54 protein-coding genes, 1 pseudogene and 2 riboswitches (1 of these 57 only partly in view) are annotated in these 54,591 nt (G+C 72.4%); of the genes and pseudogenes, 27 read left to right on the forward strand and 28 right to left on the reverse strand.

What is annotated here, in order from left to right; all coding sequences use genetic code 11:
• Window positions 1-172: 172 nt before the first annotated feature.
• The 8 genes from MFF40_RS22650 to MFF40_RS22685 all read right to left on the reverse strand — a co-directional run bounded on the left by MFF40_RS22650 (window position 173) and on the right by MFF40_RS22685 (window position 7,638).
• A complete protein-coding gene (locus MFF40_RS22650; RefSeq protein ID WP_147899572.1) occupies window positions 173-487 on the reverse strand; it encodes a hypothetical protein in 315 nt (104 codons plus the stop codon).
• A 247-nt stretch (window positions 488-734) separates the two neighbouring features.
• Window positions 735-2,309 carry a SulP family inorganic anion transporter gene (locus MFF40_RS22655; protein ID WP_238262315.1) on the reverse strand — a complete coding sequence of 525 codons (1,575 nt, stop codon included), beginning with the start codon at window positions 2,307-2,309 and terminating at the stop codon, window positions 735-737.
• Window positions 2,306-2,998, reverse strand: coding sequence for a carbonic anhydrase (locus MFF40_RS22660; RefSeq protein ID WP_147857952.1), 693 nt, complete (start codon window positions 2,996-2,998; stop codon window positions 2,306-2,308). Before MFF40_RS22660 ends, MFF40_RS22655 begins: the two co-directional genes overlap by 4 nt.
• A 146-nt stretch (window positions 2,999-3,144) precedes the next feature.
• Window positions 3,145-3,453, reverse strand: a complete 309-nt coding sequence (locus MFF40_RS22665; protein ID WP_147899515.1) for a hypothetical protein — start codon at window positions 3,451-3,453, stop codon at window positions 3,145-3,147.
• Window positions 3,454-3,745: 292 nt separating this feature from the next.
• A complete protein-coding gene (locus MFF40_RS22670; RefSeq protein ID WP_378995849.1) occupies window positions 3,746-5,683 on the reverse strand; it encodes a sensor histidine kinase in 1,938 nt (645 codons plus the stop codon).
• 201 nt (window positions 5,684-5,884) lie between these two features.
• Window positions 5,885-6,751, reverse strand: coding sequence for an alpha/beta hydrolase (locus MFF40_RS22675; RefSeq protein ID WP_147899513.1), 867 nt, complete (start codon window positions 6,749-6,751; stop codon window positions 5,885-5,887).
• A 67-nt stretch (window positions 6,752-6,818) separates the two neighbouring features.
• Window positions 6,819-7,265 carry a GlcG/HbpS family heme-binding protein gene (locus MFF40_RS22680; protein ID WP_238262320.1) on the reverse strand — a complete coding sequence of 149 codons (447 nt, stop codon included), beginning with the start codon at window positions 7,263-7,265 and terminating at the stop codon, window positions 6,819-6,821.
• A 58-nt stretch (window positions 7,266-7,323) separates the two neighbouring features.
• Window positions 7,324-7,638 (reverse strand): hypothetical protein, encoded by a 315-nt coding sequence (locus MFF40_RS22685; protein ID WP_238262322.1) that lies wholly within the window; start codon window positions 7,636-7,638, stop codon window positions 7,324-7,326.
• 163 nt (window positions 7,639-7,801) lie between these two features.
• Between MFF40_RS22685 and argE the strand changes: the two genes are divergently transcribed.
• Complete coding sequence (gene argE, locus MFF40_RS22690; protein ID WP_147856942.1) at window positions 7,802-8,986, forward strand: acetylornithine deacetylase; 1,185 nt, start codon at window positions 7,802-7,804, stop codon at window positions 8,984-8,986.
• 190 nt (window positions 8,987-9,176) lie between these two features.
• On the forward strand, window positions 9,177-9,644 hold the full coding sequence (locus MFF40_RS22695; RefSeq protein ID WP_147856943.1) for a DoxX family membrane protein: 468 nt from the start codon (window positions 9,177-9,179) through the stop codon (window positions 9,642-9,644).
• 63 nt (window positions 9,645-9,707) lie between these two features.
• Here MFF40_RS22695 and MFF40_RS22700 read toward each other — a convergent pair whose 3' ends face one another.
• Window positions 9,708-10,313: a glutathione S-transferase gene (locus MFF40_RS22700; RefSeq protein WP_238262324.1), complete on the reverse strand. Its 606-nt coding sequence runs from the start codon at window positions 10,311-10,313 to the stop codon at window positions 9,708-9,710.
• A gap of 79 nt (window positions 10,314-10,392) precedes the next feature.
• Window positions 10,393-10,644, reverse strand: coding sequence for a hypothetical protein (locus tag MFF40_RS22705; protein WP_147856945.1), 252 nt, complete (start codon window positions 10,642-10,644; stop codon window positions 10,393-10,395).
• Between the two features lie 105 nt (window positions 10,645-10,749).
• On the opposite strand from MFF40_RS22705, the pseudogene MFF40_RS28980 reads away from it, so the two are divergent.
• A pseudogene (locus MFF40_RS28980) lies at window positions 10,750-11,058 on the forward strand (hypothetical protein); the annotation flags it as partial.
• 68 nt (window positions 11,059-11,126) lie between these two features.
• Window positions 11,127-11,297: a hypothetical protein gene (locus tag MFF40_RS22715; protein WP_238262328.1), complete on the forward strand. Its 171-nt coding sequence runs from the start codon at window positions 11,127-11,129 to the stop codon at window positions 11,295-11,297.
• Here MFF40_RS22715 and MFF40_RS22720 read toward each other — a convergent pair.
• Entirely contained in the window at window positions 11,281-11,718 is a 438-nt protein-coding gene (locus tag MFF40_RS22720; RefSeq protein ID WP_147856656.1) for a GFA family protein, read from the reverse strand. The two genes, MFF40_RS22715 and MFF40_RS22720, sit on opposite strands and share 17 nt — an antisense overlap.
• A 308-nt stretch (window positions 11,719-12,026) precedes the next feature.
• Between MFF40_RS22720 and MFF40_RS22725 the strand changes: the two genes are divergently transcribed.
• On the forward strand, window positions 12,027-12,365 hold the full coding sequence (locus tag MFF40_RS22725; protein WP_147856655.1) for a carboxymuconolactone decarboxylase family protein: 339 nt from the start codon (window positions 12,027-12,029) through the stop codon (window positions 12,363-12,365).
• A gap of 57 nt (window positions 12,366-12,422) precedes the next feature.
• On the opposite strand, the gene MFF40_RS22730 is transcribed toward MFF40_RS22725, so the two are convergent.
• Complete coding sequence (locus MFF40_RS22730; RefSeq protein WP_147856654.1) at window positions 12,423-12,758, reverse strand: hypothetical protein; 336 nt, start codon at window positions 12,756-12,758, stop codon at window positions 12,423-12,425.
• Between the two features lie 159 nt (window positions 12,759-12,917).
• Window positions 12,918-13,021: riboswitch (glycine riboswitch) on the forward strand.
• 3 nt (window positions 13,022-13,024) lie between these two features.
• A riboswitch (glycine riboswitch) is annotated at window positions 13,025-13,138 on the forward strand.
• A gap of 69 nt (window positions 13,139-13,207) precedes the next feature.
• Between MFF40_RS22730 and MFF40_RS22735 the strand changes: the two genes are divergently transcribed.
• A complete protein-coding gene (locus MFF40_RS22735) occupies window positions 13,208-14,482 on the forward strand; it encodes a D-amino acid dehydrogenase (protein ID WP_147898776.1) in 1,275 nt (424 codons plus the stop codon).
• 135 nt (window positions 14,483-14,617) lie between these two features.
• On the opposite strand, the gene MFF40_RS22740 is transcribed toward MFF40_RS22735, so the two are convergent.
• Both MFF40_RS22740 and MFF40_RS22745 read right to left on the reverse strand, forming a co-directional pair.
• On the reverse strand, window positions 14,618-15,031 hold the full coding sequence (locus MFF40_RS22740) for a type II toxin-antitoxin system VapC family toxin (protein WP_147856652.1): 414 nt from the start codon (window positions 15,029-15,031) through the stop codon (window positions 14,618-14,620).
• The gene (locus MFF40_RS22745) at window positions 15,028-15,315 is read right to left on the reverse strand and encodes a type II toxin-antitoxin system Phd/YefM family antitoxin (RefSeq protein WP_147898777.1); all 288 of its coding nucleotides are present in this window, start codon (window positions 15,313-15,315) and stop codon (window positions 15,028-15,030) included. The genes MFF40_RS22740 and MFF40_RS22745 overlap by 4 nt, the downstream gene beginning before the upstream one ends.
• A 339-nt stretch (window positions 15,316-15,654) precedes the next feature.
• On the opposite strand from MFF40_RS22745, the gene MFF40_RS22750 reads away from it, so the two are divergent.
• The 5 genes from MFF40_RS22750 (at window position 15,655) to MFF40_RS22770 (ending at window position 21,863) form a co-directional block, all read left to right on the forward strand.
• A complete protein-coding gene (locus tag MFF40_RS22750) occupies window positions 15,655-16,788 on the forward strand; it encodes a pyridoxal-phosphate dependent enzyme (RefSeq protein WP_147898784.1) in 1,134 nt (377 codons plus the stop codon).
• Window positions 16,789-16,841: 53 nt separating this feature from the next.
• Window positions 16,842-17,963, forward strand: a complete 1,122-nt coding sequence (locus MFF40_RS22755; RefSeq protein ID WP_147898778.1) for a DSD1 family PLP-dependent enzyme — start codon at window positions 16,842-16,844, stop codon at window positions 17,961-17,963.
• A 188-nt stretch (window positions 17,964-18,151) separates the two neighbouring features.
• Window positions 18,152-19,099 carry an ornithine cyclodeaminase family protein gene (locus MFF40_RS22760; RefSeq protein ID WP_238262363.1) on the forward strand — a complete coding sequence of 316 codons (948 nt, stop codon included), beginning with the start codon at window positions 18,152-18,154 and terminating at the stop codon, window positions 19,097-19,099.
• Window positions 19,100-19,183: 84 nt separating this feature from the next.
• Window positions 19,184-19,939 carry a precorrin-6A synthase (deacetylating) gene (gene cobF, locus MFF40_RS22765; RefSeq protein WP_147898779.1) on the forward strand — a complete coding sequence of 252 codons (756 nt, stop codon included), beginning with the start codon at window positions 19,184-19,186 and terminating at the stop codon, window positions 19,937-19,939.
• A gap of 220 nt (window positions 19,940-20,159) precedes the next feature.
• Window positions 20,160-21,863, forward strand: a complete 1,704-nt coding sequence (locus MFF40_RS22770; RefSeq protein WP_238262330.1) for a DEAD/DEAH box helicase — start codon at window positions 20,160-20,162, stop codon at window positions 21,861-21,863.
• A 1,003-nt stretch (window positions 21,864-22,866) separates the two neighbouring features.
• Here MFF40_RS22770 and MFF40_RS22775 read toward each other — a convergent pair.
• The 9 genes from MFF40_RS22775 to MFF40_RS22815 all read right to left on the reverse strand — a co-directional run bounded on the left by MFF40_RS22775 (window position 22,867) and on the right by MFF40_RS22815 (window position 34,844).
• Entirely contained in the window at window positions 22,867-24,270 is a 1,404-nt protein-coding gene (locus MFF40_RS22775) for an FAD-binding oxidoreductase (RefSeq protein WP_238262332.1), read from the reverse strand.
• A 66-nt stretch (window positions 24,271-24,336) separates the two neighbouring features.
• A complete protein-coding gene (locus tag MFF40_RS22780; protein ID WP_147857103.1) occupies window positions 24,337-24,819 on the reverse strand; it encodes a nucleoside deaminase in 483 nt (160 codons plus the stop codon).
• A 133-nt stretch (window positions 24,820-24,952) separates the two neighbouring features.
• Complete coding sequence (locus MFF40_RS22785; RefSeq protein ID WP_187278197.1) at window positions 24,953-25,093, reverse strand: hypothetical protein; 141 nt, start codon at window positions 25,091-25,093, stop codon at window positions 24,953-24,955.
• Between the two features lie 279 nt (window positions 25,094-25,372).
• Window positions 25,373-26,410: an antibiotic biosynthesis monooxygenase gene (locus MFF40_RS22790; RefSeq protein WP_238262334.1), complete on the reverse strand. Its 1,038-nt coding sequence runs from the start codon at window positions 26,408-26,410 to the stop codon at window positions 25,373-25,375.
• Between the two features lie 364 nt (window positions 26,411-26,774).
• The gene (locus MFF40_RS22795; protein ID WP_147898781.1) at window positions 26,775-27,911 is read right to left on the reverse strand and encodes a hypothetical protein; all 1,137 of its coding nucleotides are present in this window, start codon (window positions 27,909-27,911) and stop codon (window positions 26,775-26,777) included.
• A 152-nt stretch (window positions 27,912-28,063) separates the two neighbouring features.
• A complete protein-coding gene (locus MFF40_RS22800; protein ID WP_147898782.1) occupies window positions 28,064-29,104 on the reverse strand; it encodes a patatin-like phospholipase family protein in 1,041 nt (346 codons plus the stop codon).
• Between the two features lie 119 nt (window positions 29,105-29,223).
• A complete protein-coding gene (locus MFF40_RS22805) occupies window positions 29,224-32,385 on the reverse strand; it encodes an efflux RND transporter permease subunit (protein ID WP_238262336.1) in 3,162 nt (1,053 codons plus the stop codon).
• Window positions 32,378-33,472, reverse strand: coding sequence for an efflux RND transporter periplasmic adaptor subunit (locus tag MFF40_RS22810; RefSeq protein ID WP_147898967.1), 1,095 nt, complete (start codon window positions 33,470-33,472; stop codon window positions 32,378-32,380). Before MFF40_RS22810 ends, MFF40_RS22805 begins: the two co-directional genes overlap by 8 nt.
• 112 nt (window positions 33,473-33,584) lie before the next feature.
• Complete coding sequence (locus MFF40_RS22815; protein WP_187277858.1) at window positions 33,585-34,844, reverse strand: sensor histidine kinase; 1,260 nt, start codon at window positions 34,842-34,844, stop codon at window positions 33,585-33,587.
• Between the two features lie 187 nt (window positions 34,845-35,031).
• On the opposite strand from MFF40_RS22815, the gene MFF40_RS22820 reads away from it, so the two are divergent.
• Window positions 35,032-35,295: a hypothetical protein gene (locus MFF40_RS22820; RefSeq protein WP_147856501.1), complete on the forward strand. Its 264-nt coding sequence runs from the start codon at window positions 35,032-35,034 to the stop codon at window positions 35,293-35,295.
• A 4-nt stretch (window positions 35,296-35,299) separates the two neighbouring features.
• Here the strand turns inward: MFF40_RS22820 and MFF40_RS28885 are convergent, their stop codons facing one another.
• The 3 genes from MFF40_RS28885 to MFF40_RS22835 are packed head-to-tail and all read right to left on the reverse strand — an operon-like array spanning window position 35,300 to window position 35,862.
• A complete protein-coding gene (locus tag MFF40_RS28885) occupies window positions 35,300-35,461 on the reverse strand; it encodes a type II toxin-antitoxin system RelE/ParE family toxin (RefSeq protein ID WP_281406518.1) in 162 nt (53 codons plus the stop codon).
• 3 nt (window positions 35,462-35,464) lie between these two features.
• A complete protein-coding gene (locus tag MFF40_RS22830; protein ID WP_238262340.1) occupies window positions 35,465-35,614 on the reverse strand; it encodes a hypothetical protein in 150 nt (49 codons plus the stop codon).
• The gene (locus MFF40_RS22835) at window positions 35,611-35,862 is read right to left on the reverse strand and encodes a type II toxin-antitoxin system ParD family antitoxin (protein ID WP_147856502.1); all 252 of its coding nucleotides are present in this window, start codon (window positions 35,860-35,862) and stop codon (window positions 35,611-35,613) included. Before MFF40_RS22835 ends, MFF40_RS22830 begins: the two co-directional genes overlap by 4 nt.
• A 155-nt stretch (window positions 35,863-36,017) precedes the next feature.
• Here MFF40_RS22835 and MFF40_RS22840 point away from each other — a divergent pair, with 155 nt between their 5' ends.
• From MFF40_RS22840 to MFF40_RS22895, 12 genes are all read left to right on the forward strand, one after another.
• Window positions 36,018-36,239 carry a hypervirulence associated TUDOR domain-containing protein gene (locus tag MFF40_RS22840; protein WP_147856503.1) on the forward strand — a complete coding sequence of 74 codons (222 nt, stop codon included), beginning with the start codon at window positions 36,018-36,020 and terminating at the stop codon, window positions 36,237-36,239.
• Window positions 36,240-36,360: 121 nt separating this feature from the next.
• Window positions 36,361-36,861: a (2Fe-2S)-binding protein gene (locus MFF40_RS22845; RefSeq protein ID WP_147856504.1), complete on the forward strand. Its 501-nt coding sequence runs from the start codon at window positions 36,361-36,363 to the stop codon at window positions 36,859-36,861.
• Window positions 36,858-37,898 carry an FAD binding domain-containing protein gene (locus tag MFF40_RS22850; RefSeq protein WP_147898968.1) on the forward strand — a complete coding sequence of 347 codons (1,041 nt, stop codon included), beginning with the start codon at window positions 36,858-36,860 and terminating at the stop codon, window positions 37,896-37,898. Before MFF40_RS22845 ends, MFF40_RS22850 begins: the two co-directional genes overlap by 4 nt.
• 11 nt (window positions 37,899-37,909) lie before the next feature.
• Window positions 37,910-40,168 (forward strand): xanthine dehydrogenase family protein molybdopterin-binding subunit, encoded by a 2,259-nt coding sequence (locus MFF40_RS22855; RefSeq protein WP_147898969.1) that lies wholly within the window; start codon window positions 37,910-37,912, stop codon window positions 40,166-40,168.
• A gap of 97 nt (window positions 40,169-40,265) precedes the next feature.
• Window positions 40,266-40,571 (forward strand): type II toxin-antitoxin system MqsR family toxin, encoded by a 306-nt coding sequence (locus MFF40_RS22860; RefSeq protein ID WP_147855137.1) that lies wholly within the window; start codon window positions 40,266-40,268, stop codon window positions 40,569-40,571.
• A gap of 2 nt (window positions 40,572-40,573) precedes the next feature.
• Complete coding sequence (locus tag MFF40_RS22865; RefSeq protein WP_147855138.1) at window positions 40,574-41,002, forward strand: type II toxin-antitoxin system MqsA family antitoxin; 429 nt, start codon at window positions 40,574-40,576, stop codon at window positions 41,000-41,002.
• 216 nt (window positions 41,003-41,218) lie between these two features.
• Entirely contained in the window at window positions 41,219-41,359 is a 141-nt protein-coding gene (locus MFF40_RS22870; RefSeq protein WP_187277737.1) for a hypothetical protein, read from the forward strand.
• Window positions 41,360-41,934: 575 nt separating this feature from the next.
• Window positions 41,935-42,873, forward strand: a complete 939-nt coding sequence (gene ytfQ, locus MFF40_RS22875) for a galactofuranose ABC transporter, galactofuranose-binding protein YtfQ (protein WP_283206117.1) — start codon at window positions 41,935-41,937, stop codon at window positions 42,871-42,873.
• 27 nt (window positions 42,874-42,900) lie between these two features.
• Window positions 42,901-44,439 carry a sugar ABC transporter ATP-binding protein gene (locus MFF40_RS22880; protein WP_238262344.1) on the forward strand — a complete coding sequence of 513 codons (1,539 nt, stop codon included), beginning with the start codon at window positions 42,901-42,903 and terminating at the stop codon, window positions 44,437-44,439.
• Complete coding sequence (locus tag MFF40_RS22885; protein ID WP_238262346.1) at window positions 44,439-45,410, forward strand: ABC transporter permease; 972 nt, start codon at window positions 44,439-44,441, stop codon at window positions 45,408-45,410. The genes MFF40_RS22880 and MFF40_RS22885 overlap by 1 nt, the downstream gene beginning before the upstream one ends.
• The gene (gene yjfF, locus MFF40_RS22890) at window positions 45,410-46,423 is read left to right on the forward strand and encodes a galactofuranose ABC transporter, permease protein YjfF (protein ID WP_238262348.1); all 1,014 of its coding nucleotides are present in this window, start codon (window positions 45,410-45,412) and stop codon (window positions 46,421-46,423) included. Before MFF40_RS22885 ends, yjfF begins: the two co-directional genes overlap by 1 nt.
• 120 nt (window positions 46,424-46,543) lie before the next feature.
• Entirely contained in the window at window positions 46,544-47,491 is a 948-nt protein-coding gene (locus MFF40_RS22895) for a dihydrodipicolinate synthase family protein (RefSeq protein ID WP_147899538.1), read from the forward strand.
• Window positions 47,492-47,578: 87 nt separating this feature from the next.
• Here the strand turns inward: MFF40_RS22895 and MFF40_RS22900 are convergent, their stop codons facing one another.
• Together MFF40_RS22900 and MFF40_RS22905 are read right to left on the reverse strand one after the other, a co-directional pair.
• A complete protein-coding gene (locus MFF40_RS22900) occupies window positions 47,579-50,008 on the reverse strand; it encodes a membrane-bound PQQ-dependent dehydrogenase, glucose/quinate/shikimate family (protein WP_147899537.1) in 2,430 nt (809 codons plus the stop codon).
• A gap of 178 nt (window positions 50,009-50,186) precedes the next feature.
• Window positions 50,187-51,476 (reverse strand): efflux RND transporter periplasmic adaptor subunit, encoded by a 1,290-nt coding sequence (locus MFF40_RS22905; RefSeq protein WP_238262351.1) that lies wholly within the window; start codon window positions 51,474-51,476, stop codon window positions 50,187-50,189.
• Window positions 51,477-51,750: 274 nt separating this feature from the next.
• Here MFF40_RS22905 and MFF40_RS22910 point away from each other — a divergent pair, with 274 nt between their 5' ends.
• From MFF40_RS22910 to purD, 3 genes are all read left to right on the forward strand, one after another.
• Window positions 51,751-52,986 (forward strand): oxalate decarboxylase family bicupin, encoded by a 1,236-nt coding sequence (locus MFF40_RS22910; RefSeq protein WP_238262353.1) that lies wholly within the window; start codon window positions 51,751-51,753, stop codon window positions 52,984-52,986.
• Window positions 52,987-53,060: 74 nt separating this feature from the next.
• A complete protein-coding gene (locus tag MFF40_RS22915) occupies window positions 53,061-53,369 on the forward strand; it encodes a hypothetical protein (protein WP_147855323.1) in 309 nt (102 codons plus the stop codon).
• A 149-nt stretch (window positions 53,370-53,518) separates the two neighbouring features.
• Window positions 53,519-54,591, forward strand: partial view of a phosphoribosylamine--glycine ligase gene (gene purD, locus MFF40_RS22920; RefSeq protein WP_147855322.1) — the 5' portion only. Its footprint extends 205 nt past the window's final position; 1,073 of the gene's 1,278 nt are visible here — the first part of the coding sequence; its start codon is at window positions 53,519-53,521; its stop codon lies beyond the right edge, outside the window.

Consider the following 54,591-nt stretch of genomic DNA (forward strand, 5'->3'; position numbering starts at 1 on the left):
TTTTGCGGGTGCAGGGCGGAGCCCTGCGGCGGGGCAAAGCCCCGTTCACTCAGGAACTCCGCCCCCGAACCCGGCCAAAGGGCTGCAAGCCCTTTGGAAACCCAGCCCTTTGGAAACCCATGATCGGGCGTCGCTTCCGAAACAGGGCCGCGTTACACCACAAGACCACGCGCTAGTTGATCAGGCAGAATCCGGCCCCTGTGCCGACGCGCCGCTCCTGCGCGCACCAGGGCCTGGGGGCGGGCCTGGGAGCCGGTCCGAGCGCCTCCCTGGGCAGGTCGGCCGGGCTCTTCAGGGAGGCCGTGGTCTGGGCGGCCTCGGGCTCCGGGTGACGGAGCGCGAGGCTGTCGAGGCGGGCCCCGGGATCCGGGAGCCGAGCCTCCGGAGCGGGGCTCGCCGCCGTCGCCCCGGCGGCGGCCTGCTCCTGCGCGACGGCGGCTCCGGCCAGGGCCAGGCAGGCGACCGGGACCGCGAGGAACCTGAACATCGGCGACGCTCCCTGCCGAGGACGCGCGTCCGGCGGGATCCCGGACAGCGGGTGGGCCGGGCGAGTGTGGCGATGGCGTCTTAAGAGGGCGCGAAGATTCAGTCTTAACCGGATGCGAAGATCCCGGATCGCAGGTCGCGGATCGCCGGTCCCGTGCGGGCCGGGCCGGTCATCGACCCGTCCGGCGATCCCTGTTCGCGATGCCGAGACGGCCCCCCGTCGCGTCGTCCGACGGGGGGCCGTCGTCTCACTGCGCGGGGGCGGCGACCGCGGCGGCGAGGCGGTCGTGCGGGAGGCCCGATCCGCCGACCACCGCGACGCGGGTCCCGGCGGCCATGCGCCGGCTCGCCCAGTCGCCGATCATCTCCAGGCAGGTATGGTCGATGGCCGCGAGGTCCTCGGTGCCGAGGCGGACCTCGCCGCCCACGGGGGTGCGCTCCAGCGCCGCCGTCAGGGTCGGCAGCTGCAGGAAGGTCGCCGCCCCGGACAGCCGCAGCTCCGGCACCCCCGGGACCTCCGGGGCCGCGGCGTGCTCGATCCGCAGCCGTCCCTTGCGCAGGCTCGGCAGGGTCTGGGCGAGGCTCAGGGCCAGCCCGGTGAGCACCCCGCTCAGCAGGTCCACCGCCACCACGGTCGCCAGCGTGGCGAACCAGATCGCCGCGGTGGTCCAGCCGTAGCGGGCCCGCAGGTGCAGGCCGTGGACCGGGCTCGCCAGCCGCCAGCCGGTGACCACCAGGATGCCGGCGAGGCTCGCGGTGGGCACCAGCGCCAGCAGCCAGGGCAGGGCGACCAGGAAGGCCAGGATCCAGAGCCCGTGCATCACCGTGGCGGCCCGGGTGACCGCCCCGGCCTGCACGTTGGCGGAGGAGCGCACGATCACCCCGGTCATCGGCAGGGCGCCCAGGAGCCCGCAGATCAGGTTGCCGACGCCCTGCGCGCCCAGTTCCCGGTCGAACCGGGTCCGGGGGCCGTGATGCATGCGGTCGACGGCGGCGGCCGAGAGCAGGCTCTCGGCGCTGGCGATGACCGCGATGACCAGCGCCATCACGACGATCTCGGCCTCGGCGAGCCGCGCCCAGGCCTCCGGATTCGGCAGGGCGAGGCCGGAGAAGATCGCCTCCGGCACCACGACGCGCTTGACCGCGAGGCCGCCGACCCCGGCCACCAGGCTGCCCGCCAGCACCCCGATCAGCGCACCCGGCAGCAGCCGGAGCCGCGCCGGGCGCAACCGCTCCCAGGCGATCATCGCCGCGATGGTCGCGCCCCCGACCAGCACCGCGCCGGGACGGTCGCCCACCCCGGTGACGAAGTCGAAGAACGCGGCCGGGATCGCCACGAGGTTGTCGAGCCCGCTCGCCTGGGGCATGGCGTCGGTCAGGACGTGGAGCTGGGCGAGCACGATCAGGATGCCGATGCCGGCCAGCATGCCGTGCACCACGGCCGGCGAGATCGCCCGGAACCAGCCGCCGATCCGCAGGGCGCCGGCGGCGAGCTGGACCAGGCCGGCCACCACCAGGACGGGGCCCAGGGCGTCGAGCCCGTGCGCCTGCACGAACCCGTAGACGATCACGGCGAGCCCCGCCGCCGGCCCGCTGACCTGGAGCGGCGAGCCGGCGATCAGCCCGACCACGATGCCGCCGACGAGGCCGGTGATCAGGCCGCGCTCGGGCGGCACCCCGGACGCGATGGCGATGCCCATGCACAGGGGCAGCGCCACCAGGAACACCACGAACGAGGCGGGCAGGTCCCGCGCCAGGCTGGTCCGGACCGCGCTGCCGGGACCGAGCCGGTCGCGCAGGCCGGCGAGCGACGCGCCGCTCACGCCGCCTGCATCCGGTTGCCGGCCAGGGCGGGGGCCAGGGCGGGAGCCTGGGCCACCGGCATGTCCGCCTCCGCGATCGGCCGGAACCGCCCGGTGGTGCCGTCATAGGCCAGCAGCGCGCCGGATTCGATCTCGAAGAACCAGCCGTGCAGGCGCAAGCGGCCCTTGGCCAGGCCGGCGGCGACGCTCGGATGGGTGCGCAGGTTGGCGAGCTGCACCACCACGTTCTCCAGGGCGAGCGCCCGGTGACGCTCCTGCGGGTCCATCCCCTCGGGATAGGCCTCGCAGACGATGCGCTCGGCCGCCTCGGCGTGGCGCAGCCAGGCCGCGACGCTGGGCATCTTCTTCAGGAGGTCCGGCTTCATCAGGCCGCCCATGGCGCCGCAATCGGAATGGCCGCAGATCACGATGTCGCGCACCCCCAGGGCCACCACGGCGTACTCGATCGCCGAAGAGACGCCGCCGATCACGTCGGAGGCCGGGGGCACGATGTTGCCGGCGTTGCGGCAGACGAACAGGTCGCCCGGCCCCGCCTGGGTGATGTGCTCGGGCGAGACCCGGGAATCCGCACAGGCGATGATCAGCGCGCTCGGGTGCTGACCGTCGCGCACGAGCTGCTGGTACATCTGGCGCTGGCCGGGGAAGACGCTGCCCTGGAAGCTGGCGATGCCCTGGATGATGCTGTTCACGTGCGGGGACCCTGCGACTGGGAATCGGGCTGGGGGGATCGGGCTGGGGACGAGGCTCGGGCGGGGATCGGCGCCCAGGGCCGTTCGGATGCGGGACGACCGCGAAGGAGGCCGCCCGACCGGGGTCCGGGCGGCCCCGGGCCTGCTCAGCGCCGGGTGCGGCGCTCCACATGGCCGGAGGCCCAGTGGGGATCGACCACGCTGCCGCGCGAGACCGTGGCGGTGCCCCGGTCGTGCATCATCGGGGCGCCGAGGAGCTGGCCGCTGCCCATGCGCTGCGAATGCAGGGAGCGCGGATCGTGGGACGGATCGCTGACATAGGAGCTCATGTGACCACCGCCGGCGGCCTGCCGGCTGCCGCCGCCGCCCTCGCCGGCCTGGGCCGCCATCGGCAGCGCGAGGGCGCCGGCCAGGAGGCCGAGGGTCAGGAAACGCTGCGTTCCGTTGCGCGTCATGGGAGGCTCCGCCTGTGTTCGTCATGCTGGCCGGGACACCGCGTCCTGTGCCGATGCGTCGAACATAGCCGCAGTCGTGCAAAGTAGATGTGCGGTTGAGCACAGTCGATCAATGTAAAATTTAATCCGTTTCAGCGATATACTTGGTGCGGGATCGCACGGCGTCGATAAAGCGTCGTCGAGGCCATGGATTAAACGGCACCGACCGATCCATCCGACCTTTGGCAACGCGGCAGGCCGGCCGCGGTCGGCGGCCGAAGGCGGGGAGCGGGCGGGCGCCGGCCGAGCCGGGTCAGCCCGCGCCGTGCCCGATATCGACGGACGGGCCGGGCTCCCGCGGGGACCCGGGTTCCGGCCGGAACCCGGCGGGCAGCGGCGCCGCCGCCGTGTAGACGAGGCCGCCCGGCTCGTAGGCCAGGGCGGCGCTGTCGCGTCCGGCCAGGCCGCGCTCCAGCAGGCGGGTGCCGAATCCGCGCCGCGACGGGGCGGCGACCGGCGGCCCCCCGCGCTCGCGCCAGGCGATCCGCAGGGTCCGGCCGCCGCCGGCGCCGGCCTCCAGGGTCCAACCCAAGGACGCCCGCCCGGACGGGACCGAGAGGGCGCCGTACTTGACCGCGTTGGTGCACACCTCGTGCAGGATCATCGTGAGCGCGAGCGCCATCTCGGGCGGCAGCCGCAGGTCCGGTCCGTCCAGGGCGATGCGCCCTGCCTCGGTGCCTTGGAAGGGCCGCAGGGCCTGGACGGCGATCCCCCGCAGGTCGGCGCTCAGCCAGCTCTCGCGGGTCAGGACGTCGTGGGCGCGGGACAGGCTGAGCAGCCGGGCCTCGAAGGCCTCGCGCCCCGCCGCCGCCCCGTCGCCGAGATCCTTCAGGCTCTGCGCCGCCATCGACTGCACGGTGGCCAGGGTGTTCTTCACCCGGTGGTTCAGCTCGTCGATCAGGAGGCGCTGGGCCTCCGCGCGCCGGGCGAGCTCGTCCGCCGCCCCGGTGAGGGCGTCCGCGATCATCGCGCCCTCGCGCACGATCGCCCGGGGCAGCGGCGGCAGGGGCCCGTCGCGGCCCAGCGCCCCCGCGGCCGCAGCCAGATCCCGCAGCGGCCGGGCGATCAGGCCGGCGAGCAGCCACGCGAGCACGGCCGCGGCGAGCGCCACGGCACTGCCCGCGGCCAGGATGTTCCAGCGCAGGGCCGCCACCGAGGCCAGGGCCCGGTCCGCGCTCTGGCGCACCACGACCTGCCAGCCGAGGCCGGGATAATCGCGCTCGCCGTGCGTGCGGGCGCTCGCGCTGAGATAGCCGGCGGCGGCGTCGGGCCAGGGTCCGACCCGGCTCGTGCCCTGCGGGTCGAGGGAGCGCCCGCCGGACAGCACGGTTTCGGGGAGGCGGTTGCCCTGAAGGGACGGCGGCCCGAGCAGCACGGTGCCGTCGCGGGCGAGGATCAGGATCTCGGCGCCGCCGCGATGGCTCCGGAGCGAGCCTTCGAGGGTGCGCGCCATATCGCGCGCCCAGACCCAGTCGAGATGGGCGGCCAGCACCCCGACGAAGCGCCCGCCCGCGTCCCTGACCGGGGCGGCGAGGTCGAGGAGGCGCAGAGGCTCGTGGATCGCGGGCTCGTGGATCGCGGGCTCGTGGATCGCGGGCTCGTGGATGACCGGCTCGCGGACCGCCGGATCGCGGGCCGCGGGCGCCAGCACGGCCTGCAGAAGCTTGGCCGGGTGCACGTCCCCCACGAACGGCCGCTCGCGGGCCTCCTGGAAATAGGCGCGGCCGGAGACGTCCGCCCCCTCCAGCGCGCCGATGCTGGTGATCGCGACGCGCCCGTCCGGGTCGATCAGCCCGATGATCGAGTAGGCCGGGTAGGTCTCCTGGAGGCGCCGCATCACGGCGCGCTTGGCGTCGGCCCCGGCCCCGGGATCGCGCAGGCTGTCGGAGGCGGCCGCGATCTGGATGTCGCGCCAGCGCTCGAACATGCCGAGATCGAGGCTGCGCGCCATCTGTCCGGCGATCTCGGCGAGCTGGCCGCCGACCTCGGCCTCGAGCCGGCGCGTCGCCTCGCGGCTCACCAGGATGGCCAGCGCCAGGGCGGCGAGGAACCCGAGCGTCCCGAAGCCCAGGGCCAGCGCGAGGCGCAGCCGCGGCACCCTGGGTGTCCGGCGGCCGGAGGCGACCAGGTCCACCGGACTGGCTTGCGATCCCGACGCCGCTGCAGGGCCCGACCGGGCGACCGCTTGCATCCACTTCCCCCGGCCCGGTCGGTCCGACCCCCGGGTCGAGGCGGGTCGCGTCCGTGCCCGCCCGTCTCAGCACGCGCAGGGGGGCTCAGCAAGACCGTATCGCGACCTGAGCCGCGGTTCGTGCAACTGCATGTTGCGGCGATGCATCCGTGCACCGCGGCCTTTCGTGCGCGACCGTGCGCGACGCCCCGTCGCCGGGCCTCAGCCCCCGAGCAGCGCGTGCGCGGCCCGCACCAAAATCCCGTCCGGCCGGCGCAGCTCGCCCAGCACCGAGAAATGCTCGGCGCCCGGCACCGGCAGCAGGGGACCCGGCGCGTGGGCCGCGGCGCGCAGGGCGTGCAGGTTGCGGGCGTCGTGGATCAGGGCCGGCAGCTCGCGGCTCCCGTAGGCGAGGCAGAGCGGCTTGCCCACCACCGGACGGCGCAGGGGCGACAACGCCTCGACCTCCGCCTCCGTGAGGTTGAGCTTGTCGTCGAGGGCGGTCTGGCGGATCGGCGCGAGGTCGTAGACCCCCGAGATCGCGAGCCCGGCGGCGATCGCCGGATGACCGAGCTGGAGCGCGGTCAGCAGCCCGCCCGCCGACCAGCCCGCCAGGACCAGGGGGCCGCCGATCCCGTGCGCGGGGCCGTGCGCGCCGATCCAGTCCAGCGCCGCGCCGATCTCGGCCGCGATCCGGGTCAGGCTCGCCTCCGGGGCGAGGGTGTAGCCGACCATCGCCACCGACCAGCCGGCGGCGTTCGGCCCCTCGGCGAAGCATGCGAACAGTTCGCGGGCGCCCCGCTGCCAGTAGCCGCCGTGGAGGAAGACCAGGCCGGGCGCCGAGCCGTCGCGGGCCGGGTAGAGGTCGAGGGCGTTGCGGGGGCCGGTTCCGTACGGGATGTCGAGGCCGGCCGGATGCCTGGCCCGGTAGGCGGCCGAGGCGGCGTCGCGGGCGGCCACCTGGGCGGCGCTGTCGGCGACCGCGTGGGTGTTGTCGTAGCAGGCGCTGCGCGCGTCCCGGTCGAGCTCGGCCCAGCGGCGGCGCGGGTCGGCTTGGGTCGGATCGTCCAGGCGGAACGTCAGAGCCATCGTGGGTTGTCTCCCAACCTCCCGCCACACCATGCCAGCCCGCCCGACCCGGGTCGAGGCGCCGGGTTCAGGGCGTGACGGCGGGCGTGGTGACGGGATCCTGCGCGCCGATCGCCCGCAGGGCGGCGCGGGCCACCGCCACGTCCTGGTCGCTGGCACCGGACCCGACCCCGATGCCGCCCAGGCAGGCGCCGTCGATCACGATCGGCAGGCCGCCGGGCAGGTTGGTCAGCCGCCCGCCGGTGGCGAGGCCGACCGTCACGGCGAGGTCGGCGGCGAGCCCGCCGGTGGGCGCGCCGTTCGAGGCGGCGGTCACCGCCTTGGCCAGGGCGCTCTCCCGGGACAGCAGCTTGGCGCCGTCCATGCGCAGGAAGGCGAGCAGGTTGCCGTCGGCATCGACCACGGCGACGACCTCCGGCACCCCGATCGCCTCCGCGTGGGCGACGGCCGCCTGGAGGGCGATGAGGGCCGCCGCGTGGGTGAGCCGGGCGGCGGGGCGGGTGATGGCGGGCATCGCACTCCTCGGAAGCGGTCTTCTCGGCGGCACCCCGTGGAGGGGAGGGGGCGGCGGTTCAGAAATCGGGCCCGGCCCCCGGGATCGTACCGCCGTAGCCCCAGCCGGTGAACGGAGGGGCCGCGACCCGCTCCCGGGTGGCCGGGGGCAGGGCGCGCATCCAGGGCCGCGGTTGCTGCCAGACCCGCCAGCCCCGGAGCCGGTCGCGCGCGGCCATGCGGGCCAGCGTCATGTCCATGTCGGATCCCCGCAAGTCGGACGCCGCGCGGTGGTGCGGTTCCCTCGGGCGCGGGCGGGCCTTGGCCGGGGCGATCGCCAGAAGCAGCGCCGCCGGCAGCAGGGCCGCGCGGATCGGGGCGGGCGCGGGGCGCATGGTTCGGGCTCGGCTGTGCGGCGCGCGACGGCGCCGTCTCCGCCGCCTACGCCGCTGCGGGCCTCCGGTTCCGGGACGATCCCGGGGCAGGGTGGTTTTCGCGGGTCCGGAATCCGCGAAAACCCCGTAGGATGCCCTCACCCGAGACGATGCGAGCCGCCCGATGCCGATTCCCGCCCAGAACGCCCCCGCGCCGGATCCGGTCGACCTGCTCGGGACCCTCGTGGCCTTCGACACGGTGAGCGCCCGCTCGAACCTGCCGCTGATCGACTGGGCGGAAGGCTATTGCCGCCGCCACGGCGCCGCGGTCGCCCGCGTGCCCGACGCAACCGGGGCCAAGGCGGCCCTGCTCGTGAGCGTCGGCCCGTTCGAGACGCGACCCGGCTACGTGCTCTCCGGCCACAGCGACGTGGTGCCGGTCGAGGGCCAGCCCTGGTCGTCGGACCCGTTCGTCCTGCGGGAGGCGGCGGGCCGGCTTTACGGGCGCGGCACCTCCGACATGAAGGGGTTCCTCGCGGTCTGCCTCGCGCTCCTGCCCGAGATGGCGGCGGCGGAACTCGCGACCCCGCTCCATCTCGCGATCTCGTACGACGAGGAGGTCGGCTGCCTCGGGGTGCGCCCGCTGATCGCCCGGATGCTGGAGCGGGGCCCGCGCCCGCTGGGCTGCTTCGTGGGCGAGCCCACCGGCATGGACGTGGTGGTCGGGCACAAGGGCAAGTCCGCGTCCCGCCTCACCTTCCGGGGCAAGGCCAGCCACTCGGCCCTGGCGCCGGCGGGCGTCAACGCGGTGGAATACGCCGCCCGCTTCATCGAGCATGTCCGGCTGTCCGCGGAGGCGATCGCCCGGGACGGCGCCCGCGACCCGCTCTACGACGTGCCCCACACCACCGGCCTGTCGAGCGTGGTCCGGGGCGGCTCGGCGCTCAACATCGTGCCCGACAGCTGCAGCGTGGAATTCGAATACCGGGCGATCGGGGCCGACGATGCCGGGGCGCTGGCGGCGGCCGCGATCGCCTACGCCACCGACACCCTGGCGCCGCTGATGCGGGAGACGGACCCGGCCTGCGGCGTCGAGGTCGAGCCGCTGATCGACTATCCCGGCCTCGACACCGACCCCGAGGCGGCGATCGTGACGCTCGCCAAGCGGCTGGCCGGGCGCAACGGGCACGGCAAGGTCTCCTACGGCACGGAGGGCGGGCTGTTCGAGCGGCTGGGCGGCGTACCGGCGGTGGTGATCGGTCCGGGCTCGATCGCCCGGGCCCACAAGGCCGACGAGTACGTGACCCGGGACGAACTGGCGGCCTGCGCGGACTTCGTCCGGCGGCTGATCCGGGACTGCCGGGCCTGAGAGACTTCGCAGTCTGGCGCGGCCTTCGACGCGCATAGTCTACGAAGGGTCCGCGAAGTCTGCGGCGGTCCGGCCGCCCCTCGTGGCGTCCTGCGAAGAAACGCCCGCCTCGAACGAGAAACCTTTGCGCCGCTCGCGGTTTGGATGGGCGGCGGGCCGCGAGGCCGGATCGGGAATCGGCGAGAAGCGCATGGCCAGCCTCAGCGTCGCGATCGCGTTCGGCGTCCGCCTGCTCCTGGTGCTGCTGTTCCTGCCGTTCAGCGCCCTCGACAAGATCCTCAACTTCAAGGGTGCGGTCGGCCAGGCCCGGCAGGCGGTGCACGCCACCGGGCCGGCGACCCTGCTGATCCTGATCGGGCTCGGCGTCGAGATCGGGATGTCGCTGTGCGTCCTGACCGGCACCGCCGACCGGGCGGCGGCCTTCGTGCTCGCCGGCTATTGCGGCGCCACCGCGCTGCTGTGGAAACAGTTCTGGGCGCCCGGCGACTTCTGGGCGGGCGGCAAGGGCCGCGAGCTGTTTTGGGATTTTTTGAAGAATTTCGCGCTGGCCGGAGGTTTTTTGCTCATCACCTTCGGGACGGGCGCCGGGACGGTCCAGGATTTCTTCGCCGACCCGCTCGCCTCGTCCCACCCCTACGCGGTCCAGGCCCGGCCATAGAATCCGGGATTCCCAAGGGCCCGCGGCCGTTGGGCGGGGTTCGGGGCGCGCAGCCCCGAGACGTCACCCTTGCGGTACGGTGGCGACCATCGAGGGCCGGCCCTCGAACACCGCGGACCAGGCGGCGGTGGCGGGGCGTCCCTCGCGCCAGGCGAGATCGGGGAAGCGCAGGTCGAGGTAGCCCAGCGCGCAGGCCATCGCGACCGTGCCGATATCGAGGACCGGCATGTCCGCCACCAGGGTCTCGAACCGGTCCAGCGCCGCCGTGATCTTGGCCACCTGGCCGGCTTCCCAGGCCGCCCAGCGCTGCGCCTCCGGGCGCAGGACCCGCTCGTAGCGGGTGAGCAGGGCGGCATCGAGCAGGCCGTCGGCGAGCGCCTGCCGGGTCAGCGCGTCCCAGCGCGCCGGACCCTCGGGGAACAGGCGCGGGCCGGCCGACAGGCCGTCGAGATACTCGCAGATCACCCGGCTGTCGTAGAGGGCGGTGCCGTCCTCCAGCACCAGGGCCGGGATCTTGCCCAGCGGATTGTGGGCGGCGACCTCGGGGGCGGGGCCGGTCGGGGAGGCCCCGGCGACGGTGACGGCGATTCTGTCGATCAGACCGGTCTCGTGGGCCAGCACCAGCACCTTGCGGGCATACGGGGAGGCGGGGGAGTAGAGGAGCTTCATCGGACCGTCCCGGTTCGTGGCGACGCATCTGGTCATGCCACGCAGACCTCGCATCGCTGCCCGCCGGAATCCAGCCCCGTCAGACCTTCCGGGACATCCCGGAGCCGGCATGCACCACCCGCCCCCGCACCCGGTCCCGGCGCTTGGACTGCCGGTGCGCCTGCCAGACGAGGATCCCGGTGGCGAGCCGGTCCAGGAGGAGCAGGGACAGGCTGCCGATGATCGCCAGCACGCAGACGGCGCCGATCAGGACGCCCCAGATCCCGGGGGCCGGGATAATCATCAGGCACAGCAGGCCGAACACCGCCGCCCCGGGGATCCATCGCGCCATCGTGCCGCCCGTCTTCGATAAGGGTCCCTCCTCATGGATAAACCCCGGGAAGAAGACGCTGATGTATGTTTTAATCTCTATTTGCCGGTCGTTGTGCCTGAAAGCATGGTTTACATTCAATTTCGTCGGTCGATTGCAAGTCTAGTTCTCGTCTCGAGCCGTTCCGGCTCAGCGGTGGCCGCGAGCCGGCCTTCCGGGGCGTGCGCGGGATGCCCCGGAGCGTGCCGGCGGGGGCGGGGGCCTCCGGAGGACCTCGACGCCCTGGCGGCGCATGACGGCATCGGGATCCTGCGCGACCGCCACGTCGAGCCCTGGCGCTTCCAGGCCGAGGGCCGGCGCGTGCAGGTTCCGGATCGCGCCCGGCTCCGGGTCGGCCATGTCGAGGCGGCGCTGCTGGCGGCCCGGGCCGGGCTCGGCCTCGCGCAGCTGCCGCTGTGGCTGGCGCGGCCGCTCCTGGAGGAGGGGCATTGGAGGAGGGGCATTTGGAGGAGGGGCGTCTGCGGCCGGTCCTGGCGGAGCACGCGCCGGCCGGCCTGCCGATCCACCTGGTCTGGCCGACCGACAGCCTGATGACCGCCCGCCTCCGGCTGGCGATCGACGCCCTCGCGGCCGGGCTGCCGGCCGCGCCGGAGCCTCTTACGCCGCCGGGATGAACCGCAGCGTGCCGGCCCGGCGGGTCGGCTGGCCGGTGTCGCTGGTGTGGTTGACCCCGTCCATGACCGGCACCGCGGGGAAGTCGAACGGGCTGACCCCGTCGAGGCAGGCCACGTTCACGGCGTAGAGGTCTTGGTTCGAGCGCCGCTGGTGGTGGGTGTAGATCCCGCAGCGGGAACAGAAGAAGTGCTCCGCCGTCCCGGTGTGGAAGCGGTAGCGGGTCAGCGTCTCCGCGCCCGCCAGGATCTCGACCCCGCCGGCCTCCGCCATCGCGACGACGGCACCGCGCATCCGGCAGTAGGAGCAGGTGCAGCGGCGGATCGAATCGAAGCCGTCGCCGAGGGTCGCCCGGAAGCGCACCGTGCCGCAATGGCACTGGCCGGACCGGATGGTGGCCCGGTCGATGGCTTGGTCGGTCATGGCGCCTGTCCTGTTCCGATCGCCGCCGGGTCCGGTCCGGCCGGGCGCGTGCCTCCGGCGACCGCGCTCACCGTCGCGCCGGGGGTAGCCCCGGGATCCGGGCCGGACAATCCCTGAAAAGCGCGCGCGTCGCGTGAGGAAAAGGCACGCTGGGGTTCCCGATCGGGGCCGCGCCGCCCGGTTTGCCGAGGGCGGGGACGCGGATTGCCATCCCGAAGCTTCATCTGTACCTACTAGTTGGTAGGCGGTGCAGCAGGCGCCGCCGCGGCAACGGCTCCCGAGAGAGCCGCGTTCGGAGGAACACCGGGATGGAGAATTGGAACGGCTACCGGGGCGAGCTGATGGCCACGCTGGGTCAGATCGGCCAGATCAGCCCGGACCTGCTGCACGCCCACGATAAGCTGGCCTCGGCCCAGCCGAAGGTGCCGCAGCTCGACGCCAAGACCCGGGAGCTCATCGCCCTCGCGGTGGCGGTGACGACCCGGTGCGACGGCTGCATCGCCTTCCACACCGACGCCGCCCGGAAGGCCGGCGCGACGAAGGAGGAGATGGTCGAGGCGCTGGGCGTCGCCGTCGCGCTGAATGCCGGCGCGGCGCTGGTCTACAGCGCCCGGGCCTTCGACGCCTTCACGCGCGATCCGGGCTGAGCGGCCCGCGACCGGGGCGCTGCCGCGGGGGCGCCCCGGACCCGGCCGTCGCGCGCCCTATCCCGCCACGTCCAGGCTGCGGGCCTCGCTCACGAGGTGGTAGAACCGCCCGTCGAACATCTGCATCACCGCCTCGGTGGCGGCGTGGGATTCCGGCCGGATCGACGAGGCCAGGCAGGCGTCGAGCGCCGCCTGATCCAAAAAATCCATCTCCAGGATCATGGCGATCGGCCGGGCGTCGGCATCCTTGGAGACCAGGCGCTGCACCCGCACCGCGGTCACCCCCGGGAAGCGCCGCCAGAACGGCTCCAGCTCGTCCCGGACCCGGCGGAAGAACGCGTCGTCCTGGCCGTCGCGCACCGTGCCCTCGTAGATCGCGGTCCTGGTCAGCATCGGGCGTCTCCACAGGTTCGAGCGGTCAACCGGCGAGCGCCGGGTTCGCTCCGCCGGGTTCGCTCCCGCCGGGTGACAGGGCGGCCGCGCTGTCGGCCGGCGCGGTGTTCCCGGCCTTCACCCGGGCGGGCGAATCGGGGTATCGCATCCTCAGCCCATCGCGACGATGCGGGAGAGACCGGGATCCGCCCACCAGAGGGGGACCCGGCGCCGACGGAGCAACCGCCCCGGAAACTCTCAGGCACCGGAACCGTGTCGTCAGGGCGATCTGGAGAGCGGTGCAGCGGATCCTTTCGGGTCCGTGGGTACCCGCCGAAGGGGACGTCCGCGCCAGCCTCGCCAGGGCCGGCCGGATCAAGCTCTCAGGCACCGGGACAGATGGGGCGCGAAAACCGGCCGACCCGCAGGGGGAGGGCCTCACCGCGTCCGCACGTCCCGGAGTCCCCATCATGACCCACATCGCCGTCATCGGCGCCGGCATCACCGGCGTGACCACCGCCTACGCGCTCGCCCGGCGCGGCTACAGCGTCACCGTCCTCGACCGGCAGCGCTACGCCGCCATGGAGACCTCCTTCGCCAACGGCGGCCAGCTCTCGGCCTGCAACGCCGAGGTCTGGAACAAGCTCTCCACCGTGCTCCACGGCGTCCAGTGGATGCTGCGCCGCGACGCGCCGCTGCTGATGAACCCGGCCCCGTCCTGGCACAAGCTGTCCTGGATGGCGGAGTTCATGCGCGAGATCGCCCATTACCGGCAGAACACCGTTGAGACCGTGCGGCTGGCCCTCAAGGCCCGCACCGCCCTGTTCGCCATGGCCGAGGCCGAGGGCATCAACTTCGACCTGAAGACCCGCGGCATCCTGCACTTCTACCGGGACCGGGCGAGCTTCGAGAAGGCGCACGCCGTCAACGCCCTGCTGCGGGAGGGCGGGCTCGAGCGCTACGCCGTGACCCCGGAGGAGATCCGGGCGATCGAGCCGACGCTGGCCGGCGCCTACGCGGGCGGCTTCTTCACGCCCTCGGACGCCACCGGCGACATCCACACCTTCACCCGGGGCCTCGCCGCCGCCTGCGCCCGCAGGGGCGTCCGCTTCGTCCACGACGCCAGCGTCGAGACGATCGCGGCCGGGGCGGGGGGCTACGCCATCGGCTGGCGCAGAACCGATCATCTGGCCGACCGCCCGGCCGCCGCCCCGCAGGCCCTGACCGCCGACGCGGTGGTGATCTGCGCGGGCTGCGCCAGCCGGCGCTTCGCCGCGATGCTCGGGGACCGGGTCAACGTCTACCCGGTGAAGGGCTACTCGATCACCGTGAATTTGCTGACCCCGGAGGCGCAGGCTGCGGCCCCGGAGGTCAGCATCCTCGACGAGGCGGCCAAGATCGTCACCAGCCGGCTCGGCGACGCGCGCCTGCGGGTCGCCGGCACCGCCGAGTTCAACGGGTTCAACCGCGACATCCGGCACGACCGGGTGCAGCCGCTGATCGACTGGACCCGGGAGCAGTTCCCGCTTGTCGACACCGACCGGGTGGTGGCCTGGAGCGGCCTGCGGCCGATGCTGCCGAACATGCTGCCCAAGGTCGGGCGCGGCCGCCGGCCCGGCGTGTTCTACAACACCGGCCACGGCCATCTCGGCTGGACCCTCTCGGGCGCCACCGCCGAACTCGTCGCCGAGGCGGTGGCCGCCGAGCATGCCCCGGAGGCCGCGGGCCTGGATCTGGCGGCCTAGGGCATCGCCCCGAAAAGTGGTTGCCGGATTTCGGAAAAGGTGATGCACATTCAAAGACCTGGCGCATCATGCCGGTTCCGATATCCGGCACGATGCGCCAGGGCATCGTCCCGAGCGATGTGGGCCGGGACGCCTTCAGATCGACAGCGGGACGCCGCAGGAAGACGCGGCGGCCCGCAGAGCCGCGTCCCGTGTCGCCAGGGGCAGCCCATGACGGATCGCCAGTTCGAGATAGCTCGCGTCGTAGGCCGTCAGCCGGTGCGCCTGGGCGAGCACGAGGGTCTCCGTCCAAGCCCGCTCCGGCGAGGGCGGGTCGATCCGGACCGGCAGGTCGCCCAGGATGGTCAGGGCCTGCCGGCGTTCGGCCGCCGTGATGCGCTGGCGCCGCTCGGCCATGAGCATGACGTTGGCGACCTCGAACGGCCACAGGGCCGGAACCGTGGCGCCGGCTTGCGCCACCCGGTCGAGCAGGGCGTCCGTGGCTGCGTCGCCCTCGTCCGGCAGGATCCAGCACAGGGCGGCGGAGCAGTCGAGAACGCAGGCGCTCACCGCCGGCCTTCGTCGCGCAGCGCCCTCATCTCCGCCGCGTCGAACCGCACGCCCCGCGCGGCGATGCCGGCTCGCAGGGCGCGGAGCGCCGCGACGGCCGCCCGCGGAGGATCCGGCGACTCGGCAGCTGGCGGCTCTGCCGGCAACTCGGCTGGCAACTCGGCTGGAATGAGGCGGGCCACGGCCTTGCCGCGGCGCGTGATGACCACCTCGTGCCCGCGCTCGACTTGGTCGAGGAGGGCACCGAGCCGATTCCTGGCATCGAGGACGCTGACGGGATCCATGCGATCATCTAGAGCCGTTCCCGATCGCGTTGCAATCGGGAACGGCTCTAAGTCTTTGATTCCACGCGCTCGCTTGCGCCGAACCGGTATCCACTTCGGCGGCGAGCGCTCTAGCCAGAGGCCTCGCGGTAGGACAAGCGATCCCGGTCGCCGTCCAGGACGGGGCATGGCGGCTGGACTCTCGCGGGCGCCAGCGCCGAGCTTTTGGCCGAGGTGGACCTGGGCGAAACGCGCCCGCCGTTTCGGCGGAACGGACGGCGCGCTTCCTAAGATAATTATGTATACACTACTCGAGCCGCCCCGGATCCCCGAGCCGTGATGCGCATGCCTGCTCCCGATATGCCCCCTGCCTATGTCGACCCCGCCACCGGCGCCTCCCACCCGATCGAGATCCCGCGCTGGCGGGGCGATTCGGGCGGGCCGCTGATGATCTCGCCGCTGCCCGGGATCGACCGGGGGCAGATCGACACCGGGCAGCGCTCGCTCTGGCGCTACGCGGCGGCGCTGCCGGTGGCGGTCACGGATCCGGTCTCGCTGGGGGAGGGCTGCACGCCGCTGGTGCGCCGGCCCTGGCGGGGGCGCCACGCCCATTTCAAGCTCGAATGGTTCGCCCCCTCGGGCAGCTTCAAGGATCGCGGCGCCTCCGTGATGCTGTCGATCCTGCGCCAGCAGGGCATCGACGCGGTGCTGGAGGATTCGTCCGGCAACGGCGGCGCCGCGGTGGCGACCTACGCGGCCGCGGCCGGGATGCGGGCCAAGATCCTGGTCCCGGCTTCGACCTCGCCGGCCAAGACCGTGCAGATGCGCGCCGCCGGCGCCGAGGTCGAGCTGATCCCCGGCACCCGCCAGGACACCGCGGACGCGGCCATCCGGCAGGCCGACACGATCTTCTACGCCAGCCACAACTGGCAGGCGCATTTCCTCCAGGGCACCAAGACGCTCGCCTACGAGCTGTGGGAGGACCTCGGATTCACCGCCCCCGACGCCGTGATCATCCCGTGCGGGGCGGGCAGCAACGTGCTCGGCTGCGACATCGGCTTCTCGGAGCTGCTGCGCCGGGGCGCGATCGCCCGGCTGCCCCGCCTCTACGCGGTGCAGCCGGCCCGGTGCGCGCCCCTGCATGCCGGCTTCCAGGCGCAGGCCGAGGACTTTCTGCCGGTCACCCCGGGCCCGACGCTGGCCGAGGGCGCCTCCATCGCCCAGCCGGTGCGCGGCCGGGCGGTGCTGGCGGCGCTCCGCCGGTCCGGGGGCGGCACCGTGGCGGTCTCGGAGCCGGCGATCGAGGCGGCGCTGATGGAGCTCGCCCGCTCCGGCCTCTACGTCGAGCCGACCTGCGCGATGGCCGCGGCGGCGCTGACCGACCTGACCGCCAGCGGCGCGATCGGGCCCGACGAGACCGTCGTGGCGGTGCTCACCGGCACCGGCATCAAGGCGACGCCGCGCATCGCCGAGCTTTTGGGTCTCGCCCCGTGACCCGCTGACACGACCGCGAAACGAAAAAACGCCCGACCAGGAGGAGACACCCCATGCGCAACAACATTCCCGCCCGCGTCGGCATGCCGGTGGAGGAGGTCGACACCCCCTGCCTGATGGTCGATCTCGACGCGTTCGAGCGCAACGTCGACACGCTCGGCCGCTTCATGAAGGAGAACGGCCTGCGCCACCGCGCCCATGCCAAGACGCACAAGTCCTCCGACATCGCGACCGTGCAGATCGAGCGGGGCGGCGCCTGCGGGGTCTGCTGCCAGAAGGTCAGCGAGGCCGAGGCCCTGGTGAGCGCCGGCATCCGCGACGTGCTGGTGTCGAACCAGGTGGTCGCGCCCCAGAAGATCGAGCGCCTGGCGGCCCTGGCCAAGCGGGCGCGGGTGCTGGTCTGCGTCGACGACCCCGGCAACGTCGATGACCTGTCGGCGGCCGCCGTGAAATACGGCGTCACCCTCGAGGCCCTGGTGGAGATCGATGTCGGCGCCGGCCGCTGCGGCGTCGCCCCCGGCGAGCCCGCGGTGGCGATCGCGAAAAAGATCGCGGCGGCGCCGGGGCTGAAATTCGCCGGGCTGCAGGCCTATCAGGGCCGGGCGCAGCACGTGCGCGACTACGCCGAGCGCAAGGCCCTGATCCAGACGGCGATCGACGACACGAAGCGCACCGTCGACCTGCTGAAGGCCGAGGGGCTCGCCTGCGACATCGTCGCGGGCGCCGGCACCGGCAGCTTCGCCCTGGAGGGCGGCAGCGGCGTCTACAACGAGCTGCAATGCGGCTCCTACGTGTTCATGGACGCCGACTACCAGCGGGTGAAGGACGCGAGCGGCCAGCCGATCGGCGACTTCGAGAACAGCCTGTTCATCGTCACGTCGATCATGAGCAAGGCCAAGGCCGATGTCGCGATCTGCGACGCCGGCCTGAAGGCCCAGAGCATCGACAGCGGCCTGCCCCTGGTGTTCGGCCGGAGCGACGTGGAATACGTCAAGTGTTCGGACGAGCACGGGGTGATCAGCGATCCCGGCAACGTGCTCAAGCTCAACGACCGCCTGAAGCTGATCCCGGGCCATTGCGACCCGACCGTCAACGTCTACGACTGGTATGTCGGGGTGCGGGACGGCCGGGTCGAGGCGGTCTGGCCGGTCACCGCCCGCGGCATGACGTTGTAGGGTAGGGGGCGGCTCCCACCCATCCCCCTCATCCTGAGGTGGCCGCGCCAGCGGCCCTCGAAGGAGGGCTCCAGAGGTCGCGCGGCCGCTGGAGGGCTCCTTCGAGGCCGGGCGATCGTCGATCGCCCGGCACCTCAGGATGAGGGCGCGGATGGGAGAGGCCGAATCACAGGAAAGGCTTGCCGCTCATGCGCTTCATCTCGGAAGAGGAATCCGCCGCCCTGGTCGATCACGCCCTGGCGTTCGCGGCGGCCCGGGAGGCGCTGATCGCCGCGGTCGCGCCGGGCACCACCCTGTTCCCGGCGGTGCTGGGGCACGGCTCGGAGCCGGCCAACCGCTTCTCGATCAAGTCGGGGTCGACCGTCGACTATGCCGGCCTGAAGGTCGGCTCGTTCTGGCCGGGCAATCCGGACCGGGGCCTGCCGCGGCACAATTCGGTGATCCTGCTGTTCGACCAGGAAGTCGGCCGGGTCGACACGGTGATCGAGGCGGGCCGCGTCAACGCCTACCGCACCGCCGCCGCCGACGCGGTGGCGGCCAGCGTCCTGGCCCGGCCGGATTCGGCCGTGCTCGCCGTGTTCGGGGCCGGCAACCAGGCGGAATTCGAATGCGCGGCGCTCGCCCGGATCCTGCCGATCCGGACCGTGCTGGTGGTGGCGCGGGATCACGATAAGGTCGCGGGGTTTGCCGAGCGCCTGCGGGGGCAGGGGGCCGCGGTCGAGGTGCGGGCGGCCGACCCGCAGGAGGCCTGCCGGGCCGCCGACGTGATCGTGACGGCCACGCCCGCCCGGGCGCCGCTGTTCGAGGCCGATTGGGTCCGCCCCGGCACCCATGTCGCCGCCATGGGGGCGGATGCCAAGGGCAAGCAGGAGCTGCCCCCGGCCCTGCTCGAGCGGGCGGCCCTCTACTGCGACCTGCCCGAGCAGTCGCGCACCATCGGCGAGTTCCAGCACGCCCCCGCGGCGGCGGAGCTGCGGGCGATCGGCGCCGTGCTGGGGAGCGGGCAGGGGGCCCGGACCGACCCCGAGGCGATCACGGTGTTCGATTCCTCCGGCATCGCCCTCCAGGACCTGACCATCGCCCGGGCGATCCTGGCAAAATGGGTTTCCAAAGGGCATGAGCCCTTTGGCGGGTAATCAGGGCGGAGCCCCGATGACGACGAGCAGGGCGCCGCCCTGCACCCGCAAAAGGTCGGGGACCTTTTGAAACCGGGATTTCGCATGCAGGACCGTCAGATCCGGGTCATCGGCATCGGCACGGGCGATCCCGAGCACCTGACCCTCCAGGCGGTGCGGGCGCTGGCCGATGTCGACGCGGTGTTCGTGCTCGACAAGCGCGCCGAGACCGCCGACCTCGTGGACATCCGCAAGCGGATCTGCGCCGCCCATATCCAAAAGCCCCACCGGGTCGTCACCGTCGAGGATCCGCCCCGGGAGCGCCGCCCGGCCGATTACGGCGCCACCGTCGAGGCCTGGCACGCGGCCCGGGCCGAGCGGCTGGAGGCGGCCTTCGCGGCGGAGCTCGAATCCGGGCAGGTCGGGGCGATCCTGGTCTGGGGCGACCCGGCCCTCTACGACAGCACCCTGCGGATCCTCGACCGCATCGCGTCGCGCGGGCGCCTCGCCCTGCGCTACGCCGTGATCCCCGGCCTCTCGAGCGTTCAGGTCCTGGCCGCCCGCCACGGCGTGCCGCTCAACGCCATCGGCGGCCCGGTGCTGATCACCACCGGGCGGCGCCTCGCCGCGGGCTGGCCCGAGGATGCTGAGAGCGTCGTGGTGATGCTCGACGGCGATCCGAGCTTCGCCGGCCTCGACCCGGCGCTGACGATCTACTGGGGGGCCTACCTCGGCAGCCCGGACGAGATCCTGGTCTCCGGCCGCCTCGGCACCGTCGGCGCCGAGATCCGGCGGGTCCGCGCGGAGGCCCGGGCGCGGCACGGCTGGATCATGGATATCTATTTGTTGCGGCGGCTCTGAGCGGGAGAGGCTGCGCCCCCCGACCCCGGAGTGCTGCGCTGCGCGCGCGAATATCCCGATCTCGTCCCTCATCCTTCGAGGTCTCCGCTTCGCTTCGCCGCCTCAGGATGAGGGGAGGATGGGAGGACTCGGGCCAGCAGCGCGCGCCGCGAGAACGCCGGCCCCCGCCGTGACCCCGCCGCCACGGACAGGACGGCCCGACCGGGCTAGACCCGCCGCCATGCTGCGCTTGCGGGACTACCAGCGCGCCAGCCTCGACGCGCTCGCGGCCGCCTGGGGGCGGGGAGGGGGCGACGCGGCGGCGCCCGGCCATCTGGTCGTGCTGCCCACCGGGGCCGGCAAGGCCCTGGTCATCGCCGCCCTCGCCCGGGAGGCGGTGACACAAAACCCCCTCGCCCGGGTGGCGATCGTCACCCACAGCCGCGAACTCGTCGCCCAGAACTTTTCGGAGTTGACCCGCTACTGGCCGGAGGCGCCGGCCGGCATCTTCTCCGCCGGGCTCGGGCGCCGGGAGGCCGGCGCGCAGGTCCTGGTCTGCGGCATCCAGTCCGTGGCCGACCGGCTCGACGCGGTGGGCCCGCGCGACCTCGTGATCGTGGACGAGGCGCACCTGATCCCGCGGGCCGCCCACACCCGCTACGGCCGGTTCCTGGCCGGCCTGCGGGCGCTCGCCCCCGGGATGCGGGTGGCGGGCTTCACCGCGACCCCCTACCGGCTCGATTCCGGCCGCCTCGACGCAGGGGAGGGCCGCCTGTTTTCCGGGATCGCCTACGAGGCCGATACCGGCGACCTGATCCGCCGGGGCTTCCTGGCGCCCCTCGTCTCCAAGGCGACCCTCACCCAGCTCGACGTCTCCGGGGTCGGCCGGCGCGGGGGCGACTATATCCCGGGGGAGCTGGAGGCGGCGGTCAACCGCGACTGGATCACCCGGGCCGCCGTGGCGGAGCTGGCGGAATACGGCGGCCGGCGCCGGGCCTGGCTCGCCTTCTGCGCCGGCCTCGCCCATGCCGACGCCGTGCGCGACGCGGTGCGGGCCGAGGGGTATTCCTGCGAGACCGTCTCGGGCGAAACGCCCCGCCGGGAGCGCGACCGGATCGTGTCGGCGTTCCGGGCTGGAAAAATTCGCTGCCTGACCTCGGTGGGCGTGCTCGGCACCGGCTTCAACGCCCCGGAGGTCGATCTCGTGGCGCTGCTGCGCCCGACCCGCAGCACCGGCCTCTACGTGCAGCAGGTCGGCCGGGCGCTGCGCCGCGCCCCCGGCAAGGCCGACGCGCTGATCCTCGACTATGCCGGCCTGGTGCGGATGCACGGGCCGGTGGACGCCGTCACGGCGCAGAGTGCCGCTCAGGTGCTCGGCGGGGCAGGGGGGCTGCGTGCAAAACCCTGCCCCGGCTGCGGCGCCCTGATCGCCCTGAACGCCTCCACGTGCGAGGCCTGCTGGACCGAGCCGGAGGACGAGGCCGACCCGGCCGCCCTGCACGACGCCGCGGCCGAGGACGCATTGCCGATCCTGTCGGCCGAGATCGTGCCGGCCGCCGAGCCCGCCGGCCCTGCCCCGGAGGCGGAGGCGAAGGCGGAGGCGCCCTGGCATCCGGTGACGGACCTGAGCCTGGAGGCCGCCCCGGACGGCCTGGACCTCGTGCTCGGCTGGCGGGACGGCGGCGCCGCGGCCGACTGGCGGGTGCGCCTGCGGCCCGGGCGCAGCGGCTACGAGCGGGAGAAGGCGGTGCTGTGGTGGCGCGGGCTCGGCGGCGGCCGCGACGCGCCGATGGATGCCGCCGGCTTCCTGGAGCGGGCCGATTCCCTGGCCCGGCCGGCGGCGATCCGGATCCGGCCGGGCCGGCTGTCGGACCAGATCGAGTGCCGCGCCCAGGACGGCCGGATCTTCGCCGACCAGAGCCGCCTCGCCGGGCGCGCCGCGTGACGCCGCGGGGAGGGCGCCTCATGCAGGGTCCCCGGACCGCCCTCGCCCGGTGGTCGCGGCGCGGAGCCGCGCTCCCGGTCCGCTGCGCCACCCGCCGGCTCCGCGGAAGGACGGGGCCGGCGATCCGGCCTTGGACCAGCCGGCCGCTGGCCCGGCCATCTGGCATGCCAGACCCCCTCACCCGACCGTGCCGAAGCCGTTGGTTCCATAATATATCTTATGCGAACTCTGGATGGGGGTAGCAGGAGGCGTTCCGGGTGGGTCCGATCCAGTCCGAGGCTGGGCCTCACCATCACGGCGGCGGCCCCTGGATCGTGCCGGCTGCCGGCCTTGCGGCTTGGCCTTGCGGCTTTGCCTTGCGGCTTGGCCTCGGCCATCCCGGGACGCGCGTCCTCGAGCTGACGTGCTTGGGCTCCATTCGGCCCCGCCGGGCCTCTGAGCCCGCAGGCCCTGCGCCGCTTCGGTGGCATCGCCGCCGCGGCGAAGCCGCCGCCTGGATGAAGCGGCCCGGCGCGTGCGTCGTCGTGCGGAAGGTCCCGCGGCCGCATCCGTGCGGAACGCCCTGTCCGGGCGAGGGCGGTCCGCATTCCGGTCGGAGGCCCCTCCCCGCGGGCGCGTCATCGCTCCGACCGGGGCCGGGACCCGCTCGGGTTCGAGCATCGTCCCGAAGGATGGAGGCCGGCTTTCGGGTCGGAGGTGACGGTCGCGGGGCCTATCCCGGCCTCGTCGCGAGGTGCGCCGGAAGGCTGGTTCGAGGCGCACTGGCGCGGGCGTCTCAGGATGAGGCGCCTCGGATCGAGGGGCGACCGATCGGGACCGGGCGGGCGCCCGTCGCGGATCGTCGGTTCCGGTGCCCGGCACGATCTGGCCGGGGCGGGCGAGGCGGGACGGCCTCACGGGGCGCGGCGGGCGCTGCTCGCCGGTCTCTCACGTCCCTGCCCTGCTTCGCCGTGCTTGGCCCCCTGCCCCGCCCCCGCGCATGGCGGTCCGGGCGCGCGGCCCGTCAACCGGCGGGCGCCGCGTCGAACCCGTCGTAATAGTCGAAGAAGACCCGCTCCGGGTCGTGCCGGCTGCGCAGGGCACAGAGCCGCTGCCATTTCTCGGGCGTGAAGGCGCGCGCGACGCTATCCGGATTCTCGATCGTGTTGCTCTCGCCCAGGTAGCAGCCCACCGTGAACGGCCTCAGCGCCCCGACCATGGCCCGGTGCCAGTCCGTGTTGGTCCGGTCGTCGGCCGCCTCGTGCCACATCGTCCACGGGCCGCCATACACCGCCGAGGACATGGAGCAGGCCATGTCCTTCTGCGCGGCCGGGACATCGGGGCCGCAGAAGATCGTGAGCAGGAACACGCTCGTGCTCGACGGCGCCGCCGGCAGCAGCGGCAGGACGGCCTCGATCAGGTCCCCGGGGCTGTGATTCGAATACGTCGCCTCGACCCGGGACCGGAGCCCGTCCGGCCACAGCGCGCCGGACATGTCGAACAGCTGCTCGAAGGTGAGCGGCACGGCGCGCTCCGCCGCGAGCGGCGCCACCGGCGCGCGGTCCAGGGGCTCCAGGGCGCGCCCGGCCGCCTCCGGCGTGTCCTCGAACGCCGTCCCGGTCACCATGCACAGCCAGCCGTCGTCGGCGGCGGCGGCCGCGCGCAGCGCCGGCGGCGCCTGGACGAGGAACTGGCTGAGCTCGACGCTGGGCGACACCTCCCGGGCGATCGCGCCGAGCCACCGGCCGACCGCGGGGGCCTCCGCCAGACGGTAGTAATGGGTGCTGCCGTGGATCGCGCGCGGCAGCGCGTGAAGCTTGAGGTGGTACCGCGTGACGACGCCGAAGAAGCCCGGGCCGGCGCCGCGGGCGGCCCAGAAGAAATCCGGGTTCTCGGTCTGGCTGGCGCGGATTAGCGCGCCCTGCGCGGTGACCAGCTCGATGGCCTCCAGGCTCTCGGCGCCCAGCCCCCAGACCGTGGGGTTCCAGGCCATGCCGCCGCCCAGGAAGTAGCCGCTCGCCTTGACCTGCGGGCAATGGCCGGTGGGGAAGGCGAGCCCCAGCGGGTTGAGCGCCCGCTGGATGTCGCGGTTGCTGACGATCGGCCGGATCACCGCCCTGCGCTGCGCGGCGTCGATCGAGACGAAGCCCGTGAGATCCTGGAGGTCGATCAGCAGGCCGCCGGACCGCAGGGTCGGCTGGCACCAATTGTGGCCGCCGCCGCGGACGACCACCTTCAGCCCGTTCGCCCGGGCGAAGGTCACGGCCGCGACGACGTCGTCCTCGTCGGCCGCCCGCACCACGACATCCGGGGCGCGGTCCGGGATCAGCCGGTTCCAGAGGTTCGCGTGGGCCGCCTCCCGGAACTGCGGATCCCCCGCCGCGATCACGGAACCGCGGCAGGATCGTCTCAGGTTGTCGAGGGTCATGACCGCACCCGGCGCGAGGAATGGTTTCGGTCGGGCACGATCACGCCCCCCAGCCCTGTCGCAGGCTCAGTACGGAACCCGGTCTTCCTTCTCGGCGTACTTCTTCCAGACCTCGACGGCCTCGGCCCGCATGATCTGCTTGGCCGGGATCGCGCGGTCGCCGACGTCCTTCTTGAACTCGGCGTAGATCATGCTGTCGTCGAAGCCGCCATACGTGAGCGCGTCCTCGACCTGGGCGGCGTAGTAGATGTTCTTGACGCCGGCCCAGTAGGCGGCCGCCAGGCACATCGGGCAGGGCTCGGCGCTGGTGTAGAGCGTGGCGTTGCGGAGCTTGAAGCTCTTCTGCGTCGTGCAGGCCTTGCGGATCGCCTCGACCTCGGCGTGCCAGGTCGGATCGTTCTCCGCGACGACGCGGTTGGCGCCTTCCGCGATGATCTCGCCGTCCTGCACGATCACGCAGCCGAACACGCCGCCGGCGCTGTCGACCAGCGAGGTCTTCTCCGAGAGCGCGATCGCGCGGGCCATGAACTCTTCGTGCTTGTCAGCCATCGTCTCACTCCTCAAGGTTTTCGGTCGTATCGATCCGTGTCGGGTGTAATAATCATACCTTACCGGTCAATGAATAAACCAAACACGCAATCATATAATCTAAACAACCGCTGAATGGTCCGTGCCGTCGCTATCATGCCAGGGCGACATTCCGAATACAGCGGCGGATGACGGCGCGGCACGCATCGGTTGATCCGATGTCGTCGACCGTCATGACGCGGCGTCCATCAATTCCGGCGGCGAAGGACATGTCTCGATCGTCGCGAATCTCCATCGGGCCGAATGATCCGACGATAATCGTCAGATGAAAACAGGAAGCATGGATGCCAGATCCGCGTCAACACGGATCGGCCGCCGCGCCGGGCATGTGTGTCGCGCGGAAACCGGTCGCGCATTCACGCGGCGTCGCGGTCCTATTCGGTGCGATACTGTGTCCGATCCGGGGAAGACTTGACTCCGTAGGCCGGGGCCGGGCGGCGGAGATCGGGTCCGCCCGGACGCGTGAGACGCAGGGTCAAGAAAAACCGCAGTGCTCGCCGCGCCGGAGGGGCCGTCACACCAGCTTCCAGAACACCAGGATCATGACCGCGTAGGCGGCGACCAGCAATCCGGCGCCGAGACGGTTCGCGCGCCGGCGTTTCTCCGGGGCCGGTGCCAGCCACCAGCGGAGGTGCTGGGCGGTCCACGGCACCAGGCGCGACGTCAGGAGCACGCTGAAGACGTTCCCGATGAACAGCGCCACCGGGAAGTCGAGGCCGAGGGTCCGGGTGAGCAGCGGCGTGCCGACCAGCAGGCCCCACAGGAAGACCGTGGGATAGAGCGTCAGCACGACGATCATGTTCATCTTCCACGCCGCGGGCGCGGGGGCGCCCTCCGGCGCGACGTCGCGGAACCATTGCTCGAAGCCGCTATGGACCATGCGGGTGTGGAATTCCGCGGTCAGCGGCGCGGCTTCCTCGATCAGCGCCTGGCGCTCGGGGGACCCGAGCCAGGCCTGCAGGTTGGCGTCGCTGTCGAAGCGCAGGATCGCGACGTAATCCTCCTGCACCCCCGGCACCGCGGGCTCGAAGCGGTAGCCCTGCAGGCCGGTCGCCCTGGACTGGGCGGCCGCGACCTTCTGCTCCCATCGGAGGTACTGCGCCTCCATCCCGGGCTTCACGCGCGTGCTGATCACGGCCGAGACCGGGGCGGTCCGGGCGGCGCTGGCGTCGTCGGTGACGATGTGGACGTCGTCGCGCCCCACCAGCATCGCGGCGGCGCCGGAGATGCGGGATTGCCGCTCGGGCGAGACCAGCCAGGCCCGGGCGTGATCCAGGCTGGCGAACCGCTGCAGGATCACCCAGTCGACCTGAAGCGGCGGGCGCGGCGGCATCAGCCGCTGCTCGATGAAGCCGGGAAACCGGGCGATCACCGCGCTGGTGTCGCCCTGCCATTGCGCGAAGGCGTCGGCGCTCTCCGGCTTGACCGTCGTCTGCGTCACGATGCTGACGCTGCTACCGACGTTCGCGCTGCCGCTGCTGGTCCTGGGCTCGCTCACGAGGCGCCACGGGTCCGCGGCGGGGCCGGGCGGGCCGGCGCGTCCGCGCCGCACGACCGTGGAACCCGCAGGCGCCCGCCCGCCGGATTCCGGGCGGGCCCGGAACGTCCGGAGTTTTCCGTCGAACGCGCGCGCGCAACTCTCTGCATAGGCCCTCCCACGGCACGGCCGGCGGCTCGACGTGATGGAATCAGGATAGGCGGGCGCGGGCGGGGGAAGTCAATCTGCGCGGAAGAGTATCGGCCGTCTCCAATGTAAATACTGTTGTCTTGTATTAACGAATGTGGATTTTAATCATCAATCGGCGAAGACAGGTCTTCGCCGGATCCAATGTCCGGACGTCCGGCACGGTCGAGCGGTGATCCGGCCGGGAAGCGGATCGACTGAGACGGATCGTCAAAAGATAAACCGCGCGGCGTCACGGCAGCCGGGACCGCAGCCAGCCGAAGAGCGTCCGACCCGGGAACCGGGCCGGCGGCATCCGGAACGTGGGTGCGGCCGCCTCCTCCGGGATCGGCCCCTCGTGGAAGCGCGCGCCGAACGACCAGAACCGGTCCTGCCGCGTGCCGATCATGCCGAGCCCCACGGGCTCGCGCGCGACGCCCGGGCGCATCCGCCCGCCCGCCCAGACCCGCTGCCAGCAGTCCCGCCGCGACAGGTCGGCGTCGCGCCAGCCCAGGCGCCCATGGCCGGCGACCGCGAAGACCCGTTCGCCGGCGAACGCCTCCGGGATCCACACCCAGGTCGAGAACACGTAGGCCCGGTCGGTGCCGAGGCCGGAGGGGTCGACCGCCCGGGTGTAGGCGCTGAGCGCCGTCGCGGCGTGCCGCCCGGCATGCCGGCGCAGGCCGCCCGGCAAGGTCATGGCCGCCCCGAAGGCGCCCGCCCCGAACGCGGTCGGCGGCGCGCCGTGCTCCAGGGCGTAGGCGCTGTCGATCAGGTGGAGCCAGGGTTCGAGATCGATCTCCCAGGCCTGCGCGGTGGGGGCGAAGCGGCGCACCCCCCCTTCGATCACCCGGTCGGCGACCCGCCGGGCCGGCTCCGGGCGCCAGTCCGGCCCGGCCTCGACGACGCGCAGCAGCGTCGAGGGGCCGTGGGCCCAGACCGCCTCGGCCAAGCGCGCGAAGTCGGAATCCGGGGCGTCGCGGTCGACCTTGCGGACCAGGATCCTCGATCCGTCGGCGAGCTCGTCCAGCATCTTGCGCTTCAGGTGGGCGAGCCGGCCGTATTCGCGCTCCACCAGCACGTCCGGGTCGATCGAGCCGGCGGGATGGCCGGTGTTCGACCAGATGTTGTAGGCCACACTGCGGCAGTAGTAGGTGCCGCCGTCGCTGATCGCGATGCGCAGGTCCCCCGGCGCGCCGAAATCCGCAAATCCGCAGCGCAGGCCGCGGATCAGGTCCTCCATCGGCGTGTAGGCGAAGCGCAGCAGGCCCGACGGCTCGACCCCGCCGTAGCGCTGCACGAAGCCGAACTCGCAATTGCCGCCCAGGCTGCGAAACCCGTGGAGCCGCTCCGAAAGCCTCGCGGCCGCCGCGTTCCTGATCCCGGTCACTGTCGTCCGCTCTGATCCCGCCGCACCCCGCCGGGACAGATCGCGGCGTCCGCCCGGTTTTGTCCAGCCCCGCCCGCGCATGGGGGCGGGGCGCGGCCGGCCCGGGAGGAGGGGCCCCCACCCGCCAGGGCCGTGGAGTCCCCTCCCCGGCCTCAGGGCGCGATCGCGGCCTCCAGGGTCTGCAGGCTCGAATCGGCGCCGATCGCGTGGCCGCTCTCGGCCAGCCAGCGCTCGGCGGTGGCACGGCCGAGGTCGCGCAGGGCGCCGATCGTCGACCAGCGGGTGTCGAGCTTGCTGATCTCGCCCCCGGCCAGCTCGCAGGGCGCCTGGAGCAGGTGGATGTTGATGTCGGCCACCGCCCGCATCCGGGCGTCCCGGGTGTCCGTCTCCCGGGCGTAGCGCTGCAATTCGGTCAGCGCCTTCAGGTCGCGCATCAGGCAGGCGTTGAAGCTGATGTCGCTGACCCGCCCGGCGATCTCGGAGGGCAGCAGGCCGATCGCGTCGGTCACGAACGGCGTCAGCTGCAGGACGATCAGGTCGGTGGCGCCGTGGCCGTTGAAGACCAGCGGCTCCAGGGCGGGGTTGGCGGCGTAGCCCCCGTCCCAGTAGCGCCGGCCGTCGATCTCCACCGGGGCGAACAGTTCCGGCAGGCACGAGGACGCCATCAGGGCCTTCAGGGTGACCTCGGGGCCGGTGAACAGCTGCGCCGCGCCGGTCAGGATGTCGGTGGCCGAGACGTAGAGCGGCACCCGCTCCTGCCGGGCCACGGTGTCGAGGTCGATGCTGGCCCGCACCACCGCCTGGAACAGGTGCATGTCGCGCAACGTCGGCAGGAATGGCGAGACGTAGGCCGAGGCCTCGCGGAACAGCGCCAGGGACCGGGCGACGAACGGGTCCAGGAAGGGGGCCACGTACGGCTCGAACGTGGTGCCGAACCCTTCGAAGCCGCGCAGGGGCGAGCGCTCGGCGGTCGCCCGCCACAGCCGCTCCAGGGCCTCCCGGCCGCCCTCGTCGCCGCCGGTGGCCAGGCCCGCCACCAGGGCCGCGCCGTTCAGCGCGCCGGCGCTGGCGCCGCTGACCGCGACGATCTCGATATGCTCCTCCAGCAGCCGGTCGATCACGCCCCAGCCGTAGGCCCCGTAGGAGCCGCCACCCTGGAGCCCGAGGGCCACGCGCGGTTTCATCTGTGTCATCGTCCCTGCCGATCCTGGGCCTGCCGATCCTGCGCCTGCCGCGCCTGAGCGGGAACGCGTCGGCGCCCGGATTGCTGCACCGCCGCGGACCGGTCCGACGCCGCAGGCTCGGGCCCGCCTCAGGCGGCCCGGGACTCCGCGTCCAGCCCCCTCCCCGGCCCCGGAGCCCGGAACCGGGCGAAGCGCAGGGCGAGCTCGGGCAGGATCGCCAGGGTGAGCAGCGTCGCGGTGACCAGGCCGCCCAGGATCACCAGCGCCATCGGGCCCTCGATCTCCCGGCCGGGCTCGCCCGCCCCCAGCGCCAGCGGCAGCAGGCCGAGGCCGGTGACCAGGGAGGTCATCAGGATCGGCACCATCCGGTCGGCGGCGCCCTCCACGGCGGTGGCCCGGTCCCAGGGGCGGCCCGCCTGCACCATCTGCTCGTAATGGGCGATCATCATCACGCTGTTGCGCAGGCTGATCCCCGACAGGGTGACGAAGCCGACGATCGAGCCCAGGGACAGCACGCCCCCGGTGAGCACGATCGCGACCACCCCGCCCAGCCCCGCGAAGGGCAGGGTCACCAGCACCAGCAGCAGGTTGGCCCCCGACCCGGTCACCACGGCGAGCAGCAGCACGATGCCGAACCCGGCGAGCGCGGCATGGGCGAGGAGGTCGGTGCGGGCCTGCGCCTGCGCCTCCGCGGCCCCCGCGAAGGCGACGTAGACGCCCTCCGGCAGGCGCACCGACCGGGCGATCTTGGCGCGCGCCGCCGCCACGAAGCCGGCCACGTCCCGGCCCTCGACACCCGCCGTCACGGTCTGGACCCGCTGGGCGCCCTGGTGCTGGACCTGGTAGCGGCCGGTGCTCTCGTAGATGTCGGCGACCTGGGACAGCCGGACGTAGCGCCCGCCCGGATTGCGCAGGGGCAGGTCGCCCAGCGCGCTGATCCGGCCGCGGGACCGGGCGTCGAGGATCACCAGCACGTTGAACACCGCGTTGCCGACATAGGTCTGGCCGACCGTGTCGCCCTGGTAGGCGGTGCGCACCGCCTCCAGCACCTCGATCGCGTCGAGGCCCCAGTGGCGCAGGTCCGCGGGGCGTAAGGAGGCGGTCACCTGCGGCAGCCCGGCCGGGGCGGCGAGCTGCACGTCCCGGGCCCCCCGCACCTCGGCGAGTTCGCGCGCCACCGCGCGGGCGGCGGCCTCGATCCGGGGCAGGTCGTCGCCGACGAGGTTGACCACCACGGGGGCGGTGTGGCCCGAGACCGTCTCCTCGATCCGCTCGGTCAGGAAGGTCTTGAGCGAGAAGGCCGCCCCCGGGAAGCCGGCCGTGAGGGCGCGGATCCCGGCTTCCGTGGCCCGCTGGGCCGCGCCGTCGAGGCCGGGTTCGAGGTCGATATGGATCTCGCTGTAATGGGTGCCGGCGGTGTCCTGCCCGGCCTCGGCCCGGCCGATCTGCGCCGCCACGGTCCGGACCCCGGGGATGGCCTTGAGGCCCGCGGTGATCAGGCCGCCCAGGCGCTCGGATTCCTGCAGGGCGGTGCCGGGGGAAGCCGCCATGTGCAGGATCAGGTGGCCCTCCTTCAGGTCGGGCAGGAAGCTGGCGCCCAGCCGCGGCACCAGGGCCAAACCGGCCAGCACCGCGAGCGCGCTCAGGGCGATCGCGGTGCGCGGCACCCGCCCGATCCAGCTGAGCAGCCCCCGGTAGGCCCCCCGGCAGAGGCGCACCACCGGCGGGTCGGCGGCCGCGGTCGCCCCGGGCCCGGCGAGCAGAAGCAGGGCGAGGGCGGGGGTCACCGTCAGCGCCACCAGCAGCGAGGCCAGCACGGCGGCGATGTAGGCGAGCGCCAGGGGGCCGAACAGGCGGCCGGCGACGCCGGTGAGCGCCAGCACCGGCAGGAACATCAGCAGCACCGCCAGGGTCGCGTACGCGACCGCGCCGCGCACCTCCAGGATGGCGTCGAACACCACCCGGGCCGCGCCGGCTTCCCAGCCCTCTGCCCGGCCCTTCGCCCGGCTCTCGCGCAGGCGCCGGGCGACGTTCTCGACGCCGATCACCGCGTCGTCCACCACCTCGCCGATGGCGAGCGCCAGCCCGCCGAGCGTCATGGTGTTGAGGCTCTCGCCCCAGGCCTGGAGGGCGAGCGCCGCGGCGATCAGCGAGAGCGGGATCGCGGCCGCGCTGATCAGGGCCGTGCGCCAGTCGGCCAGGAAGACCAGCAGGACGACCACCACCAGGGCGCCGCCCAGCAGCAGCGCCTGCAGGACGTTGCCGTTGGCGACGTCGACGAAGTTGGCCGGCCGGAACAGGTCGGCGTGCAGGCCGATTCCGGCCCGGGCCAGAGCCGGCCGCAGCTCCGCCAGGGCCGCCTCCAGCCGGCCGGTGACCGTCCTGGTGTCGACGCCGACCTGGGCGCCGACCATCAGCAGCACGCCGGGCTTGCCGTCGACCAGGGCGGCGCCGATCGCCGGCTCGGGGGCCGCCAGGATTGTGGCGACGTCGGCCAGCACCACGCTCGCCCCGCCCTCGTTGACCAGCACGGTGCGCCCCAGCGCCTCCGGGGTGAGCGACTGCCCCTCGGTGCGCAGGACCACCCGCTGGCTCGGCGTGTCCACGAAGCCGGCGCCCCGCACCCCCGTGGCCTTGCGGGCGGCCGCCAGCACGTCGTTGAGCCCGACCCGGTAGCGGATCAGGTCGTCGGGGCGGACCTGCACCTGGAGCGAACGCACGCCGCCGCCGTAGACCGAGACTTGCGCGATGCCCGGCACCGCCTGGAGGCGCAGCCGGACCGTCCAGTCGGCCAGCGTGCGCAGGTCCATGGCGCTGCGGCTGTCCGAGGTCAGCCCGATCAGCAGCACCGTCGAGGTCGAGGAGGTCAGCGCCGTCATGGCGGGCGCCATCACGCCCTGGGGCAGCCGTCCGGCCAGGGCCGCCAGCCGCTCGTTGACCCGCTGGCGCACCCGGTCGACGTCGCTGCCGGCCCGGAACGCGGCGCTGATCACCGACAGGCCCTGGATCGAGGAGGAGCGCAGGGTCTCCAGCCCGGGCAGGCCGCCCACCGCCCCCTCGATCGCCTGGGTGACCAGGACCTCGACCTGCTCCGGATCGAGGCCGGGCGCCTCGGTCTGGATCGTCACGGTGGGCGGCGCGAATTCCGGGAACACGTCGTAGCGGGCGCTGCGCAGGGCGTAGAGCCCGAACGCCAGGAGCGCGCAGGCCAGGGCCAGCACCACGCGCGGCCGGCGCACCGCGAACCCGACCAGCCCGGCCTGGGGGCCGCCCGTGAGCCGCTCAATCATCGTCGTCGCCGGAGACCCGGATCTGGCCCTTCATCTCCTCGGAGAGCAGCGCCTGGCCGCCCCTGAGCACGATCTCGCTGCCGTCGGGCAGGTCCTCGACCACGAAGGCATCGGCCGAGAGCGGCGCGTCGGCCCGGACCGGGTGGCGGACGAATCCGCCCTGCGGCACGCCCCGGTAGACCCAGGTCCCCCCCTCCCCGTGCACCACCGCGTCCTCCGGGACCAGCACCCCGGTGGCCGAGCGGGCGGCGGGCAGGAACGCCATCGTGCTCATGCCGGGCAGGAGGCCGCCCGCCCCGGAGACGAGATAGAAAAAACTCTGCCCCTGGATCCGGGGATCGGTGCGGGTCGCCGGGGAGACCAGGCGCAGGGGCACCCGGACGCTCTGCGGCGGCACCTCCGCGAAGGCCGCGTCCGGGGCCGGGTTCAGGACCTCGCCCGGCGGCAGGGTCACCTGCATCAGGAAGTCGGCGCGCTCGATCAGGCGGGTGACCAGCGGCCCGCGCTCGACGATGCCCCGGCCGAGCACCGGGCCCCATTCCTGCTGGGCGGTGGCGGCCAGGGTGCGCAGCTGCGATTCGGCGGCCGTGACGGCGGCCCGGTCGGTCAGCACGGTGGCCTCGACGGTCTCGATCTGGGCGGCCGCCATGGTGCCGGGGCCGAGGCTGCGGGCCCGTCGCGCGGCGCTGGCCGAGACCTCGGCCCGGGCCCGGGCGGTCTGGAGCCCGGCCACCGCGCCGGCATAGGCGTTGGTCAGCTCGGTGACCCGGGCGAGGTCGAGGACGCTGCCATAGGCGGTCAGCTCCTGGCGGTGGGGTTTGGCCGGCAGGATGGCGGTCTCGAGGCCGACCCGGGCGCGCTCCTCCGGGGTGAGCCGCACGATCGCGCGGCCATCCTCGACGGCGACCCGCGCATTCGCCTTCGGCTCCGGGGCGGCGGGCGCGGCGGGCAGGAAAGGGGTGACGAGGCCGTCCCAGGCGGCGAGCAGGGGCGCGCCCCGCTGGCGCAGGTCCGGCCCGGAGAGGGCGACGAGGCCGAGGACGCTCGCCAGGGCCAGCCCTGCCAGCAGCACGCGCCGCCGTCGCATCCCGTTCCCTCCGCAAGCGCCAACCCCGGGCGACCCCGGCAGCGATTGCCACTTTTGCCCGGTTTCTTCGTCCGAATCTACCTGAACTTGAGCGCGGGCGCCGGATGGCGGCTCAGGTCTCCAGGGGCACGTCGAGCCGGAAGCAGGCGCCCTGCCCCGCCTGCGGCACCGTCAGGGTGCCGCCGAGCTGCCGGGTCAGGCTGCCGACCACCCGCATGCCGAGGCTCTTCGAGGCGCGGCCGATCTCGAAATCCGCCGGCAGCCCGACGCCGTCGTCGGCGACCTCGACCACCAGGGTGTCGAGCTCGCGCTCGGCCCGGACCCGGATCGCGCCGCCGTCCGGATGGGTCTCGGGCGGGTAGGCGTATTTGAGCGCGTTGGTGACGAGCTCGTTGACCAGGAGCCCGATCGGGATCGCCCGGTCCGCCGAGATCCGCTGTGGTACCGCCGTGCAGGTGAGGCGCAGGCCCGGCGCGCCGCTGTCGAGATTGGCCACCAGCTTCTCCAGGAACGGCGCGAGGTCGAGCTCCCCGGGCACGCCCTCCCCGTCCCCGGCCTTCTCGCCGGCCCGGTCGTCCTGGCGCCAGAGCTGGTCGTGGACGCCGGCGATCGCCTCGACGCGGCTTCGCGCATCCGACAGGGCCGCCTGCACGGCGGGCTCCGCCTCGGCAGCGCGGGCCTGGAGGGCGAGCAGGCTCGCCACGATGGCGAGGCTGTTCTTGACCCGGTGGCTCATCTCGCGGGCGAGCAGGTCCTGCCGGGCGAGAGCTGCGCGCAGCAGGCTCTCGGTGCGCTGGCGCTCGATGGCGCCGCCGAGCAGGTTAGCGAAGCCCTGCATGAAGGCGATGTCGGCCTCCTCGAACATGCCCTCGCGGGTGTCGTCCACCTCCAGCACCCCGAAGGCGCCGTCCCGGTTCTCGATCAGCACGTTGATCGCCCGGCGGATGCCGTGATCGGCCATGAGCTGGGGCGTGCGGAACCGGGTCTCCTCGGCCAGGTGGTTCGAGATCACCGGCCGGCCGGTCTTGAGGGCGAAGCCCGCCGGGGAGGCGAGGTCGGCCCCGACCCGGGCCTGCCCGATCACGTCCGGCCCCCAGCCGACGCCGGCGCGCACCAGCAGCGTGTCCTCGCCGCGGCGGTATTCCAGCGCCTTGCAGAACTCCGCGCCCATCCCCTGGGCGCACAGCTCCGCGGCCCGCTGCAGCAGGTGGTCGACATCGGTGCCGCGCAGGGCCTCGACCCCGAACGCGGACAGGATCACCTGCTGGCGCAGGCGGTAGCCGAGATCGGGGGGCGCGAGGCCGGGCGCGGCGGGATCCGCCGGCGCGTCGGGGCTGAGTTCCACTTCGGTCTGGTCGCCTGTCGCAGTCATGAGGGCGGCAGAGTAGCAGGAAGCGCGGCCCGGGGCGAAGCCGGCTTGTCGGTCCGGCCACGCTTCGCCGGCGCCCCCGTCGTCGCACCGGATCGTCGCACCGGATCGTCGCACCCCTTGCCGCCCCCGGACCCCGCCGGCGCCGGGCGGCGTTCCGTCAGTCCCGCCCGTCTCGAAGGATGGCACCATGGCCGACGATGTGAACGGACTCTCCGACAAGGCGCTCTCGATCTTCGCCTTCGCGGCCTATCACCGCCTGGTCAGCGGCGAGCGGGTCACCTCGGTCATCCGCAAGGACGGCGCCGGCCACGAGGCCGACCCGGTGGGCGTGAAGGAGCTGGAGGAGCGCGGCCTCGTCACCGCCGGCGAGACCGACATCGACCTCGGCGACACCGCCCAGGCGACCGTGGAGGCGATGGTCGCGGCTTTGCGCGGGGAAGTCGGGCGCTGAAGGGCTACGGCTCCTCCGGCGATGCGAAGCGGTCCGCGAGATCGCGGCGGCTGTGCAGGATGTTGATCACTTCGAGCACGTCGTCGCGGACCCGGAAATAGATCACGTAATTTCGGTGCGGAAAGCTGCGGATATCGGGTCTCAGATCCGGTCTGGGACGCCCCAGCGTTCAGGGCAACGCCGCGAACTTATGACAATGCGCACGCAGGCTGGCCACCACCTTGCGGCCGGTCGCGCGACTGCCGCTGGCTTCCGTGACGCGAACGAGGATGTCGACGAGATCCGCCTGCGCAGCGGCCAAGAAGACGACGCGTCTCATTCCCCGAAGCCGCGCGCCTCCAACGCGCGATCCGCGGCGTCCAGAGCCGCATCGATCTCGGCCTCGCTGACCTGACCGCCGGCCGCAATGGAGGCGTCGAGGGTCTCGCGCAGGGCTTGTAGCCGGGCTTCACGCTCCGCGACCAAGCGCAGCCCCTCCCGCACCACATCGTTCGCCGAGCCGTAGCGGCCCTCGCGAATGACGCGCTCGATGAAGCCCTGCCAGCGATCCTCGACGCAGACGTCCATGGCGCCACCCTCCTCAGGATACCCGGCAGGATACCAGAGATCGCGCCGTCCGGGGTACCCCGTCGCGCCCGGGCCTGCGGCATCCCGGCCGTGGAAGCCCGGGAACGCCCCCGCCCCCGGCGGCCTTCTCCCGCACCAGACGATGGAGCGCGCGGATGAGCAAGGCGGACGTGAAGGCCGGGGACGACGTGACCTACACGTGGGGCAAGGGCTCCGTCGAAGGCGAAGTGACCAAGGTCCACACCAAGGACGTCGAGAAGACGATCAAGGGCAACACGGTCAAGCGCGCGGCCTCGAAGGACGAGCCCGCCGTGGAGATCGAGACCGCCAAGGGCAAGACGGTCCTGAAGTCCGTCTCCGAGGTCACGGTCAAGTAAGCCGATCCGCGCAGGCGCCCCGCGGTGTGAGGTGGCGCACATGATCCCCGCCCCGGGCCTCGCCGGGGGCGGGCTCCCGGCTATCTGTAACGGTTCCAGCCTTTGCCAGCCGGGACCCAGCATGAATATTCCCCTCCGGCTTACCCTGAACGGGCAAGCCCGCGAGATCGCCCTCGACGATCCGCGCGTCACCCTCCTCGACCTCCTGCGCGAGCGGCTCGGCCTGACGGGCGCCAAGAAGGGCTGCGACCGCGGCCAGTGCGGCGCCTGCACGGTGCTGGTGGACGGGCGGCGGATCAATGCCTGCCTCACCCTCGCCGTGAGCCTCGACGGGGCCGAGATCCTGACCATCGAGGGTCTGGCCGAGGGCGATCGGCTGCATCCGGTCCAGGCGGCCTTCATCGCCCATGACGGCTTCCAGTGCGGCTTCTGCACCCCGGGCCAGATCATGAGCGCTGTCGGACTGATCCGCGAGGGCCAGGCCGGCACCGATCCCGAGCGCATCCGCGAGGGCATGAGCGGCAACCTCTGCCGCTGCGGCGCCTATGCCGGCATCCTCGACGCGGTGCAGGAGGCGTCGCGCCCCACCGGACAGGTCGAGCATCGGGAGGACGCGGCGTGAGGAACTTCGACTACATCCGCCCCGCGAGCCTGCCGGAGGCCGTCGCGGCCGGGCAGCTTCCCGACACCGCCTATCTCGCCGCCGGCACCAACCTGGTCGACCTGATGAAGGGCGGCGTCACCGCCCCCGCCCGGATCGTCGACATCACCCGGCTGCCGGGTCTCTCCAGCATCGAGCCCCTGCCGGACGGCGGCACCCGGATCGGCGCCCTCGTGCGCAACAGCGACCTCGCCTACGACCCGAGGATCGAAAAAACCTACCCGATGGTGGCCGAGGCCCTGCTGGCCGGCGCCTCGGCGCAGCTGCGCAACGCCGCCACCGTGGGCGGCAACCTGATGCAGCGCACCCGCTGCCCGTTCTTCACCGACGCGGTCTCGCCTTGCAACAAGCGCGAGCCCGGCTCCGGCTGCGCGGCTTTGGGGCACGCCACCCGGATCCACGCCGTCCAGGGCTGGAGCGAGCACTGCATCGCCACCAACCCGTCCGATTTCTGCGTGCCGCTCGCCGCCCTCGACGCGGTGGTCGAGATCGCCGGGCCGGACGGCGCCCGGGAGGTGCCGCTGACCGCGTTCCACACTCTCCCCGGCGACCATCCGGAGCACGAGACGGCGCTGCGCCCGGCCGAGCTGATCACCGCGGTGCGGCTGCCCCCCGAGGCGGCGTCGTTCCAGGGCAACGCCCGCTACCTCAAGGTCCGCGACCGCACCTCCTACGCGTTCGCGGTGGTCTCGGCCGCCGCCGCCCTCACGCTCGACGGCCAAAAGATCGGCCGAGCCCGGCTCGCCTTCGGCGGGCTGGCGCTCAAGCCCTGGCGGGTCGAGGCGGCCGAGGCGGCGCTCGCCGGCCAGGCGCCCTCCCCCGAGGCCTACGCCCGGGCCGCCGCCCTGGCCCTCGACGGCGCCAAGCCCACCGGCGAGGCCAACGCCTTCAAGATCGAACTCGCCCGCCGCGTCGCGGTCCGGGCGCTGACGCTGGCGGCCGCCGGGACGCCCGCGCGGATCCCGGCGCTTCCCGCCTCCCCGTTCGGCATCGTCTGAGGACAGACCGCATGACCGCGACCGCCACACCCCAGACCTCCGCCGCCGGCACCCGCCACGGCTCCAGCATCGGCCAGCCGCTGACCCGGCGGGACGGCCCGCTCAAGGTGACCGGCCAGGCAAGGTTCTCCGCCGACAACCTGCCCCCCGGCACGCTGCACGCGGCGCTCTGCGTCGCCCGGATCGCCAAGGGCCGGGTCACCGGCCTGAACCGGTCCGCTGCCGAGGCCCATCCCGGCGTCGTCGCGGTGATGACCCCGGAGAACGCCCCGAAACTCGCCCAGGACCCGGACGCCAAGGCCGGGCCGTTCATCTTCCGCCTGGACCTGCTGCAGAACGACCGGGTCCGCTACGCCAACCAGCCGATCGCCGTGGTGATCGCCGAGACCCTGGAGGCCGCCACCGAGGGCGCGCGCCTGCTGGCGCCGACCTACGCGAGCGAGACGCCGCGCATCGGCCTCGATTCCGGCGAGGTATTCACCCCGGATTCGGTGGGCGTCGGCGCGGCCCCGTCCGAGAGCGACGGCGACGTCGAGGCGGGCCTGGCATCCGCGTCGCGCACCATCGCGGCCACCTACGAGACCCCGGCCCAGTACCACAACGCCATGGAGCCCCACGCGGCCCTGGCCCAGTGGGACGGCGACCGGCTGACCCTGCACATGCCGACCCAGGGGCTGGCGATCTCGCAAGGCCGGCTCGCCGGGCTGTTCGGGATCAAGCCCGACGACATCCACATCGAGAGCCCCTATCTCGGCGGCGGCTTCGGCTCGAAGGGCGTGCCCTCGGGGCCGCAGGTGCTCGCCTGCATGGCGGCCCGGATGGTCGGGCGGCCGGTCAAGCTGGTGCCGACCCGCTCCCAGATGTACGGCCCGATGGGCCATCGCGGCCCGACCCGGCAGACGCTCCGCCTCGGCACCGACGCGGCCGGCAAGCTCACGGCGCTCGACCACCACATCCTCACCGCCTCCTCGAGCTTCGACGACTTCTTCGAGCCGGCCGGCCGGGCGACCAGCACCCTCTACGCCAGCCCGGCCATCGCGATCCGGCACGAGGCGGTGCGGCTCGACACCGGCACGCCCCTGTTCATGCGTGCCCCGGGCGAGGCCACCGGCAGCGTCGCCCTCGAGAGCGCGCTGGACGAGATGGCGCACGAACTCGGCATGGACCCGCTGGAGTTCCGGCTCGCCAACTACGCCGAGGTCGAGCCGATCACCGGCAAGCCGTTCTCGTCCAAGGCCCTGCGCGCGTGCTACCAGCGCGGCGCCGAGGCGTTCGGCTGGGCCGGACGCCCGCTCCAGCCCCGTCAGACCCGGGACAAGGACGGCTTTTTGGTCGGCATCGGCATGGGCACCGCCACCTTCCCGGCCCTGATCTTCGAAGGCATGGCGCGGGCCGAGATCCGCGCCGACGGCACCGGCACGGTGGAGCTCGGGGCGATCGACATGGGCCAGGGCGCCTGGACCGCGCTCGCCCAGATCGCCGCCGACGGGCTCGGGATCGGCATGGAGGCCCTCACCTTCCGGATGGGGTCGTCCGATCTTCCGAATGCCGGCATCGCGGGCGGCTCCGGCCACACCGCCACGGCCGGCAACGCGATCCACGCCGCCGCCCAGGACGTGATCGCCCAGCTGGCCAAGCTCGCCACCGACGACCCCGCCTCCCCGCTTTACGGCGCCGGCAATGCCGGCGTCGCCGCGGCGGGCGGGCGCCTGACCCGGCAGGACGATTCGAGCCGGAGCGAGTCCTTCGCCGACATCCTCAAGCGGGCCGGGCGGGCCAGCATCGAGGGCCAGGGCAAGGCCGGAGCCGACCCGGCGGCCCAAAAGTCCTACGCGATGCACGCCCACGGGGCGGTCTTCGCCGAGGTGCGGGTCGATCCTGACTTGGGCCAGATCCGGGTCAGCCGGCTGGTCGGCGCCTTCGCAGCCGGCCGGGTGATCAACCCGCGGCTGGTCCAGAGCCAGTATTACGGCGGCATGATCTGGGGCCTGTCCTTCGCCCTGCACGAGCGGGCCGAGATGGACCCGCGCACCGGCCGCTTCCTCAACGACAACCTGGCCGAGTACCACCTGCCGGTGAACGCCGACATCCCGGCCATGGAGGCGATCCTGGTCCACGAGGAGGATTCCGTGGTGAACGCGTTGGGGGTGAAGGGCGTCGGCGAGATCGGCATCACCGGCACGGTGGGCGCCATCGCCAACGCGGTCTGGCACGCCACCGGCGTGCGAGTGCGCGAGATGCCGATCACCCTGGACAAGCTTTTGGGGTGATTCCGGCGGGCGGCACCCCGTAAGGGTCCCGCCCGCGGGGCTATGACGTTCGCCCATCTCTCTTGCTCTGCCACCATTAAGGTGGCATTCGGCGGTTATGGAGAAGCGGCGTCCAACCTACGACCTCCAAGCCATCAAGGTCGCGCTGGGAGCGACAGATACCCTTGCGATGACGACGACGGCGCTCCGCAACGCATTCTCATTGGGGTTCGATCGAGCAGGTGTCGTCGAAACGATCGCTGGGATCGAACGCGACATGTTCTTCAAGTCGATGACGACCCATGCTGATCATCGTGTCTGGCAGGATGTCTATCATGTCCCCGCTCGAGGCCTGACGCTCTACGTGAAATTCCAGGCCGATGTCGTGACCGAGTTCACCGTCATGTCATTCAAGGAGAAATGAGCATGGCTATCGAGACGGCTCTACCGGGAACGATGGTCTCGCCCGAGACTGGAGAGATCCTTCGCCGGGGCGTGCGCCTCTTCACTGTCGCCTACAGGGGACGGACTCGGACCGTCGATCTGCCGGGCTATTATCCAGACGGAGATGGTGCGGGTGTCCATGTCGGACAGGACATGGCGGTGACGGATGCGGCTTTGCGAGCGCTTAAGGAGGAGGTGGAAGGTCTGCCCTCCCCCGCGACGATCCGGCGGGTGCGCAAGAAGTTGCGCCTCTCCCAGCGCGAGGCGGGCAGCCTGCTGAAGGTCGGGGAATCGGCCTTCGACAAATATGAGCGCGGCTTGGTCGAGCCGAGCGGCCCAACCAGCCAGTTGTTGCGCCTCCTCGATCGGCATCCCGAGCTTGCCGAAGAACTTCGTCAGGACGTCGTCTGAGACAGCATATCCCGATCGCGCCACGGTTTGCGGCTTGCTGGCCGTGGAGTCATCATCGGGTGCTCCCACCCGGCAAGGTCACAGAAGTATCGTAGCCGGCAAACCTGGATAGGGTGCCGATCATGATGACACAGATCGTAACGGAATGCCTGACAGGCCTGTTCCGCACGATCTTGTTGCCGGTCGCTGGGGCGCTGACCGTCGTTGCCATGATCCTTGCCCCCTGATTCAGACGCCGCGCGCGACGCGATCCTGAACGCCCTCACAATCACCGCAGCGGGGATCGCGGCTGAGGGTGCCGTGCTCGGCTCGGCCGTTGCGCTCCGCTGGCTCGACGCCCGGCGCACCGCGATCTGAGGACGGCAGGCGCAGCCGCTCGGCTGTGCCTCTTCCCTCCCCCGCTCAGGCCGCGATCGGCTCCGACCCGGCCAAGCGTGCCGAAGTCGGGGAAGACCGTCTGCGCGGCGCCGGTCACCTCGAACGGCTGACCGGCCGGAGATAGGCATTCCCCGCCGTCCACCACTGGATGCGGCGGGCGTTGGCGGCGAGAGCATCGTTCCGGTTCCGATTCTTGAAACGATGCTCGTGTTGCCGGGGCGCATGCGCGTGTCGGGTCGCCGAGCGGGGACAGGATTGCGCAGCGGGGGACATGCCGTCGGACAGCGCGAACGAACCCGACATGGCGGCCCATACCGGGACGGATGATCCACAGGAGCCGGCCAGGCTGGCCTCACATAAAAATCAGACAAATGATCCGGTCTGACACGGCCCGTCGGCGATCGTCGGCGCTGACGCAGGTGACAGCACGGGCGCGTTCGGCTATCCAACCTTCCGCGCATATGTCATACATATGCCGACCGATCGTCCTGAAGAGGCGGCGGCTGCATTCGAACGGGGGGACGTCGATGAGAGGCACCATTTCCATCAAGGCCATGATCGCGGGCGCGATGCTGGCATGGGTCGGCGGGGCCGAGGCCGCCTCGCTGACCGTCGGGTTCTCGCAGATCGGTTCCGAATCCGGCTGGCGCGCCGCCGAGACGACGGTGACCAAGGACGAGGCCAAGAAGCGCGGCATCACGGTCAAGATCGCCGACGCGCAGCAGAAGCAGGAGAACCAGATCAAGGCGATCCGGTCCTTCGTGGCGCAGGGGGTCGACGCGATCCTGCTCGCCCCCGTGGTCGCCACCGGCTGGGATTCCGTGCTTAAGGAAGCCCGCGACGCGAAGATCCCGGTGATCCTGCTCGACCGCGACATCGATCCCGCCGGCAAGGACCTCTACCTGACCGCCGTCACCTCCGACAGCGTCGAGGAGGGCCGGGTCGCCGGCGCGTGGCTGGCCAAGACGGTCGGCGAGAAGCCCTGCAACGTGGTCGAACTCCAGGGCACGGTCGGCGCCAGCGTCGCCACCAACCGCAAGAAGGGCTTTGACGCCGCCCTCGCGCCCCACGCCAACCTGAAGCTCGTGCGCAGCCAGACCGGCGACTTCACCCGGGCCAAGGGCAAGGAGGTGATGGAGAGCTTCATCAAGGCCGAGGGCGGCCGCTCGATCTGCGCGGTCTACGCCCACAACGACGACATGATGGTCGGCGCCATCCAGGCGATGAAGGAGGCCGGCCTGAAGCCCGGCAAGGAGATCCTGACGGTCTCGATCGACGCGGTCCCCGACATCTTCAAGGCGATCGCCGCGGGCGAGGCCAACGCCACCGTGGAGCTCACCCCCGACATGGCCGGCCCCGCCTTCGACGTGCTGAAAGCCTACAAGGAGAAGGGCACCGTCCCGCCCAAGTGGATCCAGACCGAGTCGAAGCTCTACACGGCCGCGGACGACCCGATGAAGGTCTACAACAGCAAGAAGAACCTCGGCTACTGACGCGACCCCGACCGCTGCGATCGCATCGTGCCCGATTCCGTCCTGCTCAGCGTCCGCGGGCTCTCGAAGAGCTTCGCCGGGCACCAGGCCCTCGCAGGGGTCGACTTCACCTTGCGCCGGGGAGAGATCCACGCCCTCCTCGGCGAGAACGGCGCCGGCAAGTCCACCTTCATCAAGACGCTCACCGGCGTCGTCCGGCGCGATGCCGGCGAGGTTTGGCTCGACGGCGCGCCGATTGCCCCGCGCTCGGCGGAAGCCGCGTCCCGGGCCGGCATCGCCACGGTCTACCAGGAGGTCGGCCTGCTGCCGAACCTCACCGTGGCGCAGAACCTGTTCCTGGGCCGCGAGCCGACCCGGTTCGGCCTCGTGCGCACTCGCGAGATGCGCCACCGCGCCACCGCGCTGCTCGCGGATTTCGGCCTGTCGATCGATGTCGGCGCGCCGCTCGGCCGCTATCCGGTGGCGGTGCAGCACCTCGTGGCGATCGCCCGGGCGGTGGATCTCTCGGCCCGGGCCCTGATCCTCGACGAGCCGACCGCGAGCCTCGACACCCACGAGGTCACGGTGCTGTTCGGCGTGATGCGCCGCCTCGCCGGGCGGGGGATCGGCATCGTCTTCGTGACCCACTTCCTGGAGCAGGTCTACGCGATCACCGACCGCATCACGGTCCTGCGCAACGGCCGGCTGGTGACGGAGCGCGAGACCGCGCGCTTCCCGCGCCTCGAGCTCGTGCACACGATGCTGGGCCACGACCTCGCCGAGACCGAGGCGCGGGCGGAGCCGGCGGACCGGTCGTCACAGAAAAAATCCGGCACGCCGGTCCTGAAGGCCGAGGGTCTCGGCAAGGCCGGCTACCTCCAGCCCATCGACCTCACGGTGGGCAGCGGCGAGGTGGTCGGCCTCGCGGGCCTCCTCGGCTCCGGGCGGACCGAGACCGCCCGCCTGCTGTTCGGCGCCGAGCGGGCCGATCGCGGACGCATCCTGCTCGACGGCGAGCCGGTCCGGATCGCCGGACCCCGGGACGCCCTGCGCCACCGGTTCGGCTACTGCCCGGAGGAGCGCAAGACCGAGGGCATCGTCGCCGACCTGACGGTGCGGGAGAACATCGTGCTGGCCCTCCAGGCCCGGCGCGGCCCGTTCCGGCCCCTGGGCCGTGCGGCCCAGGACAAGATCGCCCGCGCCTTCATCGCGATGCTCGACATCCGCCCGCCCGATCCGGAGCGGCCGATCGGGCTCCTGTCCGGGGGCAACCAGCAGAAGGCGCTGCTGGCGCGCTGGCTCGCCACCGAGCCGCGCCTGCTGATCCTCGACGAGCCGACCCGGGGCATCGATGTCGGGGCCCATGCGGAGATCATCCGGCTGATCCGCCGGCTCTGCGACGAGGGGCTCGCCCTCCTGGTGATCTCCTCGGAGCTGGAGGAAATCGTGACCTATTCCGACCGGGTGATCGTGATGCGCGACCGGGCCCAGGTGGCCGAACTCGCCGGCCGCGCGGTCGACCTCACCGCCATCCTCCGGGCGATCGCCGCCGAGGCGGCATCCGCACCGGTTTTGGAACCCGCCTGATGCGCGCCCTTCGCTCCGGAGCGCCCCAGCTCCTCGCCTTCGCGGCCGTGCTCCTGGCCGACCGCCTCGCCTCGCCGCAATTCCTCGCGGTGCATCTCCAGGACGGGCGCCTGTTCGGCAGCCTGATCGACGTGTTCAACCGCGGCGCGCCGGTGGCGCTGCTGTCGCTCGGCATGGTGCTGGTGGTCGCCACCGGCGGCATCGACCTGTCGGTGGGCGCCGTGATGGCGATCGCCGGGGCGGTCGCGGCGAGCCTGGCCGACAGCTACCCCCTGCCGGTGGTGCTCGCCGCCGCCCTCGGCACCGGGCTCGCCTGCGGCCTGTGGAACGGGTTCCTGGTGGCGAGCCTGCGGATCCAGCCGATCGTCGCCACCCTGATCCTGATGGTCGCCGGCCGGGGCATCGCCCAGCTGATCACCGAGGGGCGCATCGTCACCTTCGCGTCCTCCGAGCTGGCCTTCCTGGGCGGGGGCGCCCTGCTCGGCGTGCCGATGCCGGTGGTGCTGGTCCTCGCCATGCTGCTCCTGACGCTCGCCCTGGTGCGCGGCTCGGCGCTCGGCCTGATGATCGAGGCCACCGGCGGCAACGCCCGCGCCAGCGCGCTCGCCGGCATCGACACCCGGTCGGTGACGGTGGCGGTCTACGCCTGGAGCGGCCTCTGCGCGGCGCTGGCCGGCGTGGTCGCGGCGGCCGACATCCTGGGGGCGGATGCCAACAATGCCGGGCTGTGGCTGGAGCTCGACGCGATCCTGGCCGTGGTGGTGGCCGGCTCGTCCCTGCTCGGTGGGCGGTTCAGCCTGTGGCTGGCGGTCCTCGGGGCCTTCATCATCCAGGCGATGAACACCGGAATCCTGCTCTCCGGCCTGCCGCCGGAATTGAACCTCGTGGTCAAGGCCGCGGTGGTGCTGGCGGTGCTCCTCGTCCAGTCGCCCCGCCTGTCGGGCCTCACCCTGCTGCTGCGGAAGCCGTGATGAGCCGCAACCTCCCGGTCCTGGTCGCCGCGCTCCTGTTCGCGGCCGGCTACGTCCTCTGCGCCACGCAGTTCCCCGCCTTCCTGACCACCCGGGTCGTCGGCAACCTACTCACCGACAGCGCCTTCCTGGGCATCGTCGCGGTCGGCACGACCTTCGTGATCATCGCCGGCGGCATCGACCTCTCGGTCGGCTCGGTGGTCGGCTTCACCACGGTGTTCCTGGCGCTGGCCATCGACCGCTGGGGGATCCCGCCGCTGGCCGCCTTCGGGCTCGTGCTCTTGGCCGCCGTCCTGTTCGGCGCCGCGATGGGGGCGCTGATCCACGTCTTCGAGATGCCGCCCTTCATCGTGACGCTGGCTGGCATGTTCCTGGCCCGGGGCGCCGGGTTCCTGCTCTCCACCGAGTCGGTCCCGATCAACGCGTCGCTCTACAGCGCGGTCGCCGACCTGTCCCTGAGCCTGCCCGGCGGCGGGCGCCTGACCCTGACGGCGGGGGTGATGCTGGCGGTGTTCCTGCTGGGCGGGGTGCTGCTCCACGCCACGCGCTTCGGCGCCACCGTCTACGCGCTGGGCGGCAGCCGCCACACCACGGGGCTGATGGGCGTGCGGGTCGGCCGCAACACGATCGCGATCTACGCCCTGTCGAGCCTGCTCGCGGCGCTCGCCGGCATCGTGTTCTCGCTGGATACCGCCTCGGGCACCCCGCTCTCGGCGGTGGGCGTCGAGCTCGACGCCATCGCCGCCGTGGTGATCGGCGGCACGCTGCTCACCGGCGGCCAGGGCGGCATCCTGGGCACGTTCCTGGGCGTGCTGATCGGCGGCCTGATCCAGACCGCCATCACCTTCGACGGCACCCTGTCGAGCTGGTGGACCAAGATCGCCACCGGCCTGCTGCTCTTCGCCTTCATCGCCCTGCAGCAGGGCTCGGTAGCCCTCGCCGGGCGCCCCGGCCGGGCCGCCCGCCCCCGCCCGGAACAGCCGGTCGGCCGGCCGGTCGAAGCCCGCCCCTGACAGGGGCGGATCTTTTTGGCAAAGTCGGCGACCACCTTTCGGATGGATGCCCTATGATCCCCGCCCGCGCGGCCGCCCCCTCGGCTGCCCCCTTGCCGCGCGACGGAGGACAGGACCGGCATGCCCCTCACCAGCGATCTCCGCGGCGTCGTGCCGATCGCCCCGACGCCGTTCCACCCGGACGGCCGGATCGACGCGGTCTCCCTCGACCGGATGACGGATTTTTTCGGGGCTTCGGGGGTCGATGGCTTGACGATCCTCGGCCAGCTCGGCGAGGCCGGCAAGCTCGACCATGAAGAAGGGCTCGCCGTCGCGAAGCAGGTCCTCGGGCGCACCCGGCTGCCGGTGATCGTCGGCGTCACGGCGCCGGGCTTCGCGGCCATGCGGGCGCTCGCCCGCGAGGTGATGGCGATGGGCGCGGCCGGCGTGATGATCGCGCCGCCCAACACCCTGCGCACCGACGACCAGGTGGTCGGCTATTACCGCAACGCCGCCGAGGCGATCGGGCCGGACGTGCCCTTCGTGCTCCAGGACTATCCCCTCACCTTCTCGGTCCAGATGACGCCGGCAGTGATCCGCCGGATCGTGTCCGAGAATCCCTCCTGCGTGATGCTCAAGCACGAGGACTGGCCGGGGCTGGAGAAGATCTCGACGCTGCGGGGCTTCGAGGCGGACGGCTCGATGCGCCACATCGCGATCCTGGTCGGCAATGGCGGCCTGTTCCTGGACTTCGAGACCGAGCGCGGCGCCGACGGGGCCAACACCGGCTACGCCTTCCCGGAGATGCTGGTCGACGTGGTCCGCCTCGGCCGGGCGGGGGAGCGCGACGCCGCCCACGACCTGTTCGACGCCCACCTGCCCTACCTGCGCTACGAGCAGCAGCAGGGCCCGCTGGGGCTCGCGGTGCGCAAATACGTGTTCCAGCGCCGGGGGATTTTCTCGTCCGACGCCCAGCGCAAGCCGTCCCAGGCGCTCACCCCGCGGGCCAAGGCCGAAATCGAGTACCTGCTGGCCCGCCTCGCCCGCACGGATGCGCGAGCGAAACTCCTGGATTCACAAGGTCTGTGACCTTGTGCGGGTGCAGGGCAGCGCCCTGCTTCATCGGGGCTCCGCCCCGATACCCCGCCAAAGGGCTGAGCCCTTTGGAATCTCCGCTCAGTCGAGCCGGTAGGCGATGACCGAGTCGCCCGGCGTGGTGCCGAGCGAGCCGTGGCCGCCGGCGGCGATCACCACGTATTGCTTGCCGTCCTTGCCCCGGTAGGTCATCGGCGTCGCCTGGCCGCCCGCGGGCAGCGTCATGGACCAGAGGGTCTCGCCGGTCTGCATGTCGTAGCCGCGGATCAGGTCGTCCAGGGCGGCCCCCGCGAAGGCGACCCCGCCGGCCGTGGTCAGGGTGCCGCCATGGGCCAGCATGCCCATCTCGAACGGGATCGGGAAGGTCACGCCGGCGACCTTCTGGCCGGCCACGGTGCCGTTGCGGTGTTTCCACACGGTGGTGCCGTCCGCGAGGTTCACCCCGACCCGCATGCCCCAGGGCGGCGCGTTGCAGGGCACGCCGAGCGCCGAGCGCATGTGGGCGATCGACACCGCGTAGGGGCCGCCGAGATTCTCGTTGCCGGGCTTCGAATCCGGATCGGTGGAGAACAGGCGCTTGTTCGGCTCGGCCTCCGGACGCCGATGCAGCTGGTAGATGTAGGGCAGGTATTGCGGCGTCGCGATCATCCAGTGGTTGACCGGATCGACGGCCACGGAGCCCCAGTTGAACACCCCGATATTGCCCGGCCACACGATCGAGCCGCCCGAGGCCTGGGGCGGCGTGAACGGGTTGCCGTCGTAGCGGTTCGACCGGAACGCGATGCGGCACTGGATCTGGTCGAACGGCGTCGTGCCCCACATGGCGGCCTCGGTCAGCGGCGCCGGGGTGAAGCGCAGCGCCGACATCGGCTGGGTCGCCGCAAGCGTCTCGCCCGGGATGTCGGTCTCGGTGGAGACCTTGACCTGCTCCACCGGGGCGAACGGCGCGCCGGTGCGGCGGTCCAGCACCCAGACGTTGCCGATCTTGGTCGGGATCAGGATCGCCGGCACCGCGGCCCCCTTGTGCGGCAGGGTCAGCAGCACCGGCTGGGACGGGTTGTCCCGGTCCCACAGGTCGTGCGCCGCGGTCTGGAATTTCCAGATCAGCCGGCCGGTCTTCAGGTCGAGGGCCGCCAGGGCGTCGATGAAGGCCTCGTCGTCCTTGGAGCGGGACACGCCGACCTGGTCGGGGGACCGGTTGCCGAACGGCACGTAGACCTGGCCCAGGCCCTCGTCCGCCGCGAGCTGGGTCCAGGCCACCGCAGAGTTCGGCTCGTAGAGTTCGCCGGCCTTGAGCGGCGCGGTGTCGTCGGGCTTGCCGGCGTCGAACTTCCACACGATCGCGCCGGTGCGCACGTCGTAGGCGCGGATCGCCCCCGACGGGTTGGTCTCGTAGTAGTTGTCGGCGATGGCGCTGCCGAGGATCACCAGGTCCCGGGTCACCAGCGGCGCCGAGGTCTCCTGGTAGGTGGCCCGCTGCAGGCCCGGCATCTGCGCCTTCAGGTCCACCGCGCCGTCGGTGCCGAAACTCTTGCAGGGCGCGCCGGTGTCGGCGTTCAGGGCGTAGAGCTTGGCGTCCACCGAGGTCGCGATGATCCGGCGCGGGCATTCGGCGATGGCGGCCTGGGCGGCCTGGACGGCTGCGGGGTCGGCCTCGGCCGGCGCCACGAAGCCGGTCGAGTCGTTGTAGGACACGCCGCGGCAGGTCTGGTGCTGGTACTGGGCGTCCCGCAGCATCCTGGGATCGAAGGACCAGACCACGCGGCCGGTCTCCGGCTCCAGGGCCCGGACGATGCTGTGCGGGGTGCAGAAATACAGCAGCCCGTTCACTTTGATCGGCGTCGCCTCGAAAGTGTATTCCTTCGAATCCTTGGCGTCGCCCTCGCGCAGGTCGCCGGTATGGTGCTCCCAGGCGACCTTGAGGCCGCGGACGTTGCCGGTGTCGATGTCCTTCAGCGCCGAGTAGCGCTGGCCGAGATTGGTGCCGCCGTAGGCGACCCAGTCGTCGGCCGGATAGGCGACGCCGCTCGGATCGACCGCGGCGTTCCCGGCCTGGGCGACCTTCGGCAGGCTGCCCTTCGTGTCCACCGGATCGACGAACCACGCCGCGCCGCTCGCGGCGACGAGGAGCGCCACGACGGCGCGCAACGCCAGCGGCCCGTTGCCCAGGCCCGGCGCCCAGGGGCTTGTCGGCGCGTTCCGCAGGCCGCCGGGCACGAACGGCAGGGACAGCAGCAGGCCGAGGAACAGGATCAGCGCGCCGCGCGGGATCCATTGCCACTTGTCGAACCCGACCTCTTGGATCGTCCAGGCGAAGGCCCCCGCCAGGGTGAGCGCGTAGAGCCAGAAGCCGCCCTGGCGGCGCCGGGCGAGCTGGATCCCGGCGGCGAGCAGGCCGAGGCCGACCACCCCGTAGAACGGCGACCCGCCGACCGCCGCAAGCTTGTATCCGAAACCGATCAGAGATAATCCTAGTATTGCAGTCAGAAGACCTAGGATTTTTACTGCCATGACGATGGAATCCGCTCTCGTGATCCGGGTGTTGATGATGGATCCCCGAGATTTCCGGGCGGAATACGCGCGCGGAGCCCCCGAGTCGCGCGGCTTATCTTCGCTGTAGCTGGTCTCAGGCTGTGCGGAGCGACGGGCCGGGGCCGGCCCTCACGTCCCGGCCTTCACGTCGAAGTCTTCACGTCCCGGCCTTGCCCTCCGGCCGCAGGGCGACCGGGTCGCCGTCGCGCAGCGACGCCGGCGGCCCGACCACGACCCGCTCGCCGCCGGTCAGGCCGGTGCGCAGCTCCAGCATCGTCCCGGTCTGGCGGAAGATCGTCACCGGGCGCATCCGCACCACATGACCGCCCTCCGCGCCGGCCCCCACCACCGCCACCCGGGTGCCGTCCTGGTCGAAGATCAGGGCGTCGTTCGGGACCGACACCGCCGGGGACACCCGGGGGATCGCCAGGGTCAGGGTGATGTAGAGGCCGGCCTGCAGGACCCGGTCCGGGTTGGGGATGTCGACCTGCGTCACCAGGGTGCGCGAGGCGTGGAGCAGGGTCGTGGACGAGCGCGAGACCCGGCCGGGGAAGATTTTTCCAGGGAGCTGCGCCACCTCGGCCTTGGCCTCCAGGCCGTCGCGGATTCCGTCGGCCGCGTAGAGCGGCACGTTCACCGCCATGCGCAGCACGTCGTCCCGGGCCAGCGTCAGCAGCGGCGCGCCCGTGTTGGTGTCCGCCGTGACCGCGTCGCCGACATCGGTGTTGCGGGTGGTCACGACCCCGTCGAAGGGCGCGCGGATCTCCTCGAAGCCGGTCAGGACCCTGAGCCGGGCGACCTGGGCCTCCTGGGCGGCGATGTTGGCCTCCGCGACCTTCACGGCCGCCTTGACGGCGTCGACGTTGGCGCCCTGCGCCAGCACCCCGGCCTGCGCGGTGTCGGCGTTCTGCTGGGTCGCGGTGCCGCTGCCGGCCAGCGTCGAGGTCCGCCGGTTGGTCACGTCCGCGAGGTGGCGGTTGGCTTCGGCCTGATCGACCATGGCGCGCGCCTGGATCAGCGCCGCCTGCAATTGCAGCACCTGCGATTGCGCCTGGACCAACTGCTGGTCGAGGTCGGGCGCGCTGATCCGGAACAGCAGGTCGCCCTTCCTCACGTGCGAGCCGATATCGACCTTGCGCTCGACGATGTAGCCGGTCGCCCGCGGATAGAGGCTCGCGGTGTCGAAGGCCTGGGTGGTGCCGGTCTGGGTCAGGCTGAGCGTGTCGGAGGCCTGCCGGGCCATGGCCACCCGCACGGTCTGGGGCTTCTTGGCCGCCTGCGGCGGCGGGCTCGCCGCCCGGGACGGCTCCGGCCAGTGGCGGTAGCCCAGGAGCCCGACCCCCGCCAGCGCCAGCAGGCCGATCCACAGGCGGCCGGGCCGCGCGGGGCCGCCGGGCGCGCCCGGCGCAGCGGATTCGCGCGCGGCTGAACTGTCCCGGTCCGCCATCTGGTCCTCGGGTCGCACCGAACGTCCGCCCGGCAGGGGCGATCCGGCCTGCGGCCGGCGCCCGCCGACCGGGACACGTTCAAGAGTGTATTCAATTCATAGACCATGCCCGGGGTCCCGGCGAGATGCCGCAGCGCACGATGATGTGCTGGATCCTCCGATGCCGCGGCCGGTTACCCCCGCGACGGGGCTGGATTCCGGCCCCCGTTCCCAGACGCGCCGACGCCGGACCTGTCCCCCTCTTCGGCGGCGCGCTCCAACAGGCCGACACGCGATGACCGAGATCTCCCGGCGTTCCATGATTGCCGCCGCGGGCGGTGCGATGATGGCGTCCCCCGCCCTGGCGCAGACCGCCGCCGGCCCTCTCGCCGCCGGGCCCCTGCCCCAGCGGGGCTCCAGGGGCGCCGACATCCTGGGCCCGACCAACGGGCCCCGCGCCGCCGAGGAGCCGTTCACCCAGGCGCCGCCGGCCACCGACCACGGCACGATGCCGAACCTGAAATGGTCGTTCACCGACAGCCACATGCGCCTGGAGGAAGGCGGCTGGGCGCGCCAGACCACGGTGCGCGAATTGCCGGTCTCCAAGGCCATGGCCGGGGTCAACATGCGGCTCAAGGCCGGCGTGGTCCGCGAGATGCACTGGCACAAGGAAGCCGAGTGGTCCTACATGATCAAGGGCAAGGCCCGGATCACCGCGGTCGACCAGGACGGGCGCACCTTCGCGGACGATGTCGGCGAGGGCGACCTCTGGTACTTCCCGGGCGGCATCCCGCACGCGATCCAGGGGCTTTCGGCCGACGGCATCGACGGTTGCGAGTTCCTGCTGGTGTTCGACGACGGCGGCTTCTCGGAGGATTCGACCTTCCTGCTCACCGACTGGCTGGCGCACACGCCGCGGGACATCCTGGCCAAGAATCTCGGGGTGCCCGAGAGCGCGCTGGCCAAGATCCCCGAGAAGGAGCTCTACATCTTCCCGGGGCCGACCCCCGGCCCGCTCGCGGCCGACAAGATGGGCGGCGCCGGGGACGTCCCAAAAACCTTCAGCCACCGGATGCTGGCGCAGGAGCCGATCCGCACCAAGAGCGGGCGCGTGCGCATCACCGATTCCACGGTGTTCCCGGCCTCGGCGACGATCGCGGCGGCGCTGGTCGAGGTCGAGCCCGGGGGGATGCGCGAGCTGCACTGGCACCCCAACGGCGACGAGTGGCAGTACTACCTCTCGGGCAAGGGCCGGATGACGGTGTTCGGCTCGGAATCGAAGGCCCGCACCTTCGACTACCAGGCCGGCGACGTCGGCTACGTGCCCTACGCCATGGGCCACTACATCGAGAATACCGGCGACACGACGCTGACCTTCCTGGAGATGTTCAAGAGCCCGCGCTACGCCGACATCTCGCTGAACCAGTGGCTGGCGCTGACCCCGCATCCCCTGGTGCAGGCCCATACCGGGCTGGATCCCAAGCAGCTCGACGCCCTGCCGCAAACCAAGACGCCGGTCGTGCCGGGTTGACGCGGCCAGGAACCTGATCGAGCCTGGGTGCGTCGATATGATGAACAGTATTCAGGCTTGATACGGAGAACCCGATGCGCGCCCTCGCCCGCGCGTTCCTCGCCCTGGCGCTCGCCCTCCCGGCGGGCGCCGCCTGGGCGCAGGTACAGCCGAACGACCCGAACGCGGCCAATTCCTCGTTCGCCCTGCAGAGCCAGATCCGCACCCTCAACCAGCAGCGGGTCTCCGACTACAACACGCTGAACCAGCAGTTCCAGCGCAACGTCCAGTACCAGCCCCACGTGCCGTATTACGGCGTCTACGGCGGGCGCCGAGTCGGCCGGCACGGGATCGCGCGGGCGCCCCGGGGCGGGGTCAACACCAGCGTGTGCATCGGCTGCTGAGCGTCGGCGCATCGTCCCGAAAGGTGGTTGCCGGCTTTCGGAACCGGACGATGCGGGGGCCGAAATCCCGGCATAGCGGGGACAGCCCGAAAAAAACCTTTTCCCGTCCGCACGCTTGGCCCAGAAGCTGGGCCCATGGTGGCGCGCGCATGAACATTCTGCTGATCGGCTCGGGGGGACGCGAGCACGCGCTGGCCTGGCGCCTGGCCAAGAGCCCGCTCTGTACCCGCCTGTTCACGGCGCCGGGCAATCCCGGCACCGCCCGCCACGGCACCAACCGGCCCGACCTCACGATCACCGACCACGCCGCGGTGGCGGCCTTCTGCGCCGCCGAGTCGATCGGCCTCGTGGTGGTCGGGCCCGAGGCGCCGCTGGTCGCCGGGCTGGTCGACGACCTGAAGATCGCCGGGATCCGCACCTTCGGGCCGACCCGCGACGCGGCGCGGCTCGAGGGCTCCAAGGGCTTCACCAAGGACCTCTGCGCCGCCTGCGGGATCCCGACCGCCGCCTTCGCGCGCTTCACCGCGCTGGAGCCGGCGCTCGCCTATGTCCGCCGGGAGGGCGTCCCGATCGTCGTGAAGGCCGACGGCCTCGCGGCCGGCAAGGGCGTCACCGTCGCCGAGACCCTGGACCAGGCCGAGGACGCGCTGGCGTCGCTGTTCGAGGATCCCGGCGCCGAGGTGGTGGTCGAGGAATGCCTGTTCGGCGAGGAGGCGAGTTTTTTCGCGCTGTGCGACGGCACCCGGGCGATCCCGCTCGGCACCGCGCAGGACCACAAGCGCGTGTTCGACGGCGACCGCGGCCCCAACACCGGCGGCATGGGCGCCTACTCCCCGGCCCGGGTCGTGACCCCGGAGATCGAGGCCCGGGTCATGGCCGAGATCATCCTGCCGACGCTGGCCGGCATGCGGGCGCGCGGCTGCCCGTTCACGGGCATCCTCTACGCCGGCCTGATGCTCACCGCGGACGGCCCCAAGCTCATCGAGTACAACACCCGCTTCGGCGATCCCGAGGCGCAGGTGCTGATGCCCCGCCTCGCCTCCGACCTCGTCCCGGCTTTGCTCTCGGCGAGCGAAGGCGACCTCTCTGGGGTCACGCTGGAATTCGACGCCCACCGGGCCGCCCTCACCGTGGTGATGGCGGCCGCCGGCTATCCCGGGGCCGTGGTGCGGGGCTCGGTGATCCGTGGCGTCGACGGGGCCGAGGGCGACGGCGTGTTCGT

The organism is Methylobacterium mesophilicum (assembly GCF_022179445.1).
In the GTDB taxonomy this organism is placed as follows: Bacteria; Pseudomonadota; Alphaproteobacteria; order Rhizobiales; family Beijerinckiaceae; genus Methylobacterium; species Methylobacterium mesophilicum.

Excerpts from the sequence above, each read along its gene's own strand:
- MFF40_RS22650 (WP_147899572.1), bottom strand. The coding sequence starts at position 487 with ATGTTCAGGTTCCTCGCGGTCCCGGTCGCCTGCCTGGCCCTGGCCGGA.
- MFF40_RS22665 (WP_147899515.1), bottom strand. The coding sequence starts at position 3,453 with ATGACGCGCAACGGAACGCAGCGTTTCCTGACCCTCGGCCTCCTGGCC.
- MFF40_RS22670 (WP_378995849.1), bottom strand. The coding sequence starts at position 5,683 with ATGCAAGCGGTCGCCCGGTCGGGCCCTGCAGCGGCGTCGGGATCGCAA.
- MFF40_RS22675 (WP_147899513.1), bottom strand. The coding sequence starts at position 6,751 with ATGGCTCTGACGTTCCGCCTGGACGATCCGACCCAAGCCGACCCGCGC.
- MFF40_RS22680 (WP_238262320.1), bottom strand. The coding sequence starts at position 7,265 with ATGCCCGCCATCACCCGCCCCGCCGCCCGGCTCACCCACGCGGCGGCC.
- MFF40_RS22685 (WP_238262322.1), bottom strand. The coding sequence starts at position 7,638 with ATGCGCCCCGCGCCCGCCCCGATCCGCGCGGCCCTGCTGCCGGCGGCG.
- argE (WP_147856942.1), top strand. The coding sequence starts at position 7,802 with ATGCCGATTCCCGCCCAGAACGCCCCCGCGCCGGATCCGGTCGACCTG.
- MFF40_RS22695 (WP_147856943.1), top strand. The coding sequence starts at position 9,177 with ATGGCCAGCCTCAGCGTCGCGATCGCGTTCGGCGTCCGCCTGCTCCTG.
- MFF40_RS22700 (WP_238262324.1), bottom strand. The coding sequence starts at position 10,313 with ATGAAGCTCCTCTACTCCCCCGCCTCCCCGTATGCCCGCAAGGTGCTG.
- MFF40_RS22705 (WP_147856945.1), bottom strand. The coding sequence starts at position 10,644 with ATGGCGCGATGGATCCCCGGGGCGGCGGTGTTCGGCCTGCTGTGCCTG.
- MFF40_RS22720 (WP_147856656.1), bottom strand. The coding sequence starts at position 11,718 with ATGACCGACCAAGCCATCGACCGGGCCACCATCCGGTCCGGCCAGTGC.
- MFF40_RS22725 (WP_147856655.1), top strand. The coding sequence starts at position 12,027 with ATGGAGAATTGGAACGGCTACCGGGGCGAGCTGATGGCCACGCTGGGT.
- MFF40_RS22730 (WP_147856654.1), bottom strand. The coding sequence starts at position 12,758 with ATGCTGACCAGGACCGCGATCTACGAGGGCACGGTGCGCGACGGCCAG.
- MFF40_RS22735 (WP_147898776.1), top strand. The coding sequence starts at position 13,208 with ATGACCCACATCGCCGTCATCGGCGCCGGCATCACCGGCGTGACCACC.
- MFF40_RS22745 (WP_147898777.1), bottom strand. The coding sequence starts at position 15,315 with ATGGATCCCGTCAGCGTCCTCGATGCCAGGAATCGGCTCGGTGCCCTC.
- MFF40_RS22750 (WP_147898784.1), top strand. The coding sequence starts at position 15,655 with ATGCCCCCTGCCTATGTCGACCCCGCCACCGGCGCCTCCCACCCGATC.
- MFF40_RS22755 (WP_147898778.1), top strand. The coding sequence starts at position 16,842 with ATGCGCAACAACATTCCCGCCCGCGTCGGCATGCCGGTGGAGGAGGTC.
- MFF40_RS22760 (WP_238262363.1), top strand. The coding sequence starts at position 18,152 with ATGCGCTTCATCTCGGAAGAGGAATCCGCCGCCCTGGTCGATCACGCC.
- cobF (WP_147898779.1), top strand. The coding sequence starts at position 19,184 with ATGCAGGACCGTCAGATCCGGGTCATCGGCATCGGCACGGGCGATCCC.
- MFF40_RS22770 (WP_238262330.1), top strand. The coding sequence starts at position 20,160 with ATGCTGCGCTTGCGGGACTACCAGCGCGCCAGCCTCGACGCGCTCGCG.
- MFF40_RS22775 (WP_238262332.1), bottom strand. The coding sequence starts at position 24,270 with ATGACCCTCGACAACCTGAGACGATCCTGCCGCGGTTCCGTGATCGCG.
- MFF40_RS22780 (WP_147857103.1), bottom strand. The coding sequence starts at position 24,819 with ATGGCTGACAAGCACGAAGAGTTCATGGCCCGCGCGATCGCGCTCTCG.
- MFF40_RS22785 (WP_187278197.1), bottom strand. The coding sequence starts at position 25,093 with ATGGAGATTCGCGACGATCGAGACATGTCCTTCGCCGCCGGAATTGAT.
- MFF40_RS22800 (WP_147898782.1), bottom strand. The coding sequence starts at position 29,104 with ATGACACAGATGAAACCGCGCGTGGCCCTCGGGCTCCAGGGTGGCGGC.
- MFF40_RS22805 (WP_238262336.1), bottom strand. The coding sequence starts at position 32,385 with ATGATTGAGCGGCTCACGGGCGGCCCCCAGGCCGGGCTGGTCGGGTTC.
- MFF40_RS22810 (WP_147898967.1), bottom strand. The coding sequence starts at position 33,472 with ATGCGACGGCGGCGCGTGCTGCTGGCAGGGCTGGCCCTGGCGAGCGTC.
- MFF40_RS22815 (WP_187277858.1), bottom strand. The coding sequence starts at position 34,844 with ATGACTGCGACAGGCGACCAGACCGAAGTGGAACTCAGCCCCGACGCG.
- MFF40_RS22820 (WP_147856501.1), top strand. The coding sequence starts at position 35,032 with ATGGCCGACGATGTGAACGGACTCTCCGACAAGGCGCTCTCGATCTTC.
- MFF40_RS22830 (WP_238262340.1), bottom strand. The coding sequence starts at position 35,614 with ATGAGACGCGTCGTCTTCTTGGCCGCTGCGCAGGCGGATCTCGTCGAC.
- MFF40_RS22835 (WP_147856502.1), bottom strand. The coding sequence starts at position 35,862 with ATGGACGTCTGCGTCGAGGATCGCTGGCAGGGCTTCATCGAGCGCGTC.
- MFF40_RS22840 (WP_147856503.1), top strand. The coding sequence starts at position 36,018 with ATGAGCAAGGCGGACGTGAAGGCCGGGGACGACGTGACCTACACGTGG.
- MFF40_RS22845 (WP_147856504.1), top strand. The coding sequence starts at position 36,361 with ATGAATATTCCCCTCCGGCTTACCCTGAACGGGCAAGCCCGCGAGATC.
- MFF40_RS22855 (WP_147898969.1), top strand. The coding sequence starts at position 37,910 with ATGACCGCGACCGCCACACCCCAGACCTCCGCCGCCGGCACCCGCCAC.
- MFF40_RS22860 (WP_147855137.1), top strand. The coding sequence starts at position 40,266 with ATGGAGAAGCGGCGTCCAACCTACGACCTCCAAGCCATCAAGGTCGCG.
- MFF40_RS22865 (WP_147855138.1), top strand. The coding sequence starts at position 40,574 with ATGGCTATCGAGACGGCTCTACCGGGAACGATGGTCTCGCCCGAGACT.
- ytfQ (WP_283206117.1), top strand. The coding sequence starts at position 41,935 with ATGATCGCGGGCGCGATGCTGGCATGGGTCGGCGGGGCCGAGGCCGCC.
- MFF40_RS22885 (WP_238262346.1), top strand. The coding sequence starts at position 44,439 with ATGCGCGCCCTTCGCTCCGGAGCGCCCCAGCTCCTCGCCTTCGCGGCC.
- yjfF (WP_238262348.1), top strand. The coding sequence starts at position 45,410 with ATGAGCCGCAACCTCCCGGTCCTGGTCGCCGCGCTCCTGTTCGCGGCC.
- MFF40_RS22895 (WP_147899538.1), top strand. The coding sequence starts at position 46,544 with ATGCCCCTCACCAGCGATCTCCGCGGCGTCGTGCCGATCGCCCCGACG.
- MFF40_RS22900 (WP_147899537.1), bottom strand. The coding sequence starts at position 50,008 with ATGGCAGTAAAAATCCTAGGTCTTCTGACTGCAATACTAGGATTATCT.
- MFF40_RS22905 (WP_238262351.1), bottom strand. The coding sequence starts at position 51,476 with ATGGCGGACCGGGACAGTTCAGCCGCGCGCGAATCCGCTGCGCCGGGC.
- MFF40_RS22910 (WP_238262353.1), top strand. The coding sequence starts at position 51,751 with ATGACCGAGATCTCCCGGCGTTCCATGATTGCCGCCGCGGGCGGTGCG.
- MFF40_RS22915 (WP_147855323.1), top strand. The coding sequence starts at position 53,061 with ATGCGCGCCCTCGCCCGCGCGTTCCTCGCCCTGGCGCTCGCCCTCCCG.